Below are 57671 nucleotides of genomic sequence, written 5' to 3'. Positions count from 1 at the left end.
TGCATGAGCTTTTTGCATCTTTTTAATTAAACGAATTTGTCCACGATGATTGATTTCATCTTCAAAAACGTGAAACCACTTAAAATAGTTATTTGCTGGTTTGTCATACCAAAAGTCTGTCGTTTTAAATAACCATTCATCAGGTAACGATTGAAAAGTCTCGATTGTTTTGGAACGTACTTCTTGTAATGTATTTATGTAAAATTCTATAGCGTTTCCTTTTATTTTCTCACGTCCAAGATCGCCTAATTCAATGCCAGGTAACCAGCGTTCTAATTCAGCCTCCGTTGGTTCACGGTCTTCAAAAGTATGAATCTGGTAGTAAAATTCAATAGCGGCCATATGGTACAATAACATGCCAATTGAATTTGTGTCCTTATCATATAAATAATCAAGTTCCTCAATTGTTAAACCTTCCACCCCTTGCATTGTTGTATAGCGAGCGTAATTCATCATGGAAACAAGATTTGAAAATTCAGGCTGTAACCCATCTATCTTATCAATTACAAAATTCAATTTAAATTCCCCCTCTTAAACGATGACTCCAGAGAAAGAATTCTATGTGCAACGAAAAACTCCTTTAAAAAAGGTCGTGATTTCAACAAGGAATAACAATTAGTTCTCGATTTGATTTTGTAATAACTTCATATCCATCTTTTGTAATGACGATATCATCTTCAATTCTACAACCGCCCCAGTTCGGAATGTAAATACCAGGTTCAACTGTAACAACCATACCTTCTTCTAAAGTAGCCGTACTTTCTTGAGATAAGCGAAGAGGTTCATGTATTTCTAACCCAAGACCGTGCCCAGTAGAGTGGCCAAAGTATTGACCGTATCCATGTTCTGTAATGTAATCCCTCGTTATATCATCGATACTTTTCGCAGTTTCTCCAGGCTTAATCGCTTCAGTCCCACGTTTTAACGCTTCTCGTACAACATTGTATATTTTTTTGAATTCTTCCGATGGTTCCCCTATTGCTACAGTACGTGTTATATCGGAACAATATCCGTCGTAAAGTGCACCGAAGTCTAATGTAACGATATCCCCTCGTTCGATTATTTTATTTGATGCAACTCCATGGGGAAGTGAAGAACGAACGCCTGAGGCTACAATGATTTGGAATGAAGAAGATGTAGCCCCTTTTTTTCGCATGAAAAATTCTAATTCATCTCGTACAGCATTTTCACTTATTCCTGGTTTTAGAAACGTAAGAATGTGGTGAAATGCTTCATCCGCGATATTAGCTGCAATTTTCATTGTTTCTATTTCAGGCGTGTCTTTAATGATACGAATATTTTCGATAATTTCGCACACTTGAATCATTTCCGCCTGTACGTATTTTTGCAAGTTTTTATATTGTTGCAATGTCATGTTGTTTTCTTCAATTCCAAGTTTTTGAATGTTTAATTTCGATACTTGATGTGCAATTTCTTTTTCTAAATTTCCTTTATGCATAATAATTTCAGCATCTTTTATTTGTGATTTCGCTTGATCTACATAGCGGAAATCAGTGATAAAAACAGCTTGATCGGCAGAGATTAAGACGACGCCAGCACTACCTGTAAAGCCTGTTGCATATTGGCGGTTTTCTTTTTTGGTAATAAGTAACCCGTCAATTTCATAGTTTTGTAATTGATTTTGGATTTTATTAATTTTTAAAGTCATGTTAATGCCTCCTATTCACAGTATTGAATAAAGCAAATAGCGTGCCAAAATGTATATTTGAAGAAAGGATAGTAGGGACAACATATATTTTAGGGGAGATAAAAAAATAGCCCGTAATTTGTGGGAGGCGGTTTGTTCATAAAATCTAGATTGCTGCAATGAATAGCAGGGGGATGGGGAAAAATAATGATTGGAGTTACACTTGTACTTTATTTACATGCTGTAAAAAAATTTATACAAATGTGAAATGATACTGTCAATTTTTTTGACAATATTGAATGGATATAGCAACGAAATTGAAAACATATAAAAAATGCGCTGCATACAAGCAACGCATTTTTTATTTACGCTTTTAATTTCATTACAATATCAGCATCTGGTGTTACATATACGGTTTGCTGATTGTCGTACGTAACAAAACCAAGTTTTGCACCACTCGGTTTTTTGACATGGCGTATTTTGGTGAAATCAACAGGTACAGAGCTAGACTCTTTCGCTTTACTGTAATAGGCAGCAATTTTGGCAGCTTCTAGTAAAGTTTCTTCAGCAGGTTCTAAAGAACGAATGACAACGTGAGAGCCAGGTATGTCTTTCGTATGTAACCAAATTTCATCACGGCGGGCAAACTTCGTTGTTAAATAATCATTTTGTTTATTGTTTTTACCAACGAAAATCTCTGTGCCATCACTTGCTACATATTTATCTAATACTGGTTTAGTAGGCTTTTTCTTTGCGTTTTTCGTTTTACGATTGCGCACATAACCTTCTTCAGCTAATTCCTCACGAATTTCTTCAATATCTTTTGAAGAAGCAGCTTCCATTTGTTGAAGTAAGCTATCAAAATAAAGAATTTCTTCATTTGTTTTTTCGATTTGTTCTTCTACAACAACAACTGAATTTTTTGCTTTTTGATACTTTTGGAAATAGCGTTGTGCATTTTCAGATGGTGTTTTTAAAGGATCTAATGTAATTTTTACAGTTCCACCATTCTCATCGTAATAATTAACGACCTCAATATCTTTATCGCCCTTTTTTAAAGCGTACATATTGGCTGTAAGTAGCTCTCCAAATAGTTGATATTTATCTGCTTTTCCAGCATCTTGCAGTGTTTTTTGGAGTTTAATGAGTTTTTTCTCGTTTTTATTTTTTTCGTTTTGCATAAAGCGTTCTAAATCATGAGCTTGTTGTTTTACACGATCACGTTCTGCTTTGCCAAAGAAGAAACGATCTAACAATTCGCTTACTGATGAGAATGTTTTTTCTTCTCCTTGCAAGTGTGTAAGAGGGAAAAGATAAAAGAATTCTTTTCCATTTGCAGTAATCATTGTAGGTGTATATGCATGAGATAGTAATGGTGTTTGTATAGAGAAAAATGCTTCTGATAATGCTTTCTCGTTTACCATACCGGCTTTCTTTACTATTTCTTTTGCAAATAATGGGGATATTCCCATGAAAGCACCGACGAGTTGTTTATCCATATTTCCAGATAGAAAGTCTAGCGGTCTAATAAAATCATCTGCGGTTTCAATTTGCAGAGGATTGATTTTATGTTGGGCTGGTGGCGCGACGTACTCAGCACCAGCATATACAGTTCGGTGACGGTTTACGGCTAATGAAACGTGTTTTAAGCTATCTAAAATCACGTTTGTTTTCGTATCTAATAAGATAATGTTACTATGTCGTCCCATTATTTCAATTACTAATGTTTTTAATGATTCGTCTCCGATTTCATTACGACTGCGAACAGTAATTTGAATAATGCGTTCTAAGTCGATTTGTTCAATTTTTTCAATAAATCCACCTTCTAAATGTTTGCGAAGAAGCATACAGAACATCGGCGGTATTGCTGGCGAATCGTAGTTTTGATTCGTTAAGTGCATACGCGCATATGTAGGATGAGATGAAAGAATTAGTTTTTGGTTCTTTCCATTCGCTCGAATATGTAATAAAATCTCGTATTTTGAAGGTTGATATATTTTGGAAATTCTTCCTGTGTAAAGAGAATTTTCAATTTCATGTGTAATCGCTCTTGTAAATAATCCATCGAATGCCATAAATGAACACTCCTTTCTAACTAAATGTTAATTATAGCATTTTTTTGGACGAGGCTGAATAAGCTTTCAATAGAGTATGTCTGGAATCAGGAGGTCGATAGCAGGATGAACTGGTATGGAATGCGAGCACATGAAGTGGAAGAAAGAACGAATACGAATGTAAAGGTTGGACTTACAGAGAAAGAAGCAGAAGGGCGAGTAAAGAAATTTGGTACTAATGAATTAGAAGAAGCAAAAAGGCCTTCTGCACTAATGGTATTTTTAGCACAGTTTAAAGATTTTATGGTACTCGTTTTGTTTGGAGCAACAATTGTTTCTGCGTTTTTAGGTGAATACATTGATTCTATTGCTATTGTTGCCATTGTTATTATCAATGGTATTCTCGGCTTTTTTCAAGAAAGAAAAGCTGAAAAATCATTGGAAGCTTTAAAGGAACTAGCCGCTCCGCAAGTTACTGTAATGCGGAATGGAAAGTGGGTAAAAGCACCATCTAAAGCACTTGTTTTAGGTGATATTATTAAGTTTTCCAGTGGTGATCGTATTGGGGCTGATGTGCGTCTTGTTGAGGCATCAAGTTTATATATTGAAGAGTCTGCTTTGACAGGGGAGTCCGTACCTGTACAAAAGAAGGTAGAAGCATTGCAAGGGCAAGATGTTGCAATTGGGGATCAAAAAAATATGGCTTTTATGGGGACAATGATTACGCGAGGATCTGGTACAGGAGTCGTTGTAGCAACTGGTATGAATACAGCGATGGGGCAAATTGCAAATATGTTGCAAAATGCAGAGCAAATGGAAACGCCACTGCAAAGAAGGTTAGAACAGCTCGGAAAAATATTAATTATTGTAGCTCTTATTTTGACAGCGCTCGTTGTATTGGCTGGTGTGTATCAAGGGAATGAAGTATATCATATGTTTTTAGCTGGCGTATCGCTAGCTGTTGCGGCTATTCCAGAAGGATTGCCAGCAATTGTTACAGTAGCTTTATCACTTGGTGTACAGCGTATGATAAAAAAGAGAGCAATTGTAAGGAAGTTACCGGCCGTAGAAACGTTAGGCTGCGCTTCTGTTATATGCTCTGATAAAACGGGAACAATGACGCAAAACAAAATGATGGTAACACATATGTGGTCAGGCGGAGAATTGTGGAAAGTGACAGGGCAAGGATATGAACCTAATGGCTCTTTTATGAAAGGTGAAAAAGAAGTGAATCCAGCTAAGACAAAATCACTTTATCAGCTACTTACATTTGGTTCACTATGTAACAATGCAAATATTATTCAAAAGAAAAAGGCGTACGTATTAGATGGAGATCCGACAGAGGGAGCGCTTGTAGCTGCAGCAATGAAAGCTGGGATAACACGTGAGGCATTAAAAGGGAAATTTGAAATTATTCGTGAATTCCCCTTTGATTCAACTCGAAAAATGATGAGTGTTATTGTACGAGATCGAGAGGGGAAAAAGTTTATTGTTACGAAAGGAGCACCGGATGTTCTTTTGCAACTGAGTCAAACAATCTTATGGGGGGATAAGCAGCAGCCGTTAAGTGAGCTATATAGAAAAGAAGTACAGGCGGCTATTCATAGCTTAGGTAGTCAAGCGCTTCGAACAATTGCAGTTGCGTTTAAACCTTTAAAAGTCACGGATTCTATTGAACATGAAAGAGACGTTGAAAAAGATTTTATGTTGGTTGGAATACAAGGTATGATTGATCCGCCAAGGCCAGAAGTGGCGCAGGCGGTAAAAGAGTGTAAAGAAGCTGGTATTCGAACAGTAATGATTACAGGTGATCATAAAGTGACAGCAATGGCGATTGCTGAACAATTAGGAGTTTTACCACCAGATGGACGCGTTGTTGAAGGAGTAGAACTCGCGAATATGGATGTGGAGGAATTAGAAAATGTTGTAGAAGATACGTATGTATTCGCTCGTGTATCACCTGAGCATAAATTGAAAATTGTTAAGGCACTGCAAAATCAAGGACATATAGTAGCGATGACAGGTGATGGAGTGAACGATGCTCCAGCGATAAAAACAGCGGATATTGGGATAGCGATGGGAATTACAGGGACAGATGTTGCGAAAGAAGCCTCTTCACTTGTTTTACTAGACGATAATTTTGCTACAATTAAATCAGCAATTAAAGAAGGAAGAAATATATATGAGAACATACGTAAGTTCATTCGCTACTTATTGGCGTCAAATGTTGGAGAAATTTTAGTTATGTTATTTGCGATGTTACTTGCATTACCACTGCCGATGGTTCCTATTCAAATTTTATGGGTGAACTTAGTTACTGATGGTTTACCAGCGATGGCATTAGGTTTGGATAAGGCTGAAGGAGATGTGATGAAGAGAACACCGCGTCACCCGAAAGAAGGGGTATTCGCTAGAGGGCTTGCGTGGAAAATAATAAGTCGAGGGTTTTTAATTGGAGCAGTGACGTTAGTGGCGTTTATTATTGCGTATAACCAACATCCAAATGAACTGAAATATGCACAAACTGTAGCGTTCGCGACGTTGGTACTTGCTCAGCTTATTCATGTATTTGATTGTCGTAGTGAGCATTCTGTCTTTCACCGTAATCCATTTGGGAACGTGTATTTAGTAGGGGCGGTTATTATTTCGTTACTACTCATGCTAGTGGTTATATATTATCCACCGTTACAACCAATCTTTAGCACAATGCCGATACAAGCAAGAGATTGGTTATTAATTGGAGGTTTATCATCAATTCCGACTTTCTTACTAGTAGGTTCTTTATTAACAGGGAAAAAGACTAAGAAGAAAAAGCCGATATTATATAAGAAGGGATTAAACTTGAAATAGTCAATGTTATGAAAATGTGATATAATTTACAGAAGGTAGTAGAGCCTTGTCTCTATTACCTTTTTCATTGAGTTATTTTATGGCTTGGATGTGATAAAAATGATTTCTAGTATGACAGGGTTTGGAAGATCGAAAGTAGAAAGTGATACTTTTCAAATTACAGTAGAAATGAAATCGGTGAACCACCGTTTTTTAGAGATGAGTATTCGACTTCCTAAGCAAATGATGGTATTTGAGGACAAAATTCGTAAAATAATTGCACAGCAAGTTCGACGTGGACGCATTGAAGTGTCTATTAGTATAGCGGGTGAAGGACTTGTTGAAAGAAAATTAAGTGTGAATTGGTCACTTCTTGAGCAGTACCAATCGATGATGGAAGATATAAAAGGGAAATTTCAATTACAAGATTCTATTACACTTCAGCAATTAATGGCAATGCCAGAAGTAACAGCAATTGAAGAAATAGAAAATGTAAATGAACATTTTGAGAACAGTTTATATGAGGCTGTTCGTCAAGCTGCTCATATGTTGAAAACGATGAGAGATGGCGAAGGAGAACGATTACATAAAGATATAGCGTATCGTTTACAAGAGATTAGCAATTGTGTAAATGCAATTATTCCACATGCACCAATTGTTACACAAAAATATCGTGAACGATTAGAAAATCGCTTAAAAGAATTACATAATCAAGATCTAGATGAACAAAGATTGCTAACAGAAGTCGCAATCTTTGCAGAGCGTTGTGATATTCATGAAGAGTTAGTTCGTTTGCAAAGTCATTTAGAGCAATTTCGTGAAACATTGCAGATTGAAGAGCCTGTTGGAAGGAAAATGGATTTCATCGTGCAAGAGATGCATAGAGAAATTAATACGATTGGTTCTAAGGCAAATGACTTAACAATTTCAAAATATGTTGTAGAAATGAAAAATAACCTTGAAAAAATTCGTGAACAAGTACAAAATATTGAGTAGCTTTCAAAAAATATATAAAGTTATACGTGGTGGAGAAATCGGATAGACTTACTAGGAGGCGCAAACTATGGCCATGCGGTTTTTAAATATTGGATACGGAAATATTGTATCTGCTCATCGAATTATTGCTATTGTAAGTCCGGAGTCAGCTCCTATTAAACGAACAGTACAGGAAGCACGCGAACATAATGCTTTGCTTGATGCTACGTATGGGAGAAAAACAAGGGCGGTTATTGTTATGGATGATGGGCATGTTGTATTAAGTCCAATTCAACCAGAGACGATTGCACATCGTTTGAATAATAAAGAAGATTTAAGTGAGGAAGGGTAGGTTTTACATATTTATGAGAAGTAGAAGAGGATTGCTCATCGTTCTTTCAGGGCCTTCTGGGGTTGGAAAAGGGACGGTTCGTAAAGAGCTGTTTAGCCATGAGGATACACGTTTTCAGTACTCTATTTCAGTAACGACACGTAAGCCGCGTGAAGGTGAAGTAGATGGTGTGGATTATTTCTTTAAAGAAAGAGAAGAATTCGAGGAAATGATTCGTAATGAAAAATTACTTGAGTGGGCTGAGTTCGTAGGTAATTATTACGGAACACCGATTGACTATGTTGAAAAAACATTACAAGAAGGAAAAGATGTATTCTTAGAAATTGAAGTGCAAGGAGCAATTCAAGTTAAGAAAGCTTTCCCAGAAGGTGTATTTATTTTCTTAGCACCTCCAAGTTTATCTGAACTAAAAAGCCGTATTGTCGGACGTGGTACAGAGACTGAAGATGTTATTGAAAATCGTTTAACTGTAGCGAAAGAAGAAATCGAGATGATGGACGCTTACGACTATGTAGTAGAAAATGATCAAGTTGAATTAGCTTGTGATAGAATTAAAGCAATTGTGGTTGGCGAACATTGCCGCCGCGAAAGGGTAGCAAAATATTATAAAGAAATGACGGAGGGTCTATAATTATGTTAAATCCATCAATTGACTCATTACTACAAAAAATCGATTCTAAGTACACATTAGTAACAGTAGCTGCAAAACGCGCGCGTGAAATGCAACTTGCTAATAACTGTGTTGTAGAAAAACCTGTTTCTCATAAATGTGTAGGTAAAGCATTAGAAGAAATCGATGCAGAAGCATTAAGCTATGTACCAAGTGAAGATAAAGTAGCTGAATAAGCCTTTGCCTTCGACAAAATAAAACATAGACTTTATAATTTTCTATGTAACGGTAACAACCTATTTACAAGTAGGTTGTTATTTTTTTACGAAAGGAATGAAATATTGGTACTGACGAGCTGAGAATTCTATTTCAGTATTATAAGTTTGAAAAAGAAAGAGGACGAGTCATATGCTAAAAGGGAAAAAGATACTTCTATGTGTAACAGGAGGCATTGCGGTTTTTAAAGCAGCTGCGTTAACGAGTAAATTGACACAATCTGGCGCGATTGTAAAAGTAATGATGAGTGAGTCGGCAATGAAGTTTGTTACGCCTCTTACATTCCAAGCGCTTTCTCGCCATGATGTATATACGGATACATTTGATGAGAAAGACTCAGCTGTTATTGCTCATATTGATTTAGCAGATTGGGCGGATGTTGTACTTGTCGCACCTGCTACTGCCAATTGTATTGGAAAGTTAGCTGGTGGTATTGCAGATGATATGATTACAACTACTTTGTTAGCTACTACAGCTCCGGTATGGATTGCGCCTGCTATGAATGTGCATATGTATGAAAATAAAATAGTTCAAAAAAATATGATGACATTGAAAACGCTAGGATATACATTTATTGAGCCTGGGGAAGGCTTTTTAGCATGTGGATATGTAGCGAAGGGACGACTAGAAGAACCTGAAGCAATTATTGCACGGTTAGAGGAAGCTTTCTCAGAACACAAACCATTGCAGGGAAAAAGAATATTAATAACTGCTGGCCCAACACGTGAAAAGGTTGATCCAGTTCGTTTTATGACAAATTTTTCTTCTGGAAAAATGGGGTATGCGATTGCGGAAGTGGCAGCGAATTTAGGCGCTGATGTTATACTCGTTTCAGGACCGACAGCATTAAATCCACCGTTACATGTAACGACAGTGCAAGTGGAATCTGCACAAGATATGTTAGAAGCGGTTCTTCAACATTATCAAAACGTAGACGTTGTCATTAAAACAGCAGCGGTTGCAGATTATCGTCCGAAATATGTTCATGAGAATAAAATGAAAAAGCAAAATGGTGATGCTGTCATTGAACTTGAAAGAACGGTGGATATTTTAAAAACATTAGGTCAGAAAAAGGATAAACAGTTACTTATCGGTTTTGCTGCTGAAACGACAAATGTAGAGGAATATGCAACGAAAAAACTACGTGAGAAAAATGCAGATATGATTGTCGCGAATGATGTAAAAGCGCAAGGAGCTGGATTTGGCACGGATACGAATATTGTAACAATGTATAGAAAAGATGGAAAAGTTATTGAGTTGCCACTTTTAATGAAAAAAGAGGTAGCTCGTGAAATATTGAAGCAAATTGAAATGATGTTAGAAGATGATCGTTTATGAAATTTGCAAGTGTAATTGTTGATGTACCTGCCCGTCAGACAGATCGACCATTTGATTACATTATTCCTGAAAAATGGGAAGATATTGTACAGACAGGAATGCGTGTAGTAGTTCCGTTTGGGCCAAGAAAATTGCAAGGTTTTATTATTGGGATTAAAGATTCGGTGGATGTAGAAAGTAAGAAGTTAAAGACAATCCATGAAATATTAGATGTAACACCGGTTTTAAATGATGAATTATTAAAGCTTGGATATTGGCTTACAAGTGAAACGTTATGCTACATGATTTCAGCTTTTCAAGTGATGCTTCCAACTGCGATAAAAGCAACATATAAAAAACGTCTACAACTTTGTAAACAGGAAGAAATAGCACCTGAAATACTATATTTATTTCAGGATAAAGAAGCAATTGATTTTGAAGTAATCGAGCAACAGCCACATTTATACCGAACTATTCAACAAGAAATTAAAAATGGTACGGTTGAAGTCGTTTATCAAGTGAAAGATAAAGTACAAAAGAAGAAGCAAAGAGTGGTTCAGCCGGAGTTGCCAGAAGATAAATTGGAATTAGCGGCATTTGAACTGAAAAGTAAAAAACAACAAGATGTACTTTATTATTTTGTGGAAAATTATAAAAGTACACCGTTGAAAGTAATTACAGAAGAGTTACAAATAACAGATGCTCCAATAAAAGCACTTGTTAAAAAGGGATTCATTTCAGAAAAGTATGTGGAAGTATACCGAAATCCGTATGACGATGATGATTTTGAACAAACAAAACCATTTCCACTTACGGAGGAACAAAAACAAGTTATTACACCGATTTTATCATCAATTACAAATGAAACTTATAATCCATTTTTACTATATGGTGTTACAGGAAGTGGAAAGACAGAAGTATATTTACAATCTATAGCAGCAGTGCTCAAGAAAGGAAAAGAAGCTATCGTTCTTGTTCCTGAAATTGCACTAACGCCCCAAATGGTGGATCGTTTTAAAGGTAGGTTTGGCTCGCAAGTTGCAGTTCTTCATAGTGCGTTGTCTGTTGGAGAAAAGTATGATGAGTGGCGTAAGATTTTAAGAAAAGAAGTGAAAGTTGTAGTTGGTGCGCGTTCAGCTATTTTTGCGCCTTTTGAGAATTTAGGGATTATTATTATTGATGAAGAGCATGAATCAAGTTACAAACAAGAAGATAATCCGAGGTATCATGCAAGAGATGTAGCTGTCTGGAGAGGACAATATCATAAATGTCCTATCGTTCTTGGTAGTGCGACACCAACACTTGAATCGTTTGCAAGGGCGAAAAAAGGTGTTTATGAACTATTAACAATGGAAAAACGTATGAATGAACAAGCTTTACCAACGGTAGAGATTGTTGACATGCGAGAAGAACTTCGTGACGGGAATCGATCAATGTTTTCTAAGGCGCTGCATGAAAAAATAGCAGATCGATTAGAAAAGAAAGAACAAATGGTACTCTTTTTAAATAGAAGAGGTCATTCTACATTTGTTATGTGCCGTGATTGTGGGTATGTTGTCCAATGTCCGCATTGTGATATTTCATTGACATATCATAAAATGAATCATCGTTTAAAATGTCATTATTGTAGTTACGAAGAGAATATGCCAACTGAGTGTCCAGCTTGTCAAAGTACATACATTCGTTTCTTTGGTACAGGTACACAAAAGGTAGAAGAAGAAATTACAAAACTATTTCCAGAGGCACGAGTCATTCGAATGGATGTAGATACGACAAGTCGAAAAGGAATGCATGAAAAATTATTAAAGGCGTTTGGGGAAGAAAAAGCAGATATATTACTCGGAACACAAATGATTGCTAAAGGATTAGATTTTCCGAAAGTAACGCTCGTTGGGGTTTTAACTGCAGATACGATGCTTCACTTACCTGATTTTCGGGCGAGTGAAAAGACATATCAGTTATTGACGCAAGTAAGTGGACGAGCGGGTAGACATGAATTGCCAGGGGAAGTTGTGATTCAAACGTATACGCCAGAACACTACAGTATAGAGTTAGCGAAGAACCAACAATATGATGTGTTTTTTGACCAAGAAATGCAAATGAGACGAACAAGACAATATCCCCCATATTACTATGTTGTACTCGTAACTGTATCTCATCCAGAATTATTAAAAGCGGTACAAGTGACGGAAAAAATTGCCTCGTATTTACGAACGCATTGCTCACAGCAAACAATGGTGCTAGGACCAGTTGCTTCAGCGATTCCAAGGATAAAAGATAGATATCGTTATCAATGCATGATAAAATACAAACGGGAACCAAACTTAAAGAACGTGCTCAAAATGGTAAATGAACATTATCAAGCTGAAATGCAAAAAGAGCTACAAATCTCAATTGATTTTAATCCAACAATGTTAATGTAGCGGAGGGAAATATGGCAGTTTTAGAAATAATAAAGCATCCAAATGAAGTGTTAGAAACACCATGCGAAAGAGTAATTAACTTTGATAAAAAGTTAGTGAAATTGTTGAAAGATATGCATGAAACAATGTTAATTGCGGACGGAGTCGGTTTAGCTGCGCCTCAAGTAGGTGTAAGCTTGCAAGTAGCGGTTGTTGATGTCGATGATGATACTGGGAAAATCGAGTTAATCAATCCATCAATATTAGAAAAACGTGGTGAACAAGTAGGTCCCGAAGGCTGTTTAAGCTTCCCGGGACTTTATGGTGAAGTAGAACGTGCCGATTATATTAAAGTAAGAGCGCAAAATCGCCGTGGGAAAGTATTCTTATTAGAAGCGGAAGGATTTTTAGCGCGTGCAATTCAACATGAAATTGATCATTTACACGGTGTTTTATTTACATCGAAAGTGACAAGATATTATGAAGAAAACGAACTAGAATAGGTGTTAAAAGGAGCGGTTTTTAAATGATAAAAGTAGTGTTTATGGGAACACCGGACTTTTCAGTGCCGGTGCTTCGTCGTCTTATTGAAGATGGCTATGAGGTAGTAGGTGTTGTGACGCAACCTGATCGTCCAGTAGGTAGAAAAAAAGTATTAACACCTACACCTGTTAAAGTTGAAGCGGAAAAACATGGTATCCCTGTGTTACAGCCGTTAAAAATTCGTGAAAAAGATGAATATGAAAAAGTATTGGCATTAGAGCCAGATTTAATTGTAACAGCTGCATTTGGGCAGATTGTACCAAATGAAATTTTAGAAGCACCGAAGTATGGGTGTATTAATGTTCACGCTTCTTTACTTCCTGAACTTCGTGGTGGTGCACCAATTCATTATGCAATTATGGAAGGTAAAGAAAAAACAGGTATTACAATTATGTATATGGTAGAAAAATTGGATGCTGGTGATATCTTAACGCAAGTGGAAGTTGAAATTGAAGAGCGTGAAACGACAGGCTCATTATTTGATAAATTAAGTGAAGCAGGAGCACACCTTCTATCTAAAACAGTGCCTTTATTAATTCAAGGTAAGTTAGAACCGATTAAACAAAACGAAGAAGAAGTAACGTTTGCGTACAATATAAAACGTGAGCAAGAGAAAATTGATTGGACAAAAACAGGTGAAGAAGTATACAATCACATTCGCGGATTGAATCCATGGCCAGTTGCTTATACAACTTTAGCAGGACAAGTTGTTAAAGTATGGTGGGGGGAAAAAGTGCCTATAATTGAACCGGCTGAAGCAGGTACGATTGTTGCAATCGAAGAAGATGGTTTTGTTGTAGCAACGAGTAATGAAACAGGTGTTAAAATTACTGAATTGCAACCTTCTGGTAAAAAGCGTATGAGTTGTTCACAATTTTTACGTGGAACAAAACCTGAAATTGGAACGAAGTTAGGAGAAAATGCATGAGACAAAATGTTCGTGAATTAGCTCTTGATGGTTTAATTCAAGTGGAAAAAAGTGGTGCATATAGCAACTTACTTTTAAATAATCTAATTGAAAAAAGTGCAATTGATAGAAAAGATATTGGTTTATTAACTGAAATTGTATATGGAACGATTCAACGTCGTGACACATTAGATTATTATTTACAGCCTTTTTTAAAAAAGAAGGTTGAGGCGTGGGTAAGAGTATTGCTTCGCTTATCTTTATATCAAATGATTTATTTAGACCGAGTGCCAGAAAGAGCGGCTATTCATGAAGCGGTTGAGATTGCAAAGCGTCGCGGGCATAAAGGAATTGCTGGTATGGTGAACGGTGTATTACGTTCGATTCAGAGAGAAGGTGTACCTTCTGTAGATGAAATCAAGGATCCAGTAGAACGTCTTGCAATTACAACAAGTCATCCAGTTTGGCTTGTCCAAGAGTGGACTTCAGAATACGGTTTAGAAACTGCAGAAAAAATGTGCGAAGTAAACATGTTACCCCCTGTACCAACAGCGCGTGTGAATGTTGATAAGGTAACGGTAGAAGAAGCGATTGAGTTGTTGGCAAGTGAAGGTATAGAAGCAAAACGTGGTGACTTATCAGATGATGCTATTCAGATTGAAAGAGGAAATGTAGCGCATACAGAAGCGTTTAAAAAAGGATTTCTTTCTATTCAAGATGAAAGTTCTATGCTTGTAGCACGCGCTTTAGAACCGAATACGGGAGATGCAGTTCTTGATAGTTGTGCTGCTCCAGGCGGAAAAACAACGCATATCGCGGAACGATTAAAGGGAACTGGTAAGGTCATGTCCCTTGATTTACATGCACACAAAGTACGTTTAATTAAACAGCAAGCAGAGCGACTTGGTCTAGAAAATGTCGAAACTAAAGCGCTAGATGCTAGAAAAGTGCAAGAGCACTTTGCAAATGAAACGTTTGATAAAATATTGGTAGATGCACCGTGTTCTGGATTTGGTGTAATTAGACGTAAACCTGATATTAAGTTAGGAAAAGATAAAGGCGATAGTGAAAGATTATCGACGATTCAAATTGCAATACTAGAAAAAATAGCACCATTATTAAAACAAGGCGGTCGTCTTGTTTATAGTACGTGCACAATTGAGAAAATAGAAAATGAACAAGTAATAGAGAAATTTTTACAAGAACATCCTGAATTTGAATGGGATACTACGCTTAAAGAGCGTATGCCAGAAAAATTAACTCCGTATATTGATGAAGGTCAAGTGCAAATTTTACCGCATTATTTTGCGACGGATGGCTTTTATATTGCTTGTTTAAGGAAGAAGGTGTAGCATCATGGAAACGACTGTAAGAAAACAAAAGAAAAATTTAGAAACGAAGAAACCATCAATTTACTCTTTACAACTTCATGAAATGCAAGATTGGTTAAAGGAACAAGGAGAACCGAAGTTCCGTGCTGGACAAATTTTTGATTGGTTATATAAAAAACGTGTAAAAAATTATGAGGATATGTCAAACCTTTCTAAAGGATTGCGTGATAAATTGTCGAATTCCTTTGATATTACTACTTTAAAAACGTTAGTAAAACAAACGTCTTCGGATGGAACAATTAAATTCTTATTCCAATTATATGACGGATATTCTATTGAAACGGTATTAATGCGACACGAATATGGAAATTCCATTTGTGTAACAACGCAAGTTGGTTGTCGTATTGGGTGTACGTTCTGTGCTTCGACACTTGGTGGATTAAAGCGAAACCTAGAAGCTGGAGAAATCGTAGCGCAAGTAGTAGAAGTTCAGCGTGCGCTTGATGAAACAGAAGAACGTGTAAGTTCTCTTGTTGTTATGGGGATTGGAGAACCATTTGATAACTATGATAATTTAATGGGATTCTTACGCATCATTAACCATGAAAAAGGACTTCATATTGGTGCGAGACATATGACTGTTTCGACGAGTGGAATTATCCCGAAAATTTATAAGTTTGCTGAAGAAGATCTACAAATTAATTTTGCGATTTCATTGCATGCTCCAAACTCAGAATTACGTTCAAAATTAATGCCGATTAACCGTGCTTATAAATTACCAGATTTAATGGAAGCTATTAAATACTATGTAAATAGAACAGGGCGTCGTATTACTTTTGAATATGGATTATTTGGAGGAGAAAATGACCAAGTAGAGCATGCTGAAGAGCTTGCTGCGCTCTTAAAAGGTGTAAAATGTCATGTGAACTTGATTCCGGTAAACTACGTACCTGAACGTGATTATGTACGTACGCCACGTGAACAAATTTTCTTGTTCGAGAAAACGTTAAAAGATCGTGGAGTGAATGTAACGATTCGCCGTGAACAAGGTCATGATATTGATGCAGCCTGCGGTCAGTTGCGTGCGAAGGAGCGCAAAGAAGAGACGAGGTGACGAGATGAAAGCCGTATTTCTATCGGATAAAGGAAAAGTTCGTCAACATAATGAAGATAGTGCAGGAGTTTTTCACAATTTAGATGGAAATGTATTAGCGGTAGTAGCAGATGGAATGGGAGGTCATCGAGCTGGTGATGTAGCTAGCTCGATGGCCATTCAATTATTCCATGATTATTGGAAGCAAACACATAATATGAATGAGCCGAAAAAAGTAGAACAATGGTTACATACTAGTGTTGGGATTATTAATGAGCGTATATATGAATACGCTCAGCAAAATGCAGAATGTAATGGTATGGGAACAACGCTTATAATAGCTGTTTGTACACCAAGCTTTGTGACAATAGGGCATATAGGAGATAGTCGTTGCTATATGGTATCAGAAGGAGAAATGACGCTAGTAACGGAAGATCATTCACTTGTAAATGAGCTTGTGAAACATGGTGAAATTTCAAAGGAAGACGCAGAGTATCATCCGAAAAAGAATGTGTTATTAAGAGCATTAGGAACAGAAGAAAAAGTTGGGTTAGATGTTAAAACGTTGGTGATTGAGGAAGATGATCAATTACTTCTTTGCTCTGATGGATTATCAAACAAAGTTTCTATTGATGATATGCGACAAATTTTACAGTTAAATGAACAGCTTGAAGGTAAAGGGCAGTGTCTCATTCAATTGGCAAATGATCGCGGTGGAGAAGATAATATCACACTTGTTCTTATTGATTATGCGGGTTCGACAAACGAAAGTAGGTGAAGTGCAACGTGCTGATTGGAAAACGCTTAAATGACCGTTATAAGCTGCTGAAAATGATTGGTGGTGGCGGAATGGCCAATGTATATTTAGCTCATGATGATATACTTGGCCGAGATGTAGCGGTAAAAATATTAAGACTCGACTACTCAAATAACGAAGAGTTTATTAAACGTTTCCATCGAGAAGCGCAGTCTGTTACAACGTTGTCGCATCCAAATATTGTGAATATGTATGATGTCGGAGAAGAAGATGGTATATACTATCTTGTCATGGAATATGTACCAGGGCAAACATTGAAGCAATACATAATTGAGCGAGGGATGTTACCTATAGGAGAAGCTCTTGATATTATGGAGCAGTTAACATCCGCTATGGCACACGCCCATCATTTTGAAATTGTGCATCGTGATATAAAGCCGCACAATATTTTAATTCGAGCTGATGGAATAATAAAAGTAACAGATTTTGGAATTGCGACAGCTACAAGTGCAACAACAATTACACATACAAATTCAGTGCTCGGTTCAGTCCATTATTTATCACCAGAACAGGCACGTGGCGGGATAGCAAATAAACAATCAGATATCTATTCTCTTGGGATAGTTATGTTTGAATTGTTAACAGGAAGACAACCGTTTTCTGGCGAATCTGCTGTTGCTATAGCTTTAAAACATTTACAAAGTGAAATCCCATCACCAAAAAGATGGAATGAAAATATTCCGCAAAGTGTTGAAAATATTATATTAAAAGCAACTGCAAAAGATCCGTTCCATCGATATCAATCTGCCAATGCGATGAAGCGAGATATTGAAACTGCGCTATATCCAGAGAGGATAAATGAGCAACCGTTTTACATACCAGAAGATATGGAAGCGACGAAAGCGATTCCAATTATTCAACAAGAACAATTATTTGAAAATGTAAGTGATGAAACGATTGTTTTAAAAGGGAGTAAGGTGGAAGAACCGATAAGAGCAGAAGCAGCTGAGTTAGATAAGAAGAAAAAACGGAGTAGCAAGTGGCTTAAAGTTTTAATTTCAACATTTTTATTTTTAGCAATAGGAATAACATTAGCACTTACGGTTATTCCAGGATTATTTATTCCGAAAGATGTGAAAGTTCCTGATGTGGCTGGTATGAAATACACGACAGCTGTAAATACATTAGTAGAAAAGGGCTTTGAGGTGACGGAGCCTAATATTGTATATACAGATGATGTTGAAGTTGGGGATGTAATAAAAACGGACCCTGTAGCAGGAAGAGTCGTAAAAGAAAACGCTAAAATTACTATCTATCAATCAGGTGGAAAAAAGAAAAGTAAGATGGCAAATTTCACAGGTCAAAACTTTGAGAGTGTAAAAGCTGAGTTAGAAGAAAAATATAAACAAGTTACGGTAAATTATATTGAAAATGATAAGCCGAAAGGTGAAATTGTAGAACAAATTCCGACGCCTGATCAGATGGTTATAGAAGCGGAGCAAGAACTGAAAATCTGGGTAAGTAAAGGTCCTTATCAAATTAGACCAGGTGACTTTTCGGGGTGGACTGAAAATAGTGTAACTGGTTATTTGAATGAGAGAAAACTAACGTCAGATATAAAACGAGAGTATTCAGATACAGTCGAAAAAGGACTTGTAATTTCGCAATTTCCAAAACCAGGTACACCATTAAAAGAGGGAGATAAAGTAACTATTATTATCTCTGATGGTCAAAAGCCTAAAGTGACTAAAACGATAAAAGTGGACAATATCTCTATCCCATATGAGCCTGCTGTAACAGGTGAAAAAAAGCCGCAAACAATAGAAATTTATAAAGAAGACATGCAGCAAAAAATGGATAGACCGGTTGAAACGAGAACAATTACTGAATCAGCGACTATTTCTTTAGAATTTGTAATTCAAGAAGGTTCAAAGGGACACTATAAAATTGTACGGGATGGAGTAACGATTATTGATAAAGAAGTACCATATCCAACTCAATAATAGTGAAAGTCTACTTATTATTATTATTATTATTATTATTATTGCCTGTTATGCTGTCTACAAAGTGGACGGTATAGCAGGCAAAAATATATGATTCAAAAAGCTAGTAAAGTGATGCAGCTGTAAATATTTTTTTGCATTTAATGGGAAATTCAATGTATATTAGCGAAAGTATATATGGTAGGTTTTGAAATCGTTATTTGGAAAATTTAAATCCATTCATTTTTAAATTCAGCATCACCTTATACAAAAAAGGAGAATTCTATGCCAGAAGGAAAAATTATAAAAGCTTTAAGTGGGTTTTATTACGTGCAGCATGAAGAAGGGGTTACGCAATGTCGTGGGCGAGGTGTATTTAGAAAAAATAAAATTACACCACTTGTAGGAGACCAAGTTGTTTTTCAGGCAGATAATCCAACTGAAGGTTATGTGCTTGAAGTGTTTGATCGAAAAAATGAACTTGTTAGACCTCCTATTGCTAATGTCGATCAAGCGATCCTTGTGTTCTCTGCAGTAGAACCAGATTTTAATCCTGGACTGTTAGATCGATTTTTAGTGCTGATTGAATATCATAACATTAAGCCAATTATTTGTATTAGCAAGATGGATTTAGTAGATGAAAAGATGAAAGCAACTGTTGAAGCTTATGCGAATGATTATCGTGAGATGGGTTATGATGTTTTATTTACTTCTATTAATACGTCAGAAAGTATTGATATATTAAAACCATACTTAGAAAATTGTGTTTCTGTCGTTGCGGGTCAATCTGGTGTTGGGAAATCTTCAATGCTTAATGTGCTACGTCCAGAATTAGAGCTGAAAACAAATGATATTTCCTCCCATTTAGGACGCGGGAAGCATACGACAAGACACGTAGAATTAATTGCAATTGGGAGTGGACTTGTAGCAGATACACCGGGTTTTAGTTCACTAGATTTCATTGATATAGAAGTAGAAGATCTTACATATTGTTTTCCAGAGTTGAAAGAAGCGAGCCAATACTGTAAATTTAGAGGGTGTACACATCTTTCTGAACCGAAATGTGCGGTGAAAGCTGCGGTTGAAGAAGGGAAGATTACAGAATATCGCTATAAGAACTATAAACAATTCGTAGAAGAAATTAGAGAGAGAAAGCCGAGGTATTAGTTATGATTAAAATTGCACCATCGATTTTATCAGCAGATTTTTCAAAATTAGGGGAAGAGATTAAAGATGTAGAAAAGGGCGGAGCGGATTACATTCACGTTGACGTAATGGATGGACATTTCGTACCAAATATTACGATTGGACCGTTAATTGTAGAAGCAATCCGTCCGATTACATCATTACCATTAGATGTACATTTAATGATTGAAAATCCTGATAACTATATCCCGACTTTTGCACAAGCGGGAGCGGATATTATTACTGTTCACGTAGAGGCGTGTCCGCATCTACATCGTACAATTCAGTTAATTAAATCTCATGGTATTAAAGCGGGCGTTGTATTAAATCCACATACGCCAGTTTCAGTGATTGAGCATGTATTAGAAGATATAGATATGGTATTACTTATGACAGTAAACCCTGGATTTGGTGGACAGAAGTTTATCCATTCTGTATTACCGAAAATTAAACAAGTTGCAGACATGGTGAAAGAGCGCAATCTAGAAGTGGAAATTGAAGTTGATGGTGGTGTAAATGCTGAAACAGCAAGACTTTGTGTGGAAGCAGGAGCAAATGTACTTGTAGCTGGGTCAGCAGTATACAATCAAAAAGACCGCGGTGAAGCAATTCGCGTAATTCGTGGGTAGTGATGAACTTTTATCCTAGTAAGGCATTTATAGGATAGGATAAAAATATGTAAAAAGGCAATCTACCGAATGGCAGATTGCCTTTTTACAATGGAAGGAGAAGAAAAAATGATTATTCATATTTTGGCAGGAGGACCTTCGGAATATTGCGCAGATTTTGCTCGATACGAGAATGAGGAAGTAGTGTGGGCAGCGGTTGATAGGGGAGTATACCGTCTATTAAAGAAAGGGATTACCCCGGCTGTTGCGTTTGGAGATTACGATTCAGTTACTGAAGAAGAATTAGTATGGATGGGACAGCAAACGAACGAATTACATATTGTTCCGCGGGAAAAAGATCAAACGGATTTAGAAATTGCAATCAACTGGGCATTAGAACAGAAGCCGGCACTAATTCGTATTTTTGGTGCTACTGGTGGAAGGCTTGATCACGGTTTGGCAAATATACAGATGCTTTTAAAAGGGTTAGAAGTAGAGATAGAAATGTGTATTGTGGACAATAAAAATGAAATAACAGTTAAAAAAATGGGTACACATATAATTGAAGAAAATAAAAATTTTCCTTATGTATCTTTTGTACCAGTTACTGAAATAGTGGAAGGGATTACATTGTTTGGTTTTAAGTACCCTCTTACTAATAAAACAATAGAGTGGGGATCAACACTTTGTATTAGTAACGAACTCGTTGAGGAAAAAGGTACTTTTTCATTTACTTCTGGCATATTAATGTTGATAAGAAGCACTGATTGAAGAAACAATTTTGCTCCTTACATCATATAGTGACCAAGTGGAGTAATGGGGATTAGGAGGGAAACCATGAGATTTTATACAATTAAGTTACCTAAATTTCTTGGTGGAATAGTTCGTGCAATGTTAAATACCTTCAAAAAAGATTAAAAAAAGCACCTATCACCGGTGCTTTTTCCATTGTTATAGTAAAAAAAGAGCCTATCGGCTCTTTTTTTTATTATTAAACACGTTCGATTTTGCCAGATTTTAATGCTCTAGCAGAAACGTAAACACGTTGAACTTTTCCGTCGATGCGTACGCGAACTTTTTGAAGGTTAGCGCCCCATTTACGTTTTGTAGCGTTCATTGCGTGAGAACGAGAGTTACCAGAACGAGCTTTTCTTCCAGTAATAGCACAAACACGAGCCATTTATATTTCCCTCCCTTGATACCTTACCATACGTAATTTTTCAATGTTAGTCTTTTATGCGATGCTAAAAACACTACTATAATTTAACACAACTAAAAAGAGAATGCAACACCGTAGAAAAAAGAAATCAAGAAAATTTACTTGACACTATATGTTAATGAAGAAAAGTTGAAATCCATAAAAATTGCTTGACATATTATAGTGGTACATGTTGTATAATAACAATGGACTATTTTGCTCATCATAAAAAAGTGTAATTTAAAACATAAAATATGAGAGTGAAAAGAAAGAACGATGGAATTTTCTTTAAAAAGATTATATGATAGTAACTAAAGTAGTCTAGCTCACTTTCACCATTTATGAAGGGGGAAACGAGATGTCAATTGAAATTAAAACGAAGTACGGTCAAATTGATATTAGTACAGATGTAATTGCAACAATTGCTGGAGGTGCCGCGGTAGATTGCTACGGTATCGTAGGTATGGCATCAAAAAATCAGTTAAAAGATGGATTAACAGACATTTTACGAAAAGAAAACTTCACTAGAGGTGTTATTGTTCGTAAAGATGAAGATGAAGTACATATTGATATGTATATTATTGTGAGCTATGGTACGAAAATTTCAGAAGTGGCACATAATGTGCAGACGAAAGTGAAATATACATTAGATCAAACTGTAGGACTAGCAGTAGATTCTGTAAACATCTACGTACAAGGAGTTAAAGTAATAAACTTGTAATGTGCATTAAGGAGGAAAATCTGTGTCAATTCAAAAAATTGATGGAAAACGTTTATCACAAATGATCATGCAAGGAGCGAATAATTTAACAAACAATGTTCAGCTTGTTGATGCATTAAACGTATTTCCAGTTCCAGATGGCGATACCGGTACAAACATGAACTTATCTATGACTTCAGGTGCGCGTGAAGTGAAAGCAAACCCTTCACAGCATGCTGGTAAAGTCGGCGTAAGTTTAGCCAAAGGATTATTAATGGGAGCTCGTGGTAACTCTGGAGTTATTTTATCTCAGTTGTTCCGTGGTTTCTCTAAATCCATTGAACAAAAAGAAGAATTAACAACAGTTGATTTTGCTGCAGCACTAGAAGCTGGAGTAGAGGCGGCTTATAAAGCGGTTATGAAACCGATTGAAGGAACGATTTTAACGGTTGCAAGAGAAACGGGTAAATATGCAGTAACAGTTGCGAAAAAACAGCGCGACTTTGTTTTGTTTATGGAAGACGTTGTGAAAGAAGCAAACGCATCGTTAAATCGTACGCCAGATTTATTACCTGTATTAAAACAAGTTGGCGTTGTAGATAGCGGTGGTAAAGGTCTTGTAGTGGTATACGAAGGATTTTTAGCTGACTTAAAAGGAGAAACGATTTCTTCTGATGCACCGACGCAACCATCTATGAATGAAATGGTACGCGCAGAACATCACCGTAGTGTACAAAGCCAATTGAGTACAGAAGATATTAAGTATGGATATTGTACGGAATTCATGGTGAAATTAGAGGCTGAAAAGGTGAAAGAGCATAATTTCTCTGAACAAAAATTCCGTGAAGATATTAGTGTATATGGTGATTCTCTACTAGTTGTGTCTGATGATGAAATTGTAAAAGTTCATATCCATGCAGAACATCCTGGAGACGCTATGAACTACGGGCAAAAATACGGTAGTTTAATTAAGATTAAAGTAGAAAATATGCGTGAACAGCATACTGCTTTATTAGATGAACCTACTATGGTTCCTGAACAACCAGCTCAATCGAAAGAAAAACAACCATATGGTATCGTAACTGTAGCTATGGGGTCTGGTATTAAAACTTTATTTGAGAGCATCGGCGCAACGAAAGTTATCGAAGGTGGTCAAACGATGAATCCAAGTACGGAGGATATCGTGAAGGCAATTGAAGAAGCAAATGCTGAAAAAATCATTATTTTACCGAATAACGGAAATATTGTAATGGCAGCAGAACAAGCGGCATCAGTTGTAGATCAAGAAGTTATTGTTGTTCGTTCGAAAACAGTTCCTCAAGGTATGGCAGCAATGTTAGCATTTAACCCAGTTGGAACGTTAGAAGAGAATGAAGAAAACATGCAAGAAGCTTTATCTCATGTGAAAACAGGTCAAATTACGTATGCTGTACGTGATACGGAAATTGATGGTGTAGCAATTCAAAAAGATGACTTCATGTGTATTGCAGATGGGAAAATTGTATCTACAAATGCTGAAAAAGTAGGAGCTGCGAAGCAATTACTAGAAGCGCTTATTGATGAAGATTCTGAAATCGTAACGATTCTACAAGGTGAGGATGCAACTGACGAAGAAGTAGCGGAGTTAGTTGAATTTGTAGAAGAGAAATTTGAAGATGCAGAAGTAGAAGTGCATGCTGGAAACCAACCAGTGTATTCTTTCATCTTCTCTGTAGAATAAGATAAGATTCGTTTTGAAAATAAATGGATTACTTACTTGCTAATGGATAAGAAGTAGTAATATGAAGTTTATTACTAGTTTTTATTCAAAAGGCTAGCATATTGAAGAGAGAAAAGAGCCTTGCTGCTAATAGTGAGGCTCTTTTTTACTTGTTTTATATAAGGGATTTGAGTAGTTTCTCTTAGAATGCCTATGATAGAATATATAAGGTGAAAGAGAGCGATTACAGATGCTAATTGGTACTCAAATAAAATGCAATAAAGAAAATAATGTGACGGGGTGTGAGAATCTTGAATGATGTTGTACAAGTTCCTGTTACGGATGTAAAGGGGATCGGAGGAGAAACATCTGAGTTACTACATGAGATGGGTATTTATACAGTTTCTCATCTATTAGAACATTTTCCATACCGTTATGAAGATTATGCGATGAAAGATCTTGCTGAAGTAAAGCATGATGAACGTGTAACGGTTGAAGGGAAGATTCATAGTGCTCCTTTGCTACAATATTATGGTAAGAAGAAATCGCGTTTAACAGTTCGTGTTCTCGTCGGTCGTTATTTAATTACGGCGGTATGTTTTAATAGGCCTTACTATAAGCAAAAATTAAAGTTAGATGAAACGGTAACGATTACTGGTAAATGGGATCAACATCGTCAAACAATTGCTGTATCAGAACTTCATTTTGGGCCGGTTGTACGTCAACAAGAAGTGGAACCTGTTTATTCAGTAAAGGGGAAACTTACAGTAAAACAGATGCGTCGTTTTATTGCTCAAGCGTTAAAGGAATATGGAGATTCTATAGTCGAAGTGTTACCGGATGGTTTGTTAGGGCGATATAAATTATTACCAAGATATGAAGCGCTTAGGGCATTGCATTTTCCGGTAGGACAGGAAGATTTGAAGCAAGCGCGTCGCCGTTTTGTATATGAAGAATTTTTCTTATTTCAGCTGAAAATGCAAACGCTCCGGAAAATGGAGAGGGAAAATTCAAAAGGGACGAAGAAAGAGATTCCGTCAGTAGAATTACAAGAATTTATCGATGCACTGCCGTTTCCATTAACGGGTGCGCAGCGCCGAGTTGTAGATGAAATTTTGAAAGATATGACATCTCCTTATCGGATGAACCGACTATTGCAAGGTGACGTTGGTTCTGGGAAAACAGTTGTTGCTGCGATTGGCCTTTATGCATCGAAATTAGCTCATTATCAAGGTGCTTTAATGGTTCCTACAGAAATTTTAGCTGAGCAACATTATCAGTCGCTTGCTGAAACGTTTTCGCATTTTGGTATGAAGGTGGAACTGTTAACAAGTTCTGTTAAAGGTGCGAGACGTCGAGAAATTTTAGCGAAGTTAGAACAAGGAGAAATAGATATTCTTGTTGGAACGCATGCCTTAATTCAAGATGAAGTTATATTTCATAGGTTGGGTCTCGTTATTACAGATGAACAGCATCGATTTGGTGTAGCGCAGCGCCGAGTTTTACGGGAGAAAGGTGAAAGTCCAGATGTATTATTTATGACAGCGACACCAATTCCGCGTACGCTTGCAATTACTGCATTTGGAGAGATGGATGTTTCGATAATCGATGAGATGCCAGCAGGTAGAAAGGTGATTGAAACATATTGGGCAAAACGTGATATGTTAGATCGCGTTCTCGGTTTTGTTGAAAAGGAGATAAAAAAAGGAAGACAGGCATACGTTATTTGTCCTCTAATTGAAGAATCTGAGAAACTTGATGTGCAAAATGCTATCGACTTACATAGTATGCTGACGCATCATTACCAAGGGAAATGCCAAGTTGGATTGATGCACGGGAGATTATCGTCTCAGGAAAAAGAAGAGATAATGGGACAGTTTAGTGAAAATAAAGTGCAAATTCTTGTATCGACAACAGTTGTTGAAGTAGGTGTGAACGTACCGAATGCGACTGTAATGGTTATTTATGATGCAGAACGTTTCGGTTTATCGCAGCTTCATCAGCTTAGAGGGCGTGTCGGCCGTGGTAGTGAGCAATCATATTGTTTACTAATAGCAGACCCTAAATCAGAAACAGGGAAAGAAAGAATGCGCATAATGACTGAAACAAATGATGGATTTGTATTGTCAGAAAAAGATTTAGAATTACGAGGTCCTGGAGATTTCTTTGGGAGTAAGCAAAGTGGCTTACCAGAATTTAAGGTTGCTGACATGGTACATGATTATCGAGCGTTAGAAACAGCAAGGCAAGATGCGGCGATACTAGTAGATTCAGAAGCGTTTTGGCACAATGATCAGTACGCTGCCTTGCGTACGTATCTTGATGGGACAGGTGTGTTCCAAGGAGAGAAGCTCGATTAAAGGGAGTCAACAAAAGTTTTTGTTGCATTCTACTTTTAATGATTATATACTACTGTTAGTACCTAGTCATAAAAATGGATGGTGCGGTATGAAAAAAAGAAGAAGTAAAAAAGAAAGACAAGAGTTATTACAACAAACAATCGAATCAAATCCTTTTATTACGGATGAAGATTTAGCGGAAAAATTTCAAGTGAGTATACAAACAGTACGACTTGATCGTATGGAATTGTCTATTCCTGAATTAAGAGAGAGAATTAAACATGTAGCTACAAAGCAACATGAAGAAGATGTGAAATCTTTACCGTTAGAAGAGGTTGTTGGAGAAATTATTGATATTGAATTAGATAGACATGCAATCTCTATCTTTGAAGTAAAGGTAGAACATGTATTTAAAAGAAATCAAATTGCCCGTGGGCATCATCTGTTTGCGCAAGCAAACTCACTAGCTGTTGCGGTTATTGATGAAGAATTAGCTTTAACTGCAAAGTCTACCATTCGATACATTCGCCCTGTAAAATTAGGAGAGCGTGTTGTTGCAAAAGCGCGCGTTGAAGATGTAGAGAATGATAAGGGACGGACGGTTGTCAAAGTGCGTAGCTTCGTTGGAGAAGAACTTGTTTTTACAGGCACTTTTGAAATGTATCGATCTAGTAATTATAGTGAGGAAGGTAACAACTTATGAAAATCGCAATAGATGCAATGGGCGGAGATCACGCTCCAAAGGCTGTAGTATTAGGGGCAATGAAAGCTATTAAGGAATATTCTGATTTACATATTACGTTAGTAGGGAAAGAAGAGGAAATTCGTCAATACTTAACGAGTGATGAACGAATTACTATTCTTCATACAGACGAAAAAATAGAATCAACGGAGGAACCAGTAAGAGCGGTTCGTCGAAAAAAACAAGCTTCAATGGTGCTTGCGGCACAACAAGTAAAGGATGGAGAAGCAGACGCTTGTATATCCGCAGGTAGTACAGGAGCTTTAATGGCAGCTGGATTATTTGTTGTCGGTCGTATGGAAGGAATTGAGCGACCAGCTTTATCGCCTACAATGCCAACTGTAGATGGAAAAGGTTTTGTTATGTTAGATGTTGGAGCAAATGTTGATGCAAAACCAATTCATTTATATCAATATGCAGTAATGGGATCTGTTTATGCTGAGAAGGTAAGAGGAATTGAAAATCCTCGCGTTGGACTATTAAACGTTGGAACAGAGGATGGAAAAGGAAACGAGCTTTCAAAGCAAGTATTTGCAATGCTTAAAGATGCGCCAATTAATTTCGTTGGGAACGTTGAATCAAGAGATTTATTGCAAGGTGTAGCAGATGTTGTTGTATGTGATGGTTTTACAGGGAATGTAGCGTTGAAATCATTAGAGGGAACAGCACTTGCGCTATTCTCTATGTTGAAAGAACAATTAATGAGTTCATTTACGAGCAAATTAGCAGCGGCGGTATTAAAGCCAAAACTTATGGTATTAAAAGATAAAATGGATTATTCGGAGTATGGCGGAGCTGCATTATTTGGATTGAAAGCACCTGTCATTAAGGCTCACGGTTCTTCTAATGACCAGTCGGTATTTAGTGCGATTCGTCAAACGAGAGAAATGGTAGCGAAAGAAGTAATTCCTACGATTTCAAGCGTAATGGAGAAAGAGTCACTCCAATAAGAGGAGGATTTGAAATGGGAAAAATAGCATTTCTTTTTCCGGGCCAAGGTTCACAGGCAGTTGGAATGGGTAAACAATTAGCAGAGAATAATAAAGAGGTTGCAAAAGTGTTTGCAAAAGCAGATGAGGTGTTGCAAGATTCACTTTCAGAAGTGATTTTTGAAGGACCGCAGGAAAAGCTTACATTAACAACAAATGCGCAGCCTGCATTATTAACAACGAGTTTTGCTATTTTGACAGCTTTGAAACAGTATGACATTACACCTGACTTTGTCGCTGGTCATAGTTTAGGTGAATATAGCGCTCTTGTAGCAGCTGGTGCATTAACTTTTGAAGATGCGATATATGCTGTAAGGAAACGCGGGGAATATATGGAAGAAGCTGTTCCGGGCGGGGAAGGTGCAATGGCAGCTATATTAGGTGCTGACCCACATATGCTGAAACAAGTTACAGAAGAAGTAACAAGTGAAGGATATGCAGTGCAAATCGCTAATATGAATAGTACGAAGCAAATTGTAATTTCTGGAACGAAGCAAGGCGTAGAGGTTGCTTCTCAAAGAGCGAAAGAAAATGGTGCAAAGAGAGCAATTCCACTAAAAGTAAGTGGGCCATTCCATTCTTCACTTATGAAGCCGGCAGCTGAGAAGTTCCAAAGTGTTTTAAATGAAATTACAATTCATGATACGAATATTCCTGTTATTGCAAATGTTACGGCGGATGTTATTACACGTGGTGCCGACATTCAAGAAAAGTTAATCGAACAGCTTTATTCGCCTGTATTATGGTACCCGTCTATTGAATGTATGGTGAAGCAGGGAGTAGATACATTTATTGAAATTGGGCCTGGAAAAGTACTTGCTGGACTTATGAAGTCAATTGATTCATCAGTGAAAGCATATGTGATATATGATGAAGAGACATTAAAAGATACCATTTCAAATTTGAGAGGAGAAAACTGATGTTAAAAGGGAAGGTAGCATTAGTAACTGGCGCTTCACGTGGAATTGGTCGCGCGATTGCGATCGATTTAGCGAAACAAGGGGCAAATGTAGTAGTAAATTATGCAGGTAATGAACAAAAAGCAAATGAAGTAGTAGATGAAATTAAGAAATTAGGTTCTGATGCAATTGCGGTAAAAGCAGATGTTGCAAATGCTGATGATGTTACAAATATGGTGAAACAAACAGTAGATACATTTGGACAAGTTGATATTCTTGTAAATAATGCTGGTGTAACAAAAGATAATTTATTAATGCGTATGAAAGAAGAAGAATGGGATACAGTTATTAATACAAACTTAAAAGGTGTATTCTTATGTACAAAAGCAGTATCTCGTTATATGATGCGTCAACGTCACGGTAGAATTATAAATATCGCTTCTGTTGTGGGTGTTATAGGAAACCCAGGGCAAGCTAATTATGTTGCTGCTAAAGCGGGTGTTATTGGATTAACAAAAACATCTGCAAAAGAGTTAGCAAGTCGAAATATTACTGTGAATGCAATTGCGCCGGGCTTTATTGCGACTGATATGACGGATGTACTAGATGAGAATATTAAAGCTGAAATGTTAAAAGTTATTCCAGCTGCTCAATTTGGTGAAGCGAAAGATATCGCGAATGCTGTAACGTTTTTTGCTTCTGATCAAAGCAAATATGTTACAGGTCAAACGTTAAATGTTGATGGCGGTATGGTAATGTAATAAAAGAATCGATTTCACCTAGTTTTTTTGGTCAATATTTAATATAATATTTGAGGGGAGGTGAATGGAATGGCAGATGTTTTAGAGCGCGTAACAAAAATCATCGTTGATCGTTTAGGAGTAGAAGAGACTGAGGTAGTACCAGCTGCAAGCTTCAAGGAAGATTTAGGAGCAGACTCCCTAGATGTAGTAGAACTTGTAATGCAATTAGAAGATGAATTCGAAATGGAAATTTCTGATGAAGATGCTGAAAAGATTGCTACTGTTGGCGATGCTGTGACTTACATAGAGAGTCATCTATAATGCTTAAGTGAAGTCCCGTTTTTTAGCGGGGCTTTCTGGCTTATATCTGGAGGGACCTATGCCGTACCGAAAATATAGAGAAAAAAAATACGAAACAAAATATCGTGAAGCATTTAAAGTGTTTCAAGAAAAGATAGGTATTACGTTTACAGATGAAAAATTATTGATTCAAGCATTTACGCATTCATCGTATGTGAATGAGCATCGAAAAAAACCGCATGAAGATAATGAGCGTCTTGAATTTCTTGGAGATGCAGTATTGGAACTGACTGTATCACAGTATCTGTTTCAAAAATATCCGACAATGAGCGAAGGAGAGTTAACAAAACTACGTGCAGCTATTGTATGTGAGCCATCTCTTGTTCGTTTTGCGAACGAATTGTCATTTGGCAGCCTTGTTTTATTAGGAAAAGGTGAAGAAATGACAGGTGGACGTGAACGACCAGCTTTATTAGCGGATGTCTTTGAAGCGTTTATTGGTGCCCTTTATCTTGATCAAGGGCTAGAAACAGTTTGGGAATTCTTAAAAGAAATTGTATATCCGAAAATTAATGAGGGTGCTTTTTCTCATGTGATGGATTATAAGAGTCAGTTGCAAGAATTGATTCAGCGTGATGGCAGTGGCAATGTTGAGTATCAAATTTTGCAAGAAAAAGGACCAGCTCACAATCGAGAATTTGTGTCACGTGTTACGTTAAATAACGTAGCTTTAGGTCTTGGTAGTGGTAAGTCGAAAAAAGAAGCAGAGCAACAAGCTGCTGCAGAAGCATTGAAAAAATTAAAAGAACAACTATAAGGAATCCCCCTTTGAATGAGGGGGATTCCTTATGCATAGAATGAAACTTTCTTTTTGTTTATAAAGAAAAAGAAGGTAAATCCGTATAATACTTGTTTTTATATAGAGAACATTTATAACGACCGAGAATAGGAGGAAGGCCTTTCGTGTTTTTAAAAAGATTAGAAATAGCAGGGTTTAAGTCTTTTGCTGAGCGTGTATCTGTTGATTTTGTCCCAGGTGTAACTTCTGTAGTAGGACCTAATGGAAGCGGGAAAAGTAATATTACTGATGCAATTCGCTGGGTACTTGGTGAACAATCTGCAAAATCATTACGTGGTGCAAAGATGGAGGATATTATTTTTGCAGGCAGTGATACGAGGAGAGCGGTTAATGTTGCTGAAGTAACAATAACTTTAAATAATGAAGATCAACGTTTACCAATTGAATACAATGAGGTGTGTGTAACACGTCGTGTATCTCGTTCAGGTGATAGTGATTTTTATATTAATAAACAATCATGTAGATTGAAAGATATTATCGATTTATTTATGGACTCTGGTATGGGAAGAGAAGCTTTTTCAATTATTAGCCAGGGGAAAGTGGAAGAGATTTTAAGTAGTAAGTCAGAAGAGCGTCGAGGTGTATTTGAAGAAGCGGCAGGCGTACTAAAATACAAACTTCGCAAAAAGAAAGCTGAAGGGAAACTAGCAGAAACACAAGAAAACTTAAATCGTGTACAAGATATAATTCATGAATTAAGTAGTCAAGTAGAACCTTTAGAAAGACAAGCTTCTATTGCGAAAGATTATCTTGAGAATAAAGAAGAATTAGAGAAAGTAGAAGCTGCGCTTATTGTTCATGAAATTGAAGAATTGCATGAGAAATGGGAAGCGCTTCGAAATCAGTTTGGGCATAATAAAAACGAAGAAGCTAAAATGTCAACGAATTTACAAAAAAGTGAAGAAGAGCTTGAGGAATTACGAGGACAATTACAAGCGGTAGACGAGTCTGTAGACTCGTTGCAAGAAGTACTTCTTCTTTCTAGTAAAGAGCTAGAAAAACTAGAAGGGCAGCGTGAGTTGTTAAAAGAAAGAAAGCAAAATGCTACGACGCATTGTGCGCAACTTGAGCAGTTAATTGTTGAATTAACTGAGAAAGCTAAAAGTTACGATGGTGAGATTGAGTCAAGTACAGAATCTTTAATGCAATTTGTGAATGAAGTAAAAGAGTTGGAGCAAAAATTGCATGATAATGAGCAACTGCTTGCTACTTTTGCTGACAATTTAGAGGAACAGATTGAGAATTTAAAAGGTGACTATATTGAGCTTTTAAATCAACAAGCTAGTCATCGTAATGAATTATCTATGATTGAAGAACAATCGAAACAGCAAACGTCTAAAAACGAACGTCTAGATGAAGAGAATGCGAAATATGTAGAAATGCGTATGGAAATTACAGCGAAAAAGACGAAACTTGTAGAAAGTTACGAACAAGCGAAAGAAAAAGTAGCTGGCATTCTCTCAAATATACAGAAGACAGAGGCGGCGCTTGGGAAATGTAAGACGCAGTATAGTGAAAATGAAACAAAACTGTATCAAGCATATCAATTTGTGCAACAGGCACGTTCTCGAAAAGAAATGCTTGAAGAGATGCAAGAAGATTATTCTGGATTCTATCAAGGTGTACGTGAAGTATTGAAAGCTAGAGAAAATAGGTTGCAAGGTATCGAGGGTGCTGTTGCGGAACTGTTAACGGTACCGAAAGAATACGAAGTTGCAATGGAAATCGCTCTAGGTGCAGCGATGCAGCATATTGTTGTACAAACAGAGGAACATGCTCGTAATGCGATTGCATTTCTAAAGCAAAATAAACATGGACGTGCAACGTTTTTACCGCAAGCTGTTATTAAAAGCAGATCGTTATCATTTGAGCAATTACGCATTGCAAATCAACACCCATCGTTTGTAGGTGTGGCGGCAGAACTTGTGCAGTACAACAATAAATATGAAAATGTAGTTTCAAATTTATTAGGTACTGTTATTGTTGCGAAAGATTTACGTGGAGCAAATGAGTTGGCGAAACAACTGCAATACCGTTATCGCATTGTAACCATCGAAGGTGACGTAGTGAATCCTGGCGGTTCTATGACTGGTGGGGCGGTAAAGCAAGCGAAATCTTCTTTATTAGGACGCCAACGTGAACTGGAAGAGTGGACTCGCAAGTTAACTGATATGGAAGAAAAAACAACGAAGTTAGAAAACTTTGTTAAAGCAGTAAAACAAGAGATTCAAGAAAAAGAAGTGAAAATACGCGAACTAAGGCAAACTGTAGAAGCAGATCGTGTAGATGAGCAGAAATTAAGAGAAGAGATTAATCGTTTAGAATTAGAAGAACATCGTATTAATGATCGGTTGTCTATTTATGATTTAGAGATTGAAGGGTTTTTACAAGATCGAGTAAAAATGCAAGGGCGTAAAGAGGAGTTAGAAGGGGTTTTAACGAATCTTCAAGCTGAAATCACTAAGTTAGATAGTAAAATTGTAGCTTTAACAAAACAAAAAAGTGAGCAACATTCTTCGAAAGAAAAAGTTCAAAAAGAAATGACTGAGTTAAAAGTGCTGGCAGCTGAAAAGCAACAACGCTTATCTAATCAAAAAGAAAAAGTTGAACGATTGACGAAGGAAAAAGAAGAAACGGATGCGACACTTGTAAAAACGAAAGAGGATTTAGCGTTCTTAAAACAAGAAATGACATCTAATTCAAGTGGTGAAGAGCAAATTACGAATATGATTGAGAAGAAAGCATATGATCGTAATCAAACTTCAGAATTAATTCGCTCTCGTCGTGAACAACGTGTATCGTTGCAAGAGAGAGTAGAACATTTAGAGCGCAATTTGAAAGAAACGACAGGTAAACATAAATATATTCTTGAAATGTTGAAAGATCAAGAAGTGAGAATAAATCGACTGGATGTAGAGTTGGAAAATAGATTACAACATTTACGTGAAACATATACGATTTCATTTGAAGCGGCAAAACTAAAATATACAATGACAATGCCTGCAGAAGATGCGCGTAAGAAAGTAAAATTAATCAAATTATCCATAGAAGAGTTAGGTACAGTGAACCTAGGGGCAATTGATGAATATGAACGTGTAGCGGAGCGTCATACATTCTTACTAGAGCAGAGAGACGACTTAGAAGAAGCGAAAGCGACATTGCACCAGCTTATTACCGAAATGGATGAAGAAATGAAAAAACGCTTTTCTACTACGTTTGAAGGCATTAGAATGGAGTTTCAATCGGTATTCTCTGAATTATTTGGAGGCGGTAGAGCGGATTTAGTAATGACTAATCCAGAGGATTTACTAAATACGGGTATTGATATTGTAGCACAACCGCCAGGGAAGAAACTGCAGAACTTAGGTTTACTTTCAGGTGGAGAGCGTGCTTTAACAGCAATTGCGCTTTTATTTGGTATTTTAAAAGTACGCCCAGTACCGTTCTGTGTACTAGATGAGGTAGAGGCAGCCCTTGATGAGGCGAATGTAGCTCGTTTTGCACAGTATTTAAAGAAATTCAGTGATGAGACGCAGTTTATTGTAATTACACATAGAAAAGGTACAATGGAAGAGTCTGATGTGTTGTACGGTGTAACAATGCAAGAATCGGGGGTATCTAAACTTGTTTCGGTTCGTTTAGACGCCGGAGAAGAACTTATTGCAAGTGAATAGGAAGGATGGGAAAGTATGAGTTTTTTTAAAAAACTAAAAGAAAAAATTTCAAAACAAACGGATACAGTTACAGAGAAATTTAAACAAGGATTAGAAAAAACGAGAAATTCATTTGCGGACAAAGTGAATGATTTAGTGTATCGTTACCGTAAAGTGGACGAAGATTTCTTCGAAGAGTTAGAAGAAATTTTAATCGGTGCAGACGTTGGCGTTGCGACGGTAATGGAATTAATTGACCAATTGAAAGAAGAAGTACAACGTCGTAACATTCAAGATCCAAAAGAAGTACAAGCTGTTATTTCAGAAAAACTAGTAGGAATTTACAAAGGTGACAGCGATTTTAGTAACGAAATTAATATGCAAGAGGACCAATTAACGGTCGTTTTATTTGTTGGTGTTAATGGTGTAGGAAAAACGACGACAATTGGTAAACTGGCGCATAAGTTTAAATCAGAAGGTAAGTCAGTCCTATTGGCGGCAGGAGATACATTCCGTGCTGGAGCGATTGAACAATTAGAAGTATGGGGCGATCGCGTTGGTGTAGAAGTGATTAAACAAGGATCTGGATCTGATCCAGCGGCGGTTATGTATGACGCTGTACAAGCAGCGAAAGCACGTAAGGTAGATGTATTACTATGTGACACAGCAGGACGCTTGCAAAATAAAGTGAACTTAATGAAAGAGTTAGAAAAGGTGAAGCGTGTAATTGAGCGTGAAGTACCAGGTGCTCCTCATGAAGTATTGCTTGTTATTGATGCAACAACAGGACAAAACGGTTTAAGCCAAGCGAAAACATTCCGTGAAGCAACGAATGTAACTGGTATTGTTTTAACGAAGTTAGATGGAACTGCTAAAGGTGGTATTGTATTAGCGATTCGTAACGAAATGGATGTACCGGTGAAGTTTGTTGGATTAGGAGAACAAATGGATGACTTGCAGCAGTTTGATCCAGAACAATATGTGTATGGTTTATTTGCGAACTTAGTAGAAACAGAAGAAGTATAAGCGAAAGAAGCGGTATTTCCGCTTCTTTTTCTATAAAAAATATATGATGTTAAGAAAAAAACTTGACACTCTTTTGGACTACATGTAAACTAATTCATGTAAAGGGAAATCACTTAACAAAGGATGATCCAACATGCTCGAAAAAACAACGAGAATGAACTATTTATTTGATTTTTATCAATCGTTGTTAACGCAAAAACAAAGAAGTTATATGTCGCTTTATTATCTAGATGATTTATCTCTTGGTGAAATTGCGGAAGAATTTGATGTAAGTCGCCAAGCCGTGTATGATAACATTAAACGGACTGAAGCGATGCTTGAAGAATATGAAGAAAAATTAGTATTACTTCAAAAGTTTCAAGAGCGACAGCGACTTGTTGCAAAGCTAAAACAGCTAATCAGCGAAGAAGAGCATGTGAATGAAGAAATGAAACAAGTTGTTGAAGCTATCGAAAAATTAGATTAGGAGGGCGGCAATATGGCATTTGAAGGATTAGCCGACCGACTTCAACAGACAATGCAAAAAATCCGCGGCAAAGGAAAAGTTTCTGAAGCCGATGTGAAAGAAATGATGAGAGAAGTTCGTCTAGCTCTTTTAGAAGCGGATGTTAACTTTAAAGTAGTAAAAGATTTTGTGAAGCGTGTGTCTGAACGTGCTGTCGGACAAGATGTAATGAAAAGTTTGACACCTGGACAACAAGTAATTAAAGTTGTACAGGAAGAACTTACAGAACTTATGGGCGGAGAGCAAAGCAAAATTGCTGTTGCTAATAAGCCACCGACTGTTATTATGATGGTTGGTCTGCAAGGTGCGGGTAAAACAACGACGACAGGTAAGCTTGCGAATTTGCTTCGTAAAAAGCATAATCGTAAACCGATGCTTGTTGCAGCGGATATTTACCGTCCAGCAGCGATTAAACAGCTTGAAACATTAGGGAAGCAATTGGACATGCCTGTATTTTCTTTAGGAGATCAAGTAAGTCCTGTTGAAATTGCGAAACAAGCGATTGCAAAAGCAAAAGAAGATCATCACGATTATGTTTTAATCGATACAGCGGGTCGCCTGCATATTGATGAAGAATTAATGGATGAATTAGCGAAAGTGAAAGAAGTTGCGAAACCGGATGAAATTTTCCTTGTTGTCGATGCGATGACGGGGCAAGACGCGGTAAATGTTGCACAAAGTTTTCATCAACAGTTAGGTTTAACAGGTGTTGTATTAACGAAATTAGATGGTGATACGCGCGGTGGTGCTGCATTATCTATTAAGGCTGTAACAAACACGCCGATTAAATTTGCTGGTATGGGTGAAAAACTAGATGCAATTGAAGCGTTCCATCCAGAGCGTATGGCATCCCGTATTTTAGGGATGGGCGATGTCTTAACATTGATTGAAAAAGCGCAAGCTACAGTTGATGAAGAGAAAGCAAAAGAACTTGAGCAAAAAATGCGTACGCTTTCGTTTACGCTTGACGATTTCCTAGAACAACTTGGACAAGTGCGCCAACTTGGGCCGCTTGATGAATTGTTAGGAATGCTTCCTGGTGCAAATAAAATTAAAGGGCTGAAAAATGCGCAAGTTGATGAAAAACAAATTGGGCATATTGAGGCAATTATTCGTTCTATGACTAAATTAGAACGAGAACAACCGGAAATAATCAATGCTAGTCGCAAAAAGCGCATTGCCAAAGGTAGCGGTACAACTGTACAAGAAATCAATCGTCTAATTAAGCAATTCGATGACATGAAAAAAATGATGAAGACGATGACGGGAATGCAAAAAGGTAAGAAAAAAGGACTAGGTGGATTGAAGTTTCCATTCATGTAAGGAAAAAAAGATGGCTCTGTTAAGAAAAAATACTTTACAAAGCAATAGTCTTTTTGCTAATATAATTATCTGTGTGAAATAAATTCGGAGGTGCTTTATAAATGGCAGTTAAAATTCGTTTAAAACGTATGGGAGCTAAAAAAACTCCTTTCTATCGTGTAGTTGTTGCAGATTCTCGTTCTCCTCGTGACGGACGTTTCATTGAGGAAATCGGAACTTACAATCCAGTTGCTCAACCAGCTGAAGTTAAGATCAACGAAGAAGCAGCATTAAAATGGTTAGGAAATGGTGCTAAACCATCTGATACAGTTCGTAACTTATTCTCTAACCAAGGTATCATGGAGAAATTCCACTTATCTAAACAAGGTAAGTAATTGAGGCAATGACTATGAAGAAGTTAGTCGAGACGATTGTCAAGCCTCTTGTCGATTATCCTGAAGATGTAAAAGTTACACAGGAACTTTGCAACGGAGAGATAAAGTATCGATTAACTGTACATCCTGAGGATGTTGGAAAAGTCATTGGAAAGCAAGGGAGAGTTGCGAAAGCGATTCGAATGCTCTTGTATTCAGTGGGACATCATAATGATGAAAAAGTAACACTGGAAATTCAATAAACGTAAAAAGGGCGAGGAGTTATTCCTCTCCCTTTTTTAACATTTAAATAGAGATTGCATGTTCCATCTGTGAAATGGAGATGCTTAATTTATATAGAAACCAGGGGTGACATACTATTTATGACAAAATGGTTTAACGTAGGGAAAATTGTAAATACTCATGGCGTAAGAGGAGAAATCCGTGTTATTTCTCGTACTGATTTTCCAGAAGAGCGATATAAAGTAGGAAACACGCTATACATATCGAATGAGAAAGGCACAGACTATCTTCCGGTAAAGGTAACTTCTCATCGCCAACATAAGACATTCGATTTATTAACATTTGAAGGATATAACAATGTAGATGAAGTAGAGAAGTTTAAAGGTTCTTTAATAAAAGTACCAGAAGAGCAGTTAGGTGAACTTGCTGAAGGTGAATACTACTATCATGAAATTATTGGTTGCAGTGTTGTAACGGAAGAAGGAGAAGCGCTAGGGACAATCAAAGAGATTCTATCTCCTGGTGCAAATGATGTTTGGGTAATTAAACGCCCGAAGGGTCAAGATCTCTTAATTCCTTATATCGATGACGTTGTACTTCAAGTTAATATTGAAAATAAATTAGTAACCATTCATGTAATGGAAGGGCTGCTATAATGAAAATTGATATTTTAACGTTGTTCCCAGACATGTTTACCGGTGTATTTGGATCTTCTATATTAAAGAAGGCGCAAGAAAAAGAAGCGGTAAACCTTCGTGTTGTTAACTTTCGTGATTATACAACAAGTAAGCATAATAGCGTAGACGATTATCCTTACGGCGGAGGAGCTGGTATGGTGCTTACTCCTCAGCCTATTTTTGATGCTGTAGAAGATTTGACGAAAGAGACAGAGCGTAAGCCGAGAGTTGTCTTAATGTGTCCGCAGGGCGAAAGATTTACGCAGAAGAAAGCGGAAGAGCTTGCAGGGGAAGAACATTTAATCTTCGTATGTGGGCATTATGAAGGATATGACGAACGAATTCGTGAGCATCTCGTAACGGATGAGATTTCTATTGGTGACTATGTATTAACGGGCGGAGAATTAGCCTCTATGGTTATTACTGATAGTGTGGTACGTCTCTTGCCAGGTGTGCTAGGAAATCATGCTTCACAAGTAGAGGATTCGTTTAGTACAGGTTTATTAGAGCATCCTCATTATACACGTCCAGCTGATTTTCGTGGTATGAAGGTACCGGATGTATTAATGTCAGGGAATCATAAAAACATTGATGAATGGCGACATAAGGAATCTTTGCGCCGAACGTATACGCGTAGACCTGATTTATTAGATGAGAGAGAGTTATCTAAACAAGAGAAAAAATGGCTTGAGGAAATAAAGCGAGAGCAGTAATAACTTCATATATTTGCTATTGCAACAGGCCTAGTAATATGCTATTATAACATTTGTGCTACTGAAATCAGTAGCCGTATTAACGATGTTCCGCTGTAATTTATTAAGACTTTATAAGAGCATCTGTTTAAAGGAGAGAATTTAATATGCAACAATTAATCGCAGAAATTACAAAAGGCCAATTAAAAACTGACCTTCCTTCATTCCGTCCTGGTGACACTTTACGTGTACACGTAAAAGTTGTTGAGGGAACTCGTGAAAGAATTCAGCTTTTCGAAGGTGTTGTAATTAAACGTCGTGGTGGCGGAATCAGTGAAACATTCACAGTTCGTAAGATTTCTTACGGTGTAGGTGTTGAGCGTACATTCCCAGTTCACACGCCAAGAATCGCGAAAATCGAAGTACTTCGCCGTGGTAAAGTACGTCGTGCTAAGTTATACTACTTACGTAACCTTCGCGGTAAAAAAGCACGTATTAAAGAAATTCGATAAGACATGTATGGGAGCTTGTAAATGCACAAGCTCCCTTTTTCCAATCTATATGAAATTTTGGTATAATACGAGCAGTTTACATAACCGTGGAGGGGAAATGCATGAAAAAAGAGAAGAGTTCACTTTGGGAATGGATTAAAGCAATTTTGATTGCTGTTGTATTAGCTGGTGTTATTAGACAGTTTTTCTTTGCGCCAATTCTCGTAGACGGGGTATCGATGGCACCTACTTTACATGATCGTGATCGAATGATTGTGAATAAAATTGGTTATCACATTGGAGATCCAAAACGCTTTGATATTATCGTATTTCGAGCAACAGAAGATAAAGATTACATTAAGCGCATTATAGGCCTGCCAGGCGATGAAATAGAGTATCGTAATGATAAACTGTATGTTAACGGAAAGGCTTATGAGGAGCCGTATTTAGACAAGCAGAAAAAGCAAATTGCTGACGGACCGCTTACATATGATTTTAATCTTGAAGAAATGACAGGCAAGAAAACCGTTCCAAAAGATCAATTATTTGTTTTAGGTGATAATCGTCGTTTTAGTAAAGATAGCCGTTCAATCGGTACGATTTCAATGGATCAAGTAATTGGTAAAGCTAATATGTTATATTGGCCGTTAGAAGACGCACGTATTGTGAAATAAATGAAAAAGAAGGTGGCAACATGGTAATTCAATGGTTTCCAGGGCATATGGCGAAGGCTAGACGCCAAGTAACGGAGAAATTAAAATTAATTGATGTTGTAATTGAACTTGTAGATGCTCGATTACCATTATCATCTCGAAACCCAATGATTGATGAAATCATTACACATAAGCCAAGGCTTGTTGTTTTAAATAAAGCGGATATGGCAGATGATCGTTTAACAAAACAATGGATCGCATATTTTAAAGAAAAAGGCCATATGGCAATTTCAATTAACGCGCAAGCTGGACAAGGTATGAAGGAAATTGCAGCAGCTTGTAAAGTGCTTGTTAAAGAAAAATTTGATAAAATGGTTGCAAAAGGTATTAGACCGAGAGCGATTCGTGCATTAATTGTAGGTATACCAAATGTTGGTAAATCTACATTGATTAATAAATTGGCAAAGAAAAATATTGCTAAAACAGGAGATCGTCCAGGTGTGACAACAGCTCAACAATGGATTAAAGTTGGGAAGGAAATGGAATTGTTAGATACACCAGGTATTCTGTGGCCTAAATTTGAAGATCAATTAGTGGGTCTTCGCTTAGCGACAACGGGTGCAATTAAAGATTCAATTTTAAATTTACAAGATGTAGCTGTTTACGCATTACGTTTTATGGAGAAACATTATCCAGAACGCTTGAAAGAACGCTATAATTTAAATGAGATTCCAGAAGATATTGTGGAATTATTCGATGCAATTGGAAAAAATAGAGGCTGCTTAATGGGCGGCGGAATGATTGATTATGATAAGACATCTGAGCTTGTGCTTCGTGAGCTTCGTGGTGGCAAACTTGGAAAAATGACGTTTGAAACACCGGAAGAGTTTGCAGAGCAAGTAGAAGATGTGGAAAAAATAGAAGAAGTATAAGACGTGCGTTTGTGCGTCTTTTCTTTTTGGATATGTTTAAAAAGGAGCTTGTATAAATGCAAACTATGACGATAAAAGAAGCGGAAAATGTATTGAAAGAAATTATGAATGAAGAAGATGATCGCTTTCAACTGTTAATGAAAGATGATCGAAAAGGTGTTCAAAAGCTCGTTTTGAAGTGGTATAAACAAAAAGAGTTAGAACAGAAAGAAAAAGAGAAGTTTTTTGAAATGTCCAAGTATGAAAATGCTTTGCGTGAAAAAGGGGTCACATATATCGCGGGTATTGATGAAGTAGGGCGCGGGCCATTGGCTGGGCCTGTTGTGACGGCAGCTGTCGTTCTTCCTGAGGATTTTTATATTCCAGGGTTAAATGATTCGAAAAAGTTGAGTGAAGCGAAACGTGAGCGTTTTTATGATGAAATAAAAGTACAAGCAATTGCAATTGGAGTAGGAATTGTATCACCGCAAGTTATTGATGACATTAATATTTACCAAGCAACGAAACAAGCGATGTTAGATGCAGTTGCAAATTTATCTTGTACACCCCAACATTTATTAATTGATGCGATGAAGCTTCCTACACCAATTCCGCAAACATCAATTATTAAAGGTGATGCGAAAAGTGTTTCGATTTCAGCAGCATCCATTATCGCAAAAGTAACGAGAGATCGTATGATGAAAGAACTGGGAGAGAAGTATCCTGAATATGGATTTGAGCAACATATGGGATATGGCACAAAGCAACATCTAGAGGCAATTCAAGTGCATGGAGTACTAGATGAACACCGCAAGTCATTCGCACCAATTAAAGATATGATTCAAAAATAAGCTGTAAATATACAGCTTATTTTTTTATTTTGGCATATAAACATTACTATTTTCGAAAAAGAATAAAGCGATTTCAGTTTTCTGACACTTTATTGTAGACAGCGTGCCAATCATCTTATACAATGGCAATGTAATGTTTTTTAAACATTAAAAAACTTTTCGAGTAAAACAGGAAAACAGGGGAGGATGGGACCATGAATATCCATGAGTACCAAGGTAAGGCAGTCCTTAGAAGCTATGGGGTTAGCGTTCCGAACGGGAAGGTTGCATTTACAGTAGAAGAAGCTGTAGAAGCAGCGAAAGAATTAGGAACAGATGTATGTGTAGTGAAAGCACAAATTCACGCTGGTGGACGCGGCAAAGCTGGCGGAGTAAAAGTTGCAAAAAATTTAGATGAAGTTCGTACATATGCAGAAAGCATTTTAGGAACTACACTTGTGACACATCAAACAGGTCCTGAAGGTAAGGAAGTAAAACGCTTACTTATCGAAGAAGGTTGCGATATTAAAAAAGAATATTATGTAGGTCTAGTTTTAGATCGTGCAACTTCTCAAGTTGTTTTAATGGCGTCTGAAGAAGGCGGAACAGAAATTGAAGAAGTAGCAGAAAAAACACCTGAAAAAATCTTTAAAGAATATATTGATCCAGCAGTAGGCTTACAAGGTTTCCAAGCGCGCCGAATTGCATTTAACATCAATATTCCAAAAGAGCTTGTAGGACAAGCTGTGAAGTTTATGATGGGCTTATATCGTGCGTTTATCGAAAAAGATTGCTCTATCGCTGAGATTAACCCACTTGTTACAACAGGCGAAGGTAAAGTTATGGCATTAGATGCAAAATTAAACTTTGATTCTAATGCGTTATATCGCCATAAAGACATTTTAGAGCTTCGTGATCTTGATGAAGAGGATTCAAAAGAAATTGAAGCTTCAAAATACGACTTAAACTACATTCCTTTAGATGGAAATATCGGTTGTATGGTTAATGGTGCAGGTTTAGCGATGGCTACAATGGATATCATTAAACATTACCACGGTGACCCAGCTAACTTCTTAGATGTTGGTGGCGGTGCAACTGCAGAAAAAGTTACAGAAGCATTCAAAATTATCCTTTCTGACAAAAATGTAAAAGGTATCTTCGTTAACATTTTTGGTGGCATTATGAAGTGTGATGTTATTGCAGAAGGTGTTATTGAAGCAACGAAACAAGTAGGTCTTGAGTTACCTTTAGTTGTACGTCTTGAAGGTACAAACGTAGAACTAGGTAAGAAAATTTTAAATGAGTCTGGCTTAAATATTGTTGCAGCAGAATCTATGGCAGACGGTGCACAAAAAATTGTTTCACTAGTGGGCTAATAGAAAGCGGGGGAGAAAAATGAGCGTATTAGTTAATAAAGATACAAAAGTTATTGTTCAAGGTATTACAGGTTCTCAAGGTTTATTCCATACAAAACAAATGATTGAATACGGTACGAAAATTGTCGGTGGTGTAACACCAGGTAAGGGCGGCACTGATATTGAAGGTGTACCAGTATTTGATACAGTAGAAGATGCAGTGAAAGCAACAGGCGCAAACGCTTCAGTTGTATACGTTCCACCCGCTTTTGCGGCAGATGCAATTATGGAAGCTGTTGATGCAGAAATTGATTTAGTAGTATGTATTACTGAAGGGATTCCTGTATTAGATATGGTAAACGTAAAGAGATATATGGCGGGTAAACATACACGTTTACTTGGACCAAACTGCCCAGGTGTAATCACACCAGATGAATGTAAGATTGGTATTATGCCAGGGTATATTCATAAAAAAGGTCATGTTGGTATCGTATCTCGCTCTGGTACATTAACTTATGAAGCTGTACATCAGTTAACACAAGAAGGTATTGGCCAATCTACTGCTGTAGGTATCGGCGGAGACCCTGTTAACGGTACAGACTTTATTGATGCTTTAAAAGCATTTAATGAAGATGAAGAAACACATGCTGTAATTATGATTGGTGAAATCGGCGGTACAGCAGAAGAAGAGGCAGCTGAATGGGTAAAAGCTAATATGACAAAACCTGTTGTAGGCTTCATTGGTGGTCAAACAGCGCCTGCTGGCAAACGTATGGGCCATGCTGGTGCAATCATTTCTGGCGGTAAAGGAACTGCTGCTGAAAAGATTAAAACAATGGAAGCTTGTGGCATTAAAGTAGCTGAAACTCCAGCAGTTATGGGAGAAACGCTAATCTCTGTTTTAAAAGAAAAAGGTTTATTTGAGACTTGTAAAAACTATTAATCTGTTGAAAGACACCTTCTTACTTGAGGGTGTCTTTTTACACTTTTTTCTGTTTACATAATAAAAATTATGGGTAAGGAGAATCAAGATGAAAAGAGAGAGATTATTACATGTTCATTACTTGCTAGCAGATTATTGGAAAGCGATGGAGAGGCTAATATATGTCGATCCAGAATTAAAGAACATATATAATTTTAACGAAAAACAAATGGAACACTACACTGGAATGTCCTCGGAAAAATCTTCAGAACTAGTAAAATTTCTTCAAAGTTCAAATCTTCCGCAATATATATCTTATTTAGAGAAAAATCGTATTTTTTATATAACGGTATGGGATGAAGATTATCCGCAATTATTACGTGAAATACAAGACCCTCCCTTCGTTTTATATGGAAAAGGAGAGAAAGATTTCCTGAATAAAGTAAATAAATTAGCAGTTGTTGGAACGAGAGAACCATCATTATATGGTCATGAGAGTTTGAAGTTTATTTTACACCCTTTATTAGAAAGAGAGTGGCTTATTGTCAGTGGGTTTGCAAAAGGGATAGATACAATGTCTCATGAGATTACAGTAAGGCATCATTGCCCGACTATTGCGATATTAGGGCATGGATTGTCTTTTATGTATCCGAAAGAAAATAGACATTTATATGAAATGTGGAAGGAATATATATTGTTATTGACAGAGTATCCGCCGCACTATGCACCGAAAAAATGGTATTTTCCAAAAAGGAACAGGATTATTAGTGGTATAAGTAAAGGTGTTTTAGTTGTAGAAGCGAAATCGAGAAGTGGAACACTTATTACTGCGGACCTTGCGTTAGAGCAAAATAGAGAGGTGTTTGCGCTTCCTGGACCTATATTTATAGAGGGGGCATCGGGAACGAATCATCTTATTCAGCAAGGAGCAAAACTAGTAAGAAATGCAGAAGATATCTTGGAAGAGATTTTAAATTAACCTTATATTTTTATGTTTTTATTAAACAATTATTGACAAATGGTAGATTGGCACTGTATGGTATATTCATTCTTGATTGACAAAAACAAGAGAAATCAATAAGATTAATGAAGACTTGAATCCACCTCTTAAGGAGGCACTAGCATGTCAGATTACCTCGTAATCGTGGAGTCGCCTTCTAAGGCGAAGACCATTGAGAAATATTTAGGGAAAAAATACAAAGTTGTCGCGTCTATGGGACATGTTCGCGATTTGCCAAAAAGTCAAATGGGGATAGAAGTAAAGAACAACTTCACCCCGAAGTATATTACCATTCGTGGTAAAGGTCCCGTCTTAAAAGATTTAAAATCAGCGGCCAAAAAAGCAAAGAAAGTCTATCTCGCGGCCGATCCAGACCGTGAAGGGGAAGCGATTGCTTGGCATTTAGCGAATACGTTAAATGTGGACGTTGAATCAGATTGTCGGGTTGTGTTTAATGAGATTACGAAAGATGCAATCAAAGAATCATTTAAACATCCTCGTGCAATTAATATGGATTTAGTGGATGCACAACAAGCAAGACGTATACTTGATCGTCTTGTTGGTTACAATATTAGTCCTTTATTATGGAAGAAAGTAAAAAAAGGATTAAGTGCAGGACGTGTACAATCTGTAGCAGTTCGTTTAATCATCGAGCGTGAAAGGGAAATCCAAAACTTTGAACCTGAAGAATTCTGGACAATTAAAACAGAATTTGTAAAAGGAAAAGACACATTTGAAGCAAGCTTTTACGGTGTAGATGGTGAAAAAGTTCAATTAACAAATGAAACGCAAGTGAATGAAATAATTGAACAGATGAAAGAGAATGCGTTTTCAGTTGAAAATGTAACGCGCAAAGAGCGAAAACGTAACCCTGCATTACCGTTTACAACATCTTCCTTGCAACAAGAAGCAGCCCGTAAGTTAAACATGCGAGCAAAGAAAACAATGATGCTTGCACAGCAATTGTATGAAGGGATAGATCTTGGAAAACAAGGAACTGTAGGTCTTATTACGTATATGAGAACTGATTCAACACGTATCTCAGAAACAGCTCAAACAGAGGCTCGTACTTACATCACTGAAGCGTATGGTACGGAATACATAGGAACAGAAAAGAAGAAAGAAACGAAAAAGTCAAATGCACAAGATGCGCATGAGGCAATTCGTCCTACTTCGGTAATGAGAAAGCCAGAGGAACTAAAAAGTTTCTTAGGTCGTGATCAACTTCGATTATATAAATTGATTTGGGAGCGATTTGTTGCAAGTCAAATGGCGTCTGCTATAATGGATACTGTGACAGCGAGACTCATTAATAACAATGTTCAGTTCCGTGCAAGTGGATCGGTTGTAAAGTTCCCAGGATTTATGAAAGTGTATGTAGAGTCAAAAGATGATGGTGCTGAAGAAAAGGATAAGATGTTGCCGCCTTTAGAAGTAGGGGAAACTGTATTTTCAAAGGATTTAGAACCAAAGCAACATTTTACACAACCTCCTCCGCGCTATACAGAGGCTCGCCTAGTAAGAACACTTGAAGAACTTGGAATTGGAAGACCGTCGACATATGTACCTACACTTGAAACGATTCAAAAGCGTGGGTATGTAGGCTTGGATAATAAACGCTTCGTTCCGACTGAACTTGGTGAAATAGTAATTGAACTTATTTTAGAGTTTTTCCCAGAAATTATTAACATTGAATTTACTGCCAATATGGAGCAAAGCCTTGATGAAGTAGAAGAAGGAAATGCGAATTGGGTAAAAATTGTTGATGATTTCTACGTAGGTTTTGAACCGCGTTTAGAAAAAGCGGAAAAAGAAATGCGTGAAGTGGAAATTAAAGATGAACCAGCTGGGGAAGATTGTGAATTATGTAATCACCCAATGGTCTTTAAAATGGGTAAATACGGGAAATTTATGGCTTGCTCGAATTTCCCAGATTGTCGTAATACAAAGCCGATTGTGAAAGAAATCGGTGTTACTTGTCCAAAGTGTGATAAGGGTCAAATTATTGAACGCCGTAGTAATAAAAAGAAACGTCTTTTCTATGGGTGCGGTACGTATCCAGAATGCGACTTTGTATCTTGGGATAAGCCAATTGGTCGTAAGTGTCCGAAGTGCGAAGGCATGCTTGTAGAGAAAAAGTTGAAAAAAGGCGTGCAAGTACAATGTATTTCGTGCGATTATGAAGAAGAACAACAAATGTGAGCGTAACTGCTCACATTTTTTTCGGGAAGAAAAGGAAAGGAAAGGTGATATAAATGACAACACAAGTAGTAAACGTCATTGGCGCAGGTCTTGCAGGAAGTGAAGCAGCTTACCAAATTGCAAAACGTGGTGTCCAAGTTAGATTATATGAAATGAGACCGGTAAGGCAAACGCCAGCTCATCACACAGATAAATTCGCTGAATTAGTATGTAGTAACTCACTTCGTGCAAACACTTTAACAAATGCAGTTGGAGTTATTAAAGAGGAAATGCGCTTAATGGATTCTGTAATTATTCGTGCGGCGGATGAGTGCTCTGTACCAGCTGGAGGCGCTTTAGCTGTAGACCGTCATGAGTTCGCAGCTAAAGTAACAGAATACGTAAAGAACCATCCAAATGTAACTGTAATGAATGAAGAAATTACAGATATTCCAGAGGGACCGACAATTATTGCTACAGGTCCATTAACATCTCCTGATCTTTCTGCAAAATTGAAAGAATTAACAGGAGAAGATTATTTCTACTTCTATGATGCTGCAGCCCCAATCGTAGAAAAAGACAGCATTGACATGAATAAAGTATATTTAAAATCGCGTTATGACAAAGGTGAAGCTGCATATTTAAATTGCCCAATGACAGAAGAAGAGTTTGATCGTTTTTATGAGGCTCTAATTGCTGCTGAGACAGTGCCTTTAAAAGAGTTTGAAAAAGAAATTTTCTTTGAAGGTTGTATGCCAGTAGAGGTTATGGCAAGTAGAGGGAGACAGACGTTAGTATTTGGACCTATGAAACCTGTTGGATTGGAAGATCCAAAAACAGGGAAAACGCCATATGCTGTTGTTCAGTTACGTCAAGATGATGCAGCGGGAACTTTATACAATATCGTAGGTTTCCAAACACATTTAAAGTGGGGACCGCAAAAAGAAGTGCTACAGTTAATTCCAGGATTGGAAAATGCAGAGATTGTACGTTATGGTGTAATGCATCGTAATACGTTTATTAATTCACCTAATTTGCTTCGTCCAACATATCAATATAAACAACGGGATGATTTATTCTTCGCTGGTCAAATGACTGGAGTAGAGGGATATGTTGAATCAGCAGCATCAGGATTATTAGCAGGAATTAATGCTGCGCGTCTTGTGCAAGGTGAAGAGCTAGTTGTATTACCGCCAGTAACTGCGATGGGTAGCATGGCAAATTACATTACGGCAACGAACGCTAAAAACTTCCAACCGATGAATGCGAACTTCGGTCTATTTGCACCGTTAGAGAAGAAGATTAAAAAGAAAGCAGAACGAAATGAAGCGTACGCAGCACGCGCTTTAGAAACGATTCGAAATTTTGTAAATATTTAGTTAAATTTCTTGCAAAGGCTACTAAGTTGTGATACGATTTAGTAGCCTTTATTGAGGTGAGTTGTGTGAATGTGAAGAAATTGTTACAATTATTCGTTGGATATTTACAAATTGAAAGAAATTATTCAAAATATACAATTGCAAGTTATCAAAATGATTTAGAACATTTTGTGCAATTTATGGAACGAGAAGGCATATCCTCTTTTTTAGACGTTACATACGCGGATGTTCGTTTGTACTTAACGACGTTGCACGATGAGAAGTTAGCCCGTAAATCTGTCGCAAGAAAAGTATCAAGCTTACGAAGTTTATATCGTTTTTTGATGCGTGAAGGTTATCGAAAGGATAATCCGTTTGCACTTGCGTCACTCCCCAAAAAAGAATTGTCAATCCCAAAGTTTTTATATGCTGAAGAGTTAGAGGAATTATTTGAAGTTTCTGACACGGAAACACCATTAGGTCAAAGGAATCAAGCTTTGTTAGAGTTGATGTATGCGACTGGGATCCGTGTGAGTGAATGTGTCAATTTACAACTTACCGATATTGACTTTGCGGTGGGAACAATTTTAGTAATGGGAAAAGGAAAAAAACAAAGGTATATTCCGTTCGGAAGCTATGCGCAAGATTCTTTAATTACTTATATAGAGAATGGGAGAAAACAGTTAGTTAATAAGACTGACGAAGACTCTCATATGGTATTTTTAAATGCGAAAGGTAAACCGCTAACAAGTCGTGGAGTTCGTTATGTTTTAAATGAACTCATTAAAAAGGCTTCGCTGACAATGCGGATAAGTCCCCATATGTTAAGGCATACATTTGCTACACATATGCTAGATGAAGGGGCGGATTTACGTACTGTACAGGAGTTATTAGGCCATGAAAATTTGTCGACGACACAAATTTATACGCATGTCTCTAAAGAAAGATTGCGTTCTGTTTACATGAAGCATCACCCGCGGGCATAAATTGCTTTAAAAGCTATAAAAACAAATAAAGGAGTTTTTTCTATGGGAAATTTCCACGCTACAACGATATTTGCAGTTCATCATAATGGAGAATGTGCAATGGCTGGAGATGGCCAAGTGACAATGGGAAATGCTGTTGTAATGAAACATACAGCTCGTAAAGTTCGTAAACTTTTCCAAGGTAAAGTTTTAGCTGGTTTCGCAGGATCAGTTGCTGACGCATTTACTCTTTTTGAAATGTTTGAAGGGAAATTAGAAGAGTATAATGGCAACTTGCAGCGTGCTGCTGTTGAAATGGCCAAACAATGGCGTGGCGATAAAATGTTACGTCAGCTAGAAGCAATGCTCATTGTCATGGATAAAACAACTATGCTCCTTGTTTCAGGTACAGGAGAAGTGATTGAACCGGATGATGGTATTTTAGCAATTGGATCTGGTGGGAATTATGCACTTTCTGCAGGTCGTGCTTTAAAGCAATATGCAAGTGAACACTTAACAGCGAAGCAAATTGCGAAAGCGAGTTTAGAGATTGCTGGCGATATTTGTGTTTATACGAATCACAACATAATTGTTGAAGAATTGTAGAATCGTAAGGGAGGCATTTTATATGCATTTACATTTTACTCCGCGCCAAATTGTGGAAAAATTAGATCAATACATCATCGGTCAAAAAGACGCAAAGAAAGCGGTTGCTGTAGCGTTGAGAAATCGATATCGTCGCAGTAAATTAGCTGAAAATTTACGTGACGAAATTGCACCTAAAAATATCTTAATGATTGGACCGACAGGTGTTGGGAAAACAGAGGTAGCACGACGAATGGCGAAACTCGTTGGAGCACCTTTTATTAAGGTTGAGGCTACAAAATTCACAGAAGTTGGATATGTGGGTAGAGATGTAGAGTCAATGGTACGTGACCTGGTGGAAACATCGGTTCGTATCGTAAAAGAAGAAATGGTAGTGAAAGTTCAAGATAAAGCCGAAGAGCAAGCGAATCAACGTCTTGTTGAAATTTTAGTACCGAGTCCAGAGAAACAATCTGGATTCAAAAATCCATTAGAGATGCTTTTTGGAGGTACTCAAAATTCGAATCAAACGTCTGATACACAAGAAGATGTTGAAATCGAAAAGAAGCGTCAAGATGTGGAGAGAAAGCTTGCTGCAGGGCTTCTTGAAGACGAAATTGTATCGATTGAAGTGACTGAACAACAGTCTTCCATGTTTGATATGTTACAAGGAACTGGCATGGAGCAAATGGGAATGAATTTCCAAGATGCGCTAGGAAGTTTTATGCCGAAAAAAACGAAAAAACGTAAACTTTCTGTAAAAGAAGCAAGAAAACTCTTGACAAATGAAGAGGCACAGCGCTTAATTGATATGGATGAAGTTACACAAGAGGCTGTTTATCGTGCTGAACAGCTCGGGATTATTTTTATCGATGAAATTGACAAAATTGCTGGTAAGCAGTCGAATAGCGTAGATGTATCACGTGAAGGTGTGCAACGTGACATTTTGCCGATTGTAGAAGGGTCGAATGTTGCGACAAAATACGGATCAGTAAAAACGGATTATATTTTATTCGTTGCAGCTGGAGCGTTCCATATGTCTAAACCGTCGGATTTAATTCCGGAATTGCAAGGGAGATTTCCGATTCGAGTAGAATTAACAAAATTATCGACAGACGATTTTGTTAAAATACTAATCGAGCCTGACAATGCGTTAATTAAACAATATATGGCATTATTAGCGACTGAAGGTATAGAAATTGAATTTTCAGACGAAGCTATTCGTAAGATTGCTGAGATTGCTTATCAAGTTAATCAGGATACAGATAATATTGGAGCAAGAAGACTTCATACGATTATGGAGAAGCTCCTTGAAGATTTATCGTTTGAAGCATCTGAAATTACGTTAGAGAAAATAACGATAACACCTCAATACGTTGAGGAGAAATTAGCAACAATTGCTAAAAATAAAGATGTGAGCCAGTTTATTTTGTAATAGTGTCATCAGGTGACTCGCCCTAGTTTCCAAGTGATGAAAAAATATGTGAGTAACATGTAGGAGGAACTTTTGAAATGGAATTATTAGCAAAAACGAGAAAATTAAATGCGTTATTACAGAGCGCAGCAGGGAAGCCTGTAAACTTTAGAGAAATGTCTGACACAATGTGTGAAGTAATCGAAGCAAACGTATTTGTAGTTAGCCGTCGTGGTAAATTACTAGGTTATGCAATTCACCAACAAATCGAAAACGAACGCATGAAGCAAATGCTTGCAGAACGTCAATTCCCAGAAGAATATACACAAAGCTTATTCAACATTACAGAAACATCTTCAAACTTAGATGTGAACAGTGCTTACACAGCATTCCCAGTAGAAAACAGAGAATTATTTGGTCAAGGTTTAACTACAATCGTACCAATCGTTGGTGGCGGTGAGCGTCTAGGTACATTAGTATTAGCTCGTCTTGGTCAAGAGTTCTTAGATGATGATTTAATCCTTGCTGAGTACAGCTCAACTGTTGTAGGTATGGAAATCTTACGTGAAAAAGCAGAAGAAATCGAAGAGGAAGCACGTAGTAAAGCTGTTGTTCAAATGGCGATCAGCTCATTATCTTACAGTGAGTTAGAAGCGATTGAGCACATCTTCGAAGAATTAAATGGAACAGAAGGTTTACTTGTTGCAAGTAAAATTGCTGATCGCGTAGGAATTACTCGTTCTGTAATCGTAAATGCACTACGTAAATTAGAAAGTGCTGGTGTTATTGAGTCTCGTTCTTTAGGTATGAAAGGAACATACATTAAAGTGCTAAACGACAAGTTTCTACAGGAACTTGCTAAATTAAAAACAAACTAATTTGTAAAAAACTCTCCTCAATCGAGGAGAGTTTTTTATGTGCAATGGATAGATGGTGCTTGTGAAAAGTGTCATAAGCGTGTTTTCTGAGAAAACTATTAATTGTATTTATTTTTTTGCTTAAAAGAAATGAAGGTTGGTAATACTAGAATTCGAGTATGCACAAAGAAAGTTTTACATTGTTCGCATTTTCGACTTGATTGTAATATTTCAGTATGATATAGTAAGCAGTGGTGTCAGTACAAAGTACACACGTTTACTGATTTAAGTGTTGGTGCTACGTTTGTAGTTTCGCTTAGAGATGAAGTAAACGGAGGATATCAAAAACCATTTAGGAGGAACTATATTATGTCAGTAATTTCTATGAAGCAATTGCTTGAAGCTGGTGTTCATTTCGGACATCAAACTCGTCGTTGGAACCCAAAAATGAAGCGTTACATTTTCACAGAGCGTAACGGTATCTACATCATCGACTTACAAAAAACTGTGAAAAAAGTTGAGGAAGCTTACAGAACGATGCGCGACATCGCTGCTGAAGGCGGAGACATCTTATTCGTAGGTACTAAAAAACAAGCACAAGAAGCTATTAAAGAAGAAGCAACTCGTGCTGGTATGTACTTCGTTAACCAACGTTGGTTAGGCGGAACTTTAACAAACTTCCAAACAATCCAAAAGCGTATCAAGCGTCTTAAAGACATCGAAAGAATGCAAGAAGATGGTACTTTCGAAGTACTTCCTAAGAAAGAAGTTGTTCAACTTAAAAAAGAGTTAGAGCGTCTTGAGAAATTCTTAGGCGGTATTAAAGATATGAAAGGTCTTCCAAGTGCATTATTCGTAGTAGACCCTCGTAAAGAGCGTATTGCAGTTGCTGAAGCACGCAAATTACACATTCCAATCATCGGTATCGTTGATACAAACTGTGATCCAGACGAAATCGATCACGTTATCCCAGCAAACGATGATGCAATTCGTGCTGTAAAACTTCTTACATCTAAAATGGCAGACGCGATCCTTGAAGCAAAACAAGGTGAAGAAACTGTTACTGCGTAACAAAGTTGGAAAGGTGATAAGGGGTTCGGCCTTTTATCACCTTTTTTAAGGTATAAACACCTTTATAAAAGGTATAAATACATATTTTAGGAGGATGAAAAGTATGGCAATCACTGCTCAAATGGTAAAAGAATTACGTGAAAAAACTGGCGCAGGTATGATGGACTGCAAAAAAGCTTTAACAGAAACTAACGGCGACATGGAGAAGGCAATTGACTTCTTACGTGAAAAAGGTATTGCGAAAGCTGCTAAAAAAGCTGACCGCATTGCTGCTGAAGGTTTAACTTTCATCGAAACAAACGGTAACGATGCTTTAATCTTAGAATTAAACTCTGAAACTGATTTCGTTGCGAAAAACGAAGGTTTCCAAACACTAATTAAAGAATTAGCTGCTCACTTATTAACTAACAAACCAGCTAACGTTGAAGAAGCTATGGCTCAAACAATGGAAAACGGTAAAAAAGTTGAAGAGCACATCAACGAAGCAATCGCTAAAATTGGTGAAAAACTTACACTTCGTCGTTTCGAAATCGTATCAAAAACTGATGCAGATGCATTCGGCGCTTACCTACACATGGGTGGACGCATTGGTGTATTAACAGTTCTTGAAGGTTCTACTGATGAAGCTGCTGCTAAAGATGTTGCAATGCACATCGCTGCAGTTAACCCTAAATACATCGACCGCGATGCTGTAACAGCTGAAGAAGTTGAGCATGAGCGTCAAGTATTAACACAACAAGCATTAAACGAAGGCAAGCCTGAGAAAATCGTTGCAAAAATGGTTGAAGGCCGTTTAGGCAAATTCTTCGAAGAGATTTGCTTACTTGACCAAGCATTCGTTAAAAACCCTGATATGAAAGTTCGTCAGTTCGTTGAGTCTAAAGGCGGAACATTAAAAGGATTCGTTCGCTACGCTGTTGGTGAAGGTATCGAAAAACGCGAAGACAACTTTGCTGAAGAAGTAATGAACCAAGTAAAAGGTAGCAACTAATACAGATTAGGGAACACATTGTGTTCCCTTTTTTAAAATAAAGATGTAAGCAATTGGAGGTTCATTATGAGTAAACCGAAATATAATCGTGTCGTTTTAAAGCTAAGTGGAGAAGCTTTAGCTGGAGAGCAAGGATTTGGAATTAACCCAACTGTTATTAAGTCAGTTGCGGAACAAGTAAAAGAAATTGCAGAACTTGATGTAGAGGTTGCTGTTGTTGTTGGTGGCGGTAACATTTGGCGTGGGAAAATTGGAAGTGAAATGGGCATGGATCGTGCAGGGGCAGATTACATGGGCATGTTAGCGACAGTTATGAATTCATTAGCTCTTCAAGATAGCTTGGAGAATATCGGAATTCAAACTCGTGTACAAACTTCAATTGAGATGCGTCAAGTTGCAGAACCTTACATTCGTCGTAAAGCAGTTCGTCACTTAGAGAAAAAACGTGTTGTTATCTTTGCAGCAGGTACAGGTAACCCATACTTCTCTACAGATACAACAGCAGCATTACGTGCGGCAGAAATTGAAGCAGATGTAATTTTAATGGCAAAAAACAATGTAGATGGTGTATATAATGCGGATCCATCTATTGATCCAACAGCTACGAAATATGAAACGCTTACTTACTTAGACGTATTAAAAGAAGGTTTAGGTGTAATGGATTCTACAGCTTCTTCTCTATGTATGGATAATGATATTCCATTAATTGTATTCTCAGTTATGGAAAAAGGTAATATTAAACGTGCCGTTTTAGGCGAAAATATCGGAACAGTGGTAAGGGGGAAATAAATATGGGACAACAAGTATTGAAGTCTTCAAATGAAAAAATGGAAAAAGCAGTTGCTGCTTATTCTCGTGAATTAGCAACAGTTCGTGCTGGCCGTGCAAACGCGTCTGTATTAGATAAGGTACAAGTTGATTACTATGGTGCACCAACACCAGTTGTGCAATTAGCGAACATTACAGTTCCAGAAGCGCGTTTACTAGTAATTCAACCTTATGATAAAACTTCTATCGGTGATATTGAAAAAGCAATTTTAAAAGCAGATTTAGGCTTAAATCCTTCTAATGATGGAACTGTAATTCGTATTGCATTCCCTGCATTAACAGAAGAACGTCGTCGTGATCTTGTAAAAGTTGTGAAAAAATATGCTGAAGAAGCTAAAGTTGCAGTTCGTAACGTACGTCGTGACGGAAATGATGATCTTAAGAAGCTTGAAAAAGCTGGCGAGATTACAGAAGATGATTTAAGAGGATATACTGAAGATATCCAAAAAGAAACAGATAAATATATTGCAAAAGTTGACGAAATCGCAAAAAACAAAGAAAAAGAAATCATGGAAGTGTAATAGCGATAACTTCGCAATTATGACCCTCTTCTTAAGGGGGTCTTTTTACACTTTTAGGCATACGTCTGCTTGCTGGAGGGTATGAATGATGTTTAAAAACTTTCCTTTTTTTAAAGGTAAAAAGGACACATCGTTTGATCATCTCGTTGAAGAAGTGAAAAAAGGATATATCCCAGAACATATTGCCATCATTATGGATGGGAATGGAAGATGGGCAAAGAGGAGAGCAATGCCTCGTATTGCGGGACATCATGAAGGTATGCAAGTTGTAAAGAAAATTACAAAATTTGCAAGTAAACTTAATGTGAAAGTGTTAACTCTTTATGCTTTTTCAACTGAGAACTGGAAAAGACCGAAAAAGGAAGTTGATTATTTAATGAAGCTTCCAGAAGAATTTCTAGGTACATTTTTACCAGAATTGATTGAAGAAAACGTACAAGTCCGAGTAATAGGGCAAAAAGATCGTCTTCCTACGCATACACGCAGAGCGATGGAGAAAGCCATGGAAGATACGAAAGAGAATACGGGATTAATTCTTAATTTCGCGTTAAACTATGGAAGTCGAGATGAAATCGTTTCTGCTGTGCAACATATGATGAAAGATAATGAGGAAGGAAAAATTCGTTCTGAAGAGGTAAGCGAAGAAATGCTTTCCTCCTACTTAATGACGAGTTCTTTACCTGATCCAGAGTTGTTAATCCGAACAAGCGGAGAGCTACGTATTAGTAATTTCATGTTATGGCAAATTGCATATTCGGAGTTTTGGTTTACAGACGTGTATTGGCCAGACTTCAAAGAAGAACATTTGCTAAATGCGATTACTGACTTTCAACATAGAGGGCGCAGATTCGGAGGCGTGTAGAAAGAGAGGGTTTGGTAGTGAAACAGAGAATTATTACTGGAGTGGTTGCTGCCGCGCTATTCATTCC

57 protein-coding genes (2 of these 57 cut by a window edge) are annotated in these 57671 nt (G+C 37.3%); 53 read left to right on the top strand and 4 right to left on the bottom strand.

Annotation, left to right across the window (positions count from 1 at the left end):
- The 3 genes from NST27_RS18935 to NST27_RS18925 all read right to left on the bottom strand — a co-directional run.
- A protein-coding gene (locus NST27_RS18935) for a DinB family protein (RefSeq protein WP_001012043.1) crosses the window boundary here: on the bottom strand, positions 1–516 show its 5' portion. The gene continues 9 nt to the left of window position 1, outside the view; the window shows 516 of its 525 coding nt (coding positions 1–516); the start codon lies at positions 514–516; its stop codon lies beyond the left edge, outside the window.
- An 82-nt stretch (positions 517–598) separates the two neighbouring features.
- Positions 599–1669: a M24 family metallopeptidase gene (locus NST27_RS18930; RefSeq protein ID WP_000172804.1), complete on the bottom strand. Its 1071-nt coding sequence runs from the start codon at positions 1667–1669 to the stop codon at positions 599–601.
- A 344-nt stretch (positions 1670–2013) separates the two neighbouring features.
- Positions 2014–3723 (bottom strand): Rqc2 family fibronectin-binding protein, encoded by a 1710-nt coding sequence (locus NST27_RS18925; RefSeq protein ID WP_000863278.1) that lies wholly within the window; start codon positions 3721–3723, stop codon positions 2014–2016.
- Positions 3724–3828: 105 nt separating this feature from the next.
- Here NST27_RS18925 and NST27_RS18920 point away from each other — a divergent pair, with 105 nt between their 5' ends.
- The 17 genes from NST27_RS18920 (at position 3829) to spoVM (ending at position 21787) form a co-directional block, all read left to right on the top strand.
- Positions 3829–6552, top strand: a complete 2724-nt coding sequence (locus NST27_RS18920) for a calcium-translocating P-type ATPase, SERCA-type (RefSeq protein ID WP_001104777.1) — start codon at positions 3829–3831, stop codon at positions 6550–6552.
- 99 nt (positions 6553–6651) lie between these two features.
- Positions 6652–7527 carry a YicC/YloC family endoribonuclease gene (locus NST27_RS18915; protein ID WP_000625869.1) on the top strand — a complete coding sequence of 292 codons (876 nt, stop codon included), beginning with the start codon at positions 6652–6654 and terminating at the stop codon, positions 7525–7527.
- Positions 7528–7594: 67 nt separating this feature from the next.
- Complete coding sequence (gene remA / locus NST27_RS18910) at positions 7595–7858, top strand: extracellular matrix/biofilm regulator RemA (protein WP_001251456.1); 264 nt, start codon at positions 7595–7597, stop codon at positions 7856–7858.
- Between the two features lie 13 nt (positions 7859–7871).
- Positions 7872–8489 carry a guanylate kinase gene (gmk, locus tag NST27_RS18905; protein WP_001257741.1) on the top strand — a complete coding sequence of 206 codons (618 nt, stop codon included), beginning with the start codon at positions 7872–7874 and terminating at the stop codon, positions 8487–8489.
- A gap of 2 nt (positions 8490–8491) precedes the next feature.
- The gene (rpoZ, locus tag NST27_RS18900) at positions 8492–8704 is read left to right on the top strand and encodes a DNA-directed RNA polymerase subunit omega (RefSeq protein ID WP_000933960.1); all 213 of its coding nucleotides are present in this window, start codon (positions 8492–8494) and stop codon (positions 8702–8704) included.
- Positions 8705–8876: 172 nt separating this feature from the next.
- A complete protein-coding gene (gene coaBC, locus NST27_RS18895; RefSeq protein WP_000911750.1) occupies positions 8877–10082 on the top strand; it encodes a bifunctional phosphopantothenoylcysteine decarboxylase/phosphopantothenate--cysteine ligase CoaBC in 1206 nt (401 codons plus the stop codon).
- A complete protein-coding gene (gene priA / locus NST27_RS18890) occupies positions 10079–12484 on the top strand; it encodes a primosomal protein N' (RefSeq protein WP_000666698.1) in 2406 nt (801 codons plus the stop codon). The genes coaBC and priA overlap by 4 nt, the downstream gene beginning before the upstream one ends.
- An 11-nt stretch (positions 12485–12495) precedes the next feature.
- Positions 12496–12966: a peptide deformylase gene (def, locus tag NST27_RS18885; protein ID WP_000279455.1), complete on the top strand. Its 471-nt coding sequence runs from the start codon at positions 12496–12498 to the stop codon at positions 12964–12966.
- Positions 12967–12989: 23 nt separating this feature from the next.
- The gene (gene fmt, locus NST27_RS18880; protein WP_000598803.1) at positions 12990–13934 is read left to right on the top strand and encodes a methionyl-tRNA formyltransferase; all 945 of its coding nucleotides are present in this window, start codon (positions 12990–12992) and stop codon (positions 13932–13934) included.
- Positions 13931–15265 carry a 16S rRNA (cytosine(967)-C(5))-methyltransferase RsmB gene (rsmB, locus tag NST27_RS18875; protein ID WP_001249666.1) on the top strand — a complete coding sequence of 445 codons (1335 nt, stop codon included), beginning with the start codon at positions 13931–13933 and terminating at the stop codon, positions 15263–15265. The genes fmt and rsmB overlap by 4 nt, the downstream gene beginning before the upstream one ends.
- Positions 15266–15269: 4 nt before the next feature.
- Positions 15270–16358 (top strand): 23S rRNA (adenine(2503)-C(2))-methyltransferase RlmN, encoded by a 1089-nt coding sequence (gene rlmN / locus NST27_RS18870; protein WP_000450540.1) that lies wholly within the window; start codon positions 15270–15272, stop codon positions 16356–16358.
- A gap of 4 nt (positions 16359–16362) precedes the next feature.
- Positions 16363–17115: a Stp1/IreP family PP2C-type Ser/Thr phosphatase gene (locus tag NST27_RS18865; RefSeq protein WP_000648703.1), complete on the top strand. Its 753-nt coding sequence runs from the start codon at positions 16363–16365 to the stop codon at positions 17113–17115.
- A gap of 8 nt (positions 17116–17123) precedes the next feature.
- Positions 17124–19097: a Stk1 family PASTA domain-containing Ser/Thr kinase gene (gene pknB, locus NST27_RS18860; RefSeq protein ID WP_000904751.1), complete on the top strand. Its 1974-nt coding sequence runs from the start codon at positions 17124–17126 to the stop codon at positions 19095–19097.
- A gap of 264 nt (positions 19098–19361) precedes the next feature.
- Complete coding sequence (rsgA, locus tag NST27_RS18855) at positions 19362–20243, top strand: ribosome small subunit-dependent GTPase A (protein ID WP_001113932.1); 882 nt, start codon at positions 19362–19364, stop codon at positions 20241–20243.
- A gap of 2 nt (positions 20244–20245) precedes the next feature.
- Entirely contained in the window at positions 20246–20890 is a 645-nt protein-coding gene (gene rpe / locus NST27_RS18850) for a ribulose-phosphate 3-epimerase (RefSeq protein WP_000589974.1), read from the top strand.
- Between the two features lie 69 nt (positions 20891–20959).
- Positions 20960–21640: a thiamine diphosphokinase gene (locus NST27_RS18845; protein ID WP_000752663.1), complete on the top strand. Its 681-nt coding sequence runs from the start codon at positions 20960–20962 to the stop codon at positions 21638–21640.
- A gap of 66 nt (positions 21641–21706) precedes the next feature.
- A complete protein-coding gene (gene spoVM / locus NST27_RS18840; RefSeq protein ID WP_001213599.1) occupies positions 21707–21787 on the top strand; it encodes a stage V sporulation protein SpoVM in 81 nt (26 codons plus the stop codon).
- Between the two features lie 73 nt (positions 21788–21860).
- Here spoVM and rpmB read toward each other — a convergent pair whose 3' ends face one another.
- On the bottom strand, positions 21861–22049 hold the full coding sequence (rpmB, locus tag NST27_RS18835; protein ID WP_000124776.1) for a 50S ribosomal protein L28: 189 nt from the start codon (positions 22047–22049) through the stop codon (positions 21861–21863).
- Between the two features lie 376 nt (positions 22050–22425).
- On the opposite strand from rpmB, the gene NST27_RS18830 reads away from it, so the two are divergent.
- From NST27_RS18830 to cdsA, 36 genes are all read left to right on the top strand, one after another.
- Entirely contained in the window at positions 22426–22788 is a 363-nt protein-coding gene (locus NST27_RS18830; RefSeq protein WP_000021109.1) for an Asp23/Gls24 family envelope stress response protein, read from the top strand.
- 22 nt (positions 22789–22810) lie between these two features.
- Positions 22811–24487: a DAK2 domain-containing protein gene (locus NST27_RS18825; RefSeq protein ID WP_000027129.1), complete on the top strand. Its 1677-nt coding sequence runs from the start codon at positions 22811–22813 to the stop codon at positions 24485–24487.
- A 290-nt stretch (positions 24488–24777) separates the two neighbouring features.
- The gene (recG, locus tag NST27_RS18820; RefSeq protein WP_001000814.1) at positions 24778–26826 is read left to right on the top strand and encodes an ATP-dependent DNA helicase RecG; all 2049 of its coding nucleotides are present in this window, start codon (positions 24778–24780) and stop codon (positions 26824–26826) included.
- Positions 26827–26914: 88 nt separating this feature from the next.
- Positions 26915–27508, top strand: coding sequence for a transcription factor FapR (fapR, locus tag NST27_RS18815; RefSeq protein ID WP_000747349.1), 594 nt, complete (start codon positions 26915–26917; stop codon positions 27506–27508).
- Complete coding sequence (gene plsX / locus NST27_RS18810; protein WP_000684101.1) at positions 27505–28497, top strand: phosphate acyltransferase PlsX; 993 nt, start codon at positions 27505–27507, stop codon at positions 28495–28497. Before fapR ends, plsX begins: the two co-directional genes overlap by 4 nt.
- 14 nt (positions 28498–28511) lie before the next feature.
- A complete protein-coding gene (fabD, locus tag NST27_RS18805) occupies positions 28512–29456 on the top strand; it encodes an ACP S-malonyltransferase (protein ID WP_000515909.1) in 945 nt (314 codons plus the stop codon).
- Positions 29456–30196 carry a 3-oxoacyl-[acyl-carrier-protein] reductase gene (fabG, locus tag NST27_RS18800; protein ID WP_000911768.1) on the top strand — a complete coding sequence of 247 codons (741 nt, stop codon included), beginning with the start codon at positions 29456–29458 and terminating at the stop codon, positions 30194–30196. Before fabD ends, fabG begins: the two co-directional genes overlap by 1 nt.
- Positions 30197–30265: 69 nt before the next feature.
- A complete protein-coding gene (gene acpP / locus NST27_RS18795; RefSeq protein ID WP_000786062.1) occupies positions 30266–30499 on the top strand; it encodes an acyl carrier protein in 234 nt (77 codons plus the stop codon).
- Positions 30500–30557: 58 nt separating this feature from the next.
- Positions 30558–31295, top strand: coding sequence for a ribonuclease III (gene rncS / locus NST27_RS18790; protein WP_001146875.1), 738 nt, complete (start codon positions 30558–30560; stop codon positions 31293–31295).
- 146 nt (positions 31296–31441) lie between these two features.
- Positions 31442–35011, top strand: coding sequence for a chromosome segregation protein SMC (gene smc / locus NST27_RS18785; protein WP_047386702.1), 3570 nt, complete (start codon positions 31442–31444; stop codon positions 35009–35011).
- 15 nt (positions 35012–35026) lie between these two features.
- Positions 35027–36016: a signal recognition particle-docking protein FtsY gene (gene ftsY, locus NST27_RS18780; protein ID WP_000007655.1), complete on the top strand. Its 990-nt coding sequence runs from the start codon at positions 35027–35029 to the stop codon at positions 36014–36016.
- 133 nt (positions 36017–36149) lie between these two features.
- On the top strand, positions 36150–36482 hold the full coding sequence (locus NST27_RS18775) for a putative DNA-binding protein (RefSeq protein WP_000891062.1): 333 nt from the start codon (positions 36150–36152) through the stop codon (positions 36480–36482).
- A 12-nt stretch (positions 36483–36494) separates the two neighbouring features.
- Entirely contained in the window at positions 36495–37844 is a 1350-nt protein-coding gene (gene ffh, locus NST27_RS18770; protein WP_047386697.1) for a signal recognition particle protein, read from the top strand.
- A gap of 101 nt (positions 37845–37945) precedes the next feature.
- On the top strand, positions 37946–38218 hold the full coding sequence (gene rpsP / locus NST27_RS18765; protein WP_000268750.1) for a 30S ribosomal protein S16: 273 nt from the start codon (positions 37946–37948) through the stop codon (positions 38216–38218).
- Positions 38219–38232: 14 nt separating this feature from the next.
- Positions 38233–38460, top strand: coding sequence for a KH domain-containing protein (locus NST27_RS18760; RefSeq protein WP_000737401.1), 228 nt, complete (start codon positions 38233–38235; stop codon positions 38458–38460).
- Between the two features lie 120 nt (positions 38461–38580).
- The gene (gene rimM / locus NST27_RS18755) at positions 38581–39096 is read left to right on the top strand and encodes a ribosome maturation factor RimM (RefSeq protein WP_000170278.1); all 516 of its coding nucleotides are present in this window, start codon (positions 38581–38583) and stop codon (positions 39094–39096) included.
- The gene (gene trmD, locus NST27_RS18750; protein ID WP_000686903.1) at positions 39096–39830 is read left to right on the top strand and encodes a tRNA (guanosine(37)-N1)-methyltransferase TrmD; all 735 of its coding nucleotides are present in this window, start codon (positions 39096–39098) and stop codon (positions 39828–39830) included. Before rimM ends, trmD begins: the two co-directional genes overlap by 1 nt.
- Positions 39831–39976: 146 nt before the next feature.
- A complete protein-coding gene (rplS, locus tag NST27_RS18745; protein WP_001186516.1) occupies positions 39977–40321 on the top strand; it encodes a 50S ribosomal protein L19 in 345 nt (114 codons plus the stop codon).
- Positions 40322–40422: 101 nt separating this feature from the next.
- The gene (lepB, locus tag NST27_RS18740; protein WP_000711853.1) at positions 40423–40974 is read left to right on the top strand and encodes a signal peptidase I; all 552 of its coding nucleotides are present in this window, start codon (positions 40423–40425) and stop codon (positions 40972–40974) included.
- Between the two features lie 20 nt (positions 40975–40994).
- Positions 40995–41885: a ribosome biogenesis GTPase YlqF gene (gene ylqF, locus NST27_RS18735; protein WP_000236702.1), complete on the top strand. Its 891-nt coding sequence runs from the start codon at positions 40995–40997 to the stop codon at positions 41883–41885.
- 56 nt (positions 41886–41941) lie between these two features.
- On the top strand, positions 41942–42715 hold the full coding sequence (locus tag NST27_RS18730; protein WP_001194266.1) for a ribonuclease HII: 774 nt from the start codon (positions 41942–41944) through the stop codon (positions 42713–42715).
- 194 nt (positions 42716–42909) lie between these two features.
- Complete coding sequence (gene sucC / locus NST27_RS18725) at positions 42910–44070, top strand: ADP-forming succinate--CoA ligase subunit beta (RefSeq protein ID WP_001020791.1); 1161 nt, start codon at positions 42910–42912, stop codon at positions 44068–44070.
- 19 nt (positions 44071–44089) lie between these two features.
- Positions 44090–44992 (top strand): succinate--CoA ligase subunit alpha, encoded by a 903-nt coding sequence (gene sucD / locus NST27_RS18720; RefSeq protein WP_000115178.1) that lies wholly within the window; start codon positions 44090–44092, stop codon positions 44990–44992.
- Between the two features lie 88 nt (positions 44993–45080).
- Positions 45081–45950: a DNA-processing protein DprA gene (gene dprA / locus NST27_RS18715; RefSeq protein ID WP_000818058.1), complete on the top strand. Its 870-nt coding sequence runs from the start codon at positions 45081–45083 to the stop codon at positions 45948–45950.
- 144 nt (positions 45951–46094) lie between these two features.
- The gene (gene topA / locus NST27_RS18710; protein ID WP_001286964.1) at positions 46095–48173 is read left to right on the top strand and encodes a type I DNA topoisomerase; all 2079 of its coding nucleotides are present in this window, start codon (positions 46095–46097) and stop codon (positions 48171–48173) included.
- A 53-nt stretch (positions 48174–48226) separates the two neighbouring features.
- A complete protein-coding gene (trmFO, locus tag NST27_RS18705; protein ID WP_061661770.1) occupies positions 48227–49531 on the top strand; it encodes an FADH(2)-oxidizing methylenetetrahydrofolate--tRNA-(uracil(54)-C(5))-methyltransferase TrmFO in 1305 nt (434 codons plus the stop codon).
- A gap of 65 nt (positions 49532–49596) precedes the next feature.
- The gene (xerC, locus tag NST27_RS18700) at positions 49597–50496 is read left to right on the top strand and encodes a tyrosine recombinase XerC (protein WP_001101241.1); all 900 of its coding nucleotides are present in this window, start codon (positions 49597–49599) and stop codon (positions 50494–50496) included.
- 42 nt (positions 50497–50538) lie between these two features.
- Complete coding sequence (hslV, locus tag NST27_RS18695) at positions 50539–51081, top strand: ATP-dependent protease proteolytic subunit HslV (RefSeq protein ID WP_000526272.1); 543 nt, start codon at positions 50539–50541, stop codon at positions 51079–51081.
- A gap of 22 nt (positions 51082–51103) precedes the next feature.
- Complete coding sequence (hslU, locus tag NST27_RS18690) at positions 51104–52495, top strand: ATP-dependent protease ATPase subunit HslU (protein WP_000550087.1); 1392 nt, start codon at positions 51104–51106, stop codon at positions 52493–52495.
- 77 nt (positions 52496–52572) lie between these two features.
- The gene (codY, locus tag NST27_RS18685; protein ID WP_000421290.1) at positions 52573–53352 is read left to right on the top strand and encodes a GTP-sensing pleiotropic transcriptional regulator CodY; all 780 of its coding nucleotides are present in this window, start codon (positions 52573–52575) and stop codon (positions 53350–53352) included.
- A 348-nt stretch (positions 53353–53700) separates the two neighbouring features.
- Positions 53701–54402: a 30S ribosomal protein S2 gene (gene rpsB, locus NST27_RS18680; RefSeq protein ID WP_000111485.1), complete on the top strand. Its 702-nt coding sequence runs from the start codon at positions 53701–53703 to the stop codon at positions 54400–54402.
- Positions 54403–54505: 103 nt separating this feature from the next.
- Positions 54506–55393, top strand: coding sequence for a translation elongation factor Ts (gene tsf, locus NST27_RS18675; protein WP_001018578.1), 888 nt, complete (start codon positions 54506–54508; stop codon positions 55391–55393).
- Between the two features lie 66 nt (positions 55394–55459).
- A complete protein-coding gene (gene pyrH, locus NST27_RS18670; RefSeq protein WP_000042668.1) occupies positions 55460–56182 on the top strand; it encodes a UMP kinase in 723 nt (240 codons plus the stop codon).
- 2 nt (positions 56183–56184) lie between these two features.
- Positions 56185–56742, top strand: a complete 558-nt coding sequence (frr, locus tag NST27_RS18665; protein ID WP_000531501.1) for a ribosome recycling factor — start codon at positions 56185–56187, stop codon at positions 56740–56742.
- An 85-nt stretch (positions 56743–56827) separates the two neighbouring features.
- Positions 56828–57604: an isoprenyl transferase gene (gene uppS / locus NST27_RS18660; RefSeq protein WP_000971296.1), complete on the top strand. Its 777-nt coding sequence runs from the start codon at positions 56828–56830 to the stop codon at positions 57602–57604.
- Between the two features lie 17 nt (positions 57605–57621).
- On the top strand, positions 57622–57671 hold the start of the coding sequence (gene cdsA / locus NST27_RS18655) for a phosphatidate cytidylyltransferase (protein WP_000813591.1). 742 nt of this gene lie beyond the right edge of the window; only the first 50 of its 792 coding nucleotides appear in the window; it begins with the start codon at positions 57622–57624; its stop codon lies beyond the right edge, outside the window.

Source organism: Bacillus sp. FSL W8-0770 (assembly GCF_038008705.1).
Lineage (GTDB): Bacteria > Bacillota > Bacilli > Bacillales > Bacillaceae_G > Bacillus_A > Bacillus_A cereus.
This window is presented reverse-complemented; position numbering and strand designations above follow the sequence as displayed.

Excerpts from the sequence above, each read along its gene's own strand:
- NST27_RS18930 (WP_000172804.1), bottom strand. The coding sequence starts at position 1,669 with ATGACTTTAAAAATTAATAAAATCCAAAATCAATTACAAAACTATGAA.
- NST27_RS18925 (WP_000863278.1), bottom strand. The coding sequence starts at position 3,723 with ATGGCATTCGATGGATTATTTACAAGAGCGATTACACATGAAATTGAA.
- NST27_RS18920 (WP_001104777.1), top strand. The coding sequence starts at position 3,829 with ATGAACTGGTATGGAATGCGAGCACATGAAGTGGAAGAAAGAACGAAT.
- NST27_RS18915 (WP_000625869.1), top strand. The coding sequence starts at position 6,652 with ATGATTTCTAGTATGACAGGGTTTGGAAGATCGAAAGTAGAAAGTGAT.
- remA (WP_001251456.1), top strand. The coding sequence starts at position 7,595 with ATGGCCATGCGGTTTTTAAATATTGGATACGGAAATATTGTATCTGCT.
- gmk (WP_001257741.1), top strand. The coding sequence starts at position 7,872 with ATGAGAAGTAGAAGAGGATTGCTCATCGTTCTTTCAGGGCCTTCTGGG.
- rpoZ (WP_000933960.1), top strand. The coding sequence starts at position 8,492 with ATGTTAAATCCATCAATTGACTCATTACTACAAAAAATCGATTCTAAG.
- coaBC (WP_000911750.1), top strand. The coding sequence starts at position 8,877 with ATGCTAAAAGGGAAAAAGATACTTCTATGTGTAACAGGAGGCATTGCG.
- priA (WP_000666698.1), top strand. The coding sequence starts at position 10,079 with ATGAAATTTGCAAGTGTAATTGTTGATGTACCTGCCCGTCAGACAGAT.
- def (WP_000279455.1), top strand. The coding sequence starts at position 12,496 with ATGGCAGTTTTAGAAATAATAAAGCATCCAAATGAAGTGTTAGAAACA.
- fmt (WP_000598803.1), top strand. The coding sequence starts at position 12,990 with ATGATAAAAGTAGTGTTTATGGGAACACCGGACTTTTCAGTGCCGGTG.
- rsmB (WP_001249666.1), top strand. The coding sequence starts at position 13,931 with ATGAGACAAAATGTTCGTGAATTAGCTCTTGATGGTTTAATTCAAGTG.
- rlmN (WP_000450540.1), top strand. The coding sequence starts at position 15,270 with ATGGAAACGACTGTAAGAAAACAAAAGAAAAATTTAGAAACGAAGAAA.
- NST27_RS18865 (WP_000648703.1), top strand. The coding sequence starts at position 16,363 with ATGAAAGCCGTATTTCTATCGGATAAAGGAAAAGTTCGTCAACATAAT.
- rsgA (WP_001113932.1), top strand. The coding sequence starts at position 19,362 with ATGCCAGAAGGAAAAATTATAAAAGCTTTAAGTGGGTTTTATTACGTG.
- rpe (WP_000589974.1), top strand. The coding sequence starts at position 20,246 with ATGATTAAAATTGCACCATCGATTTTATCAGCAGATTTTTCAAAATTA.
- NST27_RS18845 (WP_000752663.1), top strand. The coding sequence starts at position 20,960 with ATGGCAGATTGCCTTTTTACAATGGAAGGAGAAGAAAAAATGATTATT.
- spoVM (WP_001213599.1), top strand. The coding sequence starts at position 21,707 with ATGAGATTTTATACAATTAAGTTACCTAAATTTCTTGGTGGAATAGTT.
- rpmB (WP_000124776.1), bottom strand. The coding sequence starts at position 22,049 with ATGGCTCGTGTTTGTGCTATTACTGGAAGAAAAGCTCGTTCTGGTAAC.
- NST27_RS18830 (WP_000021109.1), top strand. The coding sequence starts at position 22,426 with ATGTCAATTGAAATTAAAACGAAGTACGGTCAAATTGATATTAGTACA.
- fapR (WP_000747349.1), top strand. The coding sequence starts at position 26,915 with ATGAAAAAAAGAAGAAGTAAAAAAGAAAGACAAGAGTTATTACAACAA.
- plsX (WP_000684101.1), top strand. The coding sequence starts at position 27,505 with ATGAAAATCGCAATAGATGCAATGGGCGGAGATCACGCTCCAAAGGCT.
- fabD (WP_000515909.1), top strand. The coding sequence starts at position 28,512 with ATGGGAAAAATAGCATTTCTTTTTCCGGGCCAAGGTTCACAGGCAGTT.
- fabG (WP_000911768.1), top strand. The coding sequence starts at position 29,456 with ATGTTAAAAGGGAAGGTAGCATTAGTAACTGGCGCTTCACGTGGAATT.
- acpP (WP_000786062.1), top strand. The coding sequence starts at position 30,266 with ATGGCAGATGTTTTAGAGCGCGTAACAAAAATCATCGTTGATCGTTTA.
- rncS (WP_001146875.1), top strand. The coding sequence starts at position 30,558 with ATGCCGTACCGAAAATATAGAGAAAAAAAATACGAAACAAAATATCGT.
- ftsY (WP_000007655.1), top strand. The coding sequence starts at position 35,027 with ATGAGTTTTTTTAAAAAACTAAAAGAAAAAATTTCAAAACAAACGGAT.
- NST27_RS18775 (WP_000891062.1), top strand. The coding sequence starts at position 36,150 with ATGCTCGAAAAAACAACGAGAATGAACTATTTATTTGATTTTTATCAA.
- ffh (WP_047386697.1), top strand. The coding sequence starts at position 36,495 with ATGGCATTTGAAGGATTAGCCGACCGACTTCAACAGACAATGCAAAAA.
- rpsP (WP_000268750.1), top strand. The coding sequence starts at position 37,946 with ATGGCAGTTAAAATTCGTTTAAAACGTATGGGAGCTAAAAAAACTCCT.
- NST27_RS18760 (WP_000737401.1), top strand. The coding sequence starts at position 38,233 with ATGAAGAAGTTAGTCGAGACGATTGTCAAGCCTCTTGTCGATTATCCT.
- rimM (WP_000170278.1), top strand. The coding sequence starts at position 38,581 with ATGACAAAATGGTTTAACGTAGGGAAAATTGTAAATACTCATGGCGTA.
- trmD (WP_000686903.1), top strand. The coding sequence starts at position 39,096 with ATGAAAATTGATATTTTAACGTTGTTCCCAGACATGTTTACCGGTGTA.
- rplS (WP_001186516.1), top strand. The coding sequence starts at position 39,977 with ATGCAACAATTAATCGCAGAAATTACAAAAGGCCAATTAAAAACTGAC.
- lepB (WP_000711853.1), top strand. The coding sequence starts at position 40,423 with ATGAAAAAAGAGAAGAGTTCACTTTGGGAATGGATTAAAGCAATTTTG.
- ylqF (WP_000236702.1), top strand. The coding sequence starts at position 40,995 with ATGGTAATTCAATGGTTTCCAGGGCATATGGCGAAGGCTAGACGCCAA.
- NST27_RS18730 (WP_001194266.1), top strand. The coding sequence starts at position 41,942 with ATGCAAACTATGACGATAAAAGAAGCGGAAAATGTATTGAAAGAAATT.
- sucC (WP_001020791.1), top strand. The coding sequence starts at position 42,910 with ATGAATATCCATGAGTACCAAGGTAAGGCAGTCCTTAGAAGCTATGGG.
- sucD (WP_000115178.1), top strand. The coding sequence starts at position 44,090 with ATGAGCGTATTAGTTAATAAAGATACAAAAGTTATTGTTCAAGGTATT.
- dprA (WP_000818058.1), top strand. The coding sequence starts at position 45,081 with ATGAAAAGAGAGAGATTATTACATGTTCATTACTTGCTAGCAGATTAT.
- topA (WP_001286964.1), top strand. The coding sequence starts at position 46,095 with ATGTCAGATTACCTCGTAATCGTGGAGTCGCCTTCTAAGGCGAAGACC.
- trmFO (WP_061661770.1), top strand. The coding sequence starts at position 48,227 with ATGACAACACAAGTAGTAAACGTCATTGGCGCAGGTCTTGCAGGAAGT.
- hslV (WP_000526272.1), top strand. The coding sequence starts at position 50,539 with ATGGGAAATTTCCACGCTACAACGATATTTGCAGTTCATCATAATGGA.
- hslU (WP_000550087.1), top strand. The coding sequence starts at position 51,104 with ATGCATTTACATTTTACTCCGCGCCAAATTGTGGAAAAATTAGATCAA.
- codY (WP_000421290.1), top strand. The coding sequence starts at position 52,573 with ATGGAATTATTAGCAAAAACGAGAAAATTAAATGCGTTATTACAGAGC.
- rpsB (WP_000111485.1), top strand. The coding sequence starts at position 53,701 with ATGTCAGTAATTTCTATGAAGCAATTGCTTGAAGCTGGTGTTCATTTC.
- tsf (WP_001018578.1), top strand. The coding sequence starts at position 54,506 with ATGGCAATCACTGCTCAAATGGTAAAAGAATTACGTGAAAAAACTGGC.
- pyrH (WP_000042668.1), top strand. The coding sequence starts at position 55,460 with ATGAGTAAACCGAAATATAATCGTGTCGTTTTAAAGCTAAGTGGAGAA.
- frr (WP_000531501.1), top strand. The coding sequence starts at position 56,185 with ATGGGACAACAAGTATTGAAGTCTTCAAATGAAAAAATGGAAAAAGCA.
- uppS (WP_000971296.1), top strand. The coding sequence starts at position 56,828 with ATGATGTTTAAAAACTTTCCTTTTTTTAAAGGTAAAAAGGACACATCG.